Origin of the sequence: Cellulomonas sp. APG4, assembly GCF_009996735.1 — a bacterium.
Taxonomy (GTDB): domain Bacteria; phylum Actinomycetota; class Actinomycetes; order Actinomycetales; family Cellulomonadaceae; genus Actinotalea.
In genome coordinates this window covers 1-55,777 of the sequence record NZ_JAACYI010000023.1, presented here as the reverse complement: position 1 = coordinate 55,777, position 55,777 = coordinate 1, and the positions used below count along the sequence as shown (strand labels likewise).

Below are 55,777 nucleotides of genomic sequence, written 5' to 3'. Positions count from 1 at the left end.
CCGGCTCACGCGGCTCCGCGAGCGGCTCGCGCGCTCGGGCTCCCCGCTCGGCACCGCCCTGCTCACCGTGCTCTCGCGGGACCACCTCGGTGAGGACGACTGGGACGAGATCGAGGAGACCCTGCTCCTCGCCGACGTCGGTGCGGGCCCCACGGGCGAGCTCGTGGACCGCCTGCGCGAGCGGGTCCGCGTGCTGGGTGTGCGCGAGCCCGCGGCGGTGCGCGACCTGCTCCGCGAGCAGCTGCTCGAGCTCGTCGACCCGAACCTCGACCGCGGCCTTGCGACCGCCCCCGCCGTCGAGGGCGACGACCACCACCCCGCCGTCGTGCTCGTCGTGGGAGTGAACGGCACGGGCAAGACGACCACGGTGGGCAAGCTCGCGCGGGTGCTCGTGGCCGAGGGCCGCACGGTCGTGCTCGGGGCCGCGGACACCTTCCGCGCCGCCGCCGCCGACCAGCTGCAGACGTGGGGCGCACGCGTGGGTGTGCCGACGGTGCGCTCCGACCGCGACGGTGCCGACCCGGCCGCAGTGGCGTTCGACGCGGTGCGCCGGGGCCGCGAGGACCGCACCGACGTCGTGCTGGTCGACACCGCGGGGCGGCTCCAGAACAAGGCCGGGCTCATGGACGAGCTCGGCAAGATCACGCGGGTGATCTCGCGCGAGGCGCCCATCAGCGAGGTGCTGCTGGTGCTCGACGCGACCACGGGGCAGAACGGGATGAACCAGGCCCGCGTCTTCGCCGAGGTCGCGGGCGTGACGGGGATCGTGCTCACGAAGCTCGACGGCACCGCCAAGGGCGGCATCGTCGTCGCCGTCCAGCGCGAGCTGGGAGTGCCGGTCAAGCTCGTGGGTCTGGGCGAGGGGCCCGACGACCTCGCCCCGTTCGAGCCCGAGGCGTTCGTGGACGGCCTGCTGCAGGCCTGACGACCGTCCGCGCGGCGGGCCCGGCGTCCGTCATGCGGACGCCGGGCCCGCGCGCGAAACGCGACGTTCACATGCGCCGGACTCTTGTCACCGTGCCGTAACGACCAGCGCCCCGCACCGAAACAGCGCTCCCCGAAGGTTGTCCCGACCGGCCGCCCGGCCGGCGAGGGGAGAGATCCTATGGATTCCGGGAACGCGGCATGGATGCTTGTCTCAGCATCCCTCGTGCTGCTGATGACGCCAGGCCTTGCCTTCTTCTACGGCGGCATGGTGCGTGGCAAGTCCGTGCTCAACATGATGATGATGAGCTTCGCCGCGATGGGCGTGGTGGGGATCATCTGGGTCCTGTGGGGCTACGCCATGGTGGCCGGCGACAACGTCGCGGGCGGACTGTTCGGGTGGAGCAGCGACTACCTGGGCCTGTCCGGCATCATGAACGGCGAGGACCCGCTGACCGACCTGATCACGGTCGGCTTCCAGGTCACGTTCGCCATCATCACCGTCGCGCTGATCAGCGGAGCGATCGCCGAGCGTGTCAAGTTCAGCGCGTGGCTCGTGTTCGCCGCGATCTGGGTGACGTTCGTCTACTTCCCGCTCGCGCACATGGTGTGGTTCGGCGGCCTGCTCTTCGGTGAGGAGTGGTTCCTCGGTGGGTCGCTCCCCGCACCCATCGACTTCGCGGGCGGCACCGTCGTGCACATCAACGCGGGCGTCGCGGCGCTCGCCGTCGTGCTCCTGATCGGCAAGCGCAAGGGCTTCGGCAAGGAGCCCATGAAGCCCCACAACCTGCCGTTCGTGATGCTCGGCGCGGCCCTGCTGTGGTTCGGCTGGTTCGGGTTCAACGCGGGTTCGGCCTTCGGCGCGAACGAGACCGCCGCCCTCGCGTGGCTCAACACGACCGTCTGCACGGGTGCGGCCCTGCTGGGCTGGCTCGTGGTCGAGAAGATCCGGGACGGGCACGCGACGTCGCTCGGCGCGGCGTCCGGCATCGTGGCGGGCCTCGTGGCCATCACGCCCGCCGCGGCCGCGGTCAACCCCGTGGGTGCGATCATCCTCGGTGTCGTCGCCGGTGCCCTGTGCGCGCTGGCCGTGGGGCTGAAGTACCGCTTCGGCTACGACGACTCGCTCGACGTGGTGGGCGTCCACCTCGTGGGCGGCCTCGTCGGCACGGTCGCGATCGGCTTCCTCGCGACCGAGGGTGGCCTGTTCTTCGGCGGCGGCGCGGACCAGCTGGTCGCCCAGGTCGTCGCGGCGGCGTTCGCGATCGTCTTCTCCCTGGTGCTCACCTTCGTGATCGCGGCCCTCGTCAAGGTCACGATCGGCTGGCGGGTGCCCGAGGACGTCGAGGTCGCGGGGATCGACCTCGCCGAGCACGGCGAGACCGCGTACGAGACCCTCGGGGGCACGCGCACCCGGCAGGCTGAGACCCCGGTCGCCGCTGCTCGCGGGACCGACTCGACGACGGAGGTGAAGGCATGAAGCTGGTCACGGGAGTGATCCAGCCGCACCGGCTGGACGACGTGAAGTCGGCCCTCGAGGCCGCGGGCGTCCGCGGGATGACCGTCAGCGAGGCGAGCGGCTACGGCCGTCAGCGCGGGCACACCGAGGTGTACCGGGGGGCCGAGTACACGGTCGACCTGATCCCGAAGGTGCGGATCGAGGTGCTGGTCGCGGACGTCGACGCCCCGAGCGTGACCGACGTGATCGTCACCGCCGCGCAGACCGGCAAGATCGGTGACGGCAAGGTCTGGACGGTGCCGGTCGAGGACGTCGCCCGCGTCCGCACCGGCGAGCACGGTCCCGACGCGCTCTGACGGCACGACGATGATCCGACGGCCGCACGACGCGGCCGGGTCTCCCCTCGGAGCCCCGCACCCCGGTCACGAGACCGGGGTGCGGGGCCTGCGGGCCGACCGGCTCGACCTCGCGGCCCGCATGACGGGGCCCGGTGCGGACGGCCGGACCCGCCGGGAGGCCGGGGCCGCACTCGTCCAGCACCGGCTCGCGGGGCTGTGGCGCGAGGCGGTCGCGCAGCTGCCGACCGCCGACGGCGTCGCCCTGGGAGCCGTGGGCAGCCTTGGGCGCCAGGACGCGAGCCCGGCGAGCGACCTCGACCTGCTCCTGGTCCACGACGGGCGTACGCACCGGCCCGACGCCGTCGCCCAGGTGGCCGAGCGGGTCTGGTACCCGATCTGGGACGCGGGCCTCGACCTCGACCACTCGGTCCGTTCGCTCGCACAGTGCCGGCAGGTGGCCTCGACCGACCTCCCCGCCGCCGTCGGGCTGCTCGACCTGCGGCTCGTCGCAGGGGACGCGGGTGTGGTGCACCGCGCACGGACCGCGTTGCACGAGGACTGGCGGTCCGCGGCCCGGCGACGGCTGCCTGAGCTGCTCACGAGCACGCGCTCCAGGGCGGAGCGCGCGGGTGAGCTCGCCTACCTCGTCGAGCCCGACCTCAAGGAGGCGCGCGGTGGCATCCGCGACGCCGTCGTCGTCTTCGCGCTGGCGGCCACGTGGCTCACGGACCGCCCGCACGGAGCCGTCGACGAGGCGTACGCCCACCTCCTGGACGTGCGCGACGCCCTGCACGTGGTGACGCGACGCCCCACGAACCGGCTGCTGCGCGCCGACCAGGACGAGGTCGCGTCACTGGTCGGGGCGGCGGACGCCGACGAGCTCCTCGCGGGTCTCGCGGAGGCGGCGCGCACCGTCTCGCACGCGCTGGACACCACGGTCCGTCATGCGCGTCAGGCGCTCGCGCGCCCGTCCCTGCGCCGCCCGGTGGTGGTCCGGGGCCGGCGCCTCGCACCGCGCCTGCGTGCGGTGGGTGACGGGCTCGTCGAGCACGACGGCGAGCTCGTGCTCGCGGCAGGAGTGCGCCCGGAGGACGATCCGCTCCTGCCGCTGCGGGCAGCGGCGACCTCGGCACGCACGGCGCTCCCGTTGTCGCCCGTGACGGTCGCGAGCCTCGCGCGCAGCCCCGACCTGCCCACGCCGTGGCCGGCCCCGGCGCGCGCCCACCTGCTGCACCTCCTCGGCGCCGGCCATGCGCAGGTGCCCGTGTGGGAGACGCTCGACCTCGCCGGCGTCGTCACGCGCTGGATCCCCGAGTGGGCCGCGGTGCGCAACCGCCCCCAGCGCTCGCCGGTGCACCGGCACACCGTCGACCGGCACCTCGTCGAGACCGTCGCACGCGCGGGTCGCGGTCGGCGCGGCGGTGCCGGCGACGAGGTGCTGCTCCTCGCGGCGCTGCTGCACGACATCGGCAAGCGGGCGGGAGCGGCGGACCACAGCGTCGAGGGCGCGGCGCTCGTGCCGCAGATCCTCCGCCGGACCGGCGTGGACGAACGCGTGGTCGCCGACGTCGAACGGCTCGTGCGTCACCACCTGACGCTCGCGGAGCTCGCGACCCAGCGCGACCCCGACGACCCCGCGACGGTCGCGGCACTCGTGGCGGCCGTCGACGGGCGACGCGACCTCCTCGACCTGCTCCGGGCGCTCACCGAGGCCGACGCGTCGGCGGCCGGGCCCACCACGTGGACCCCGTGGCGTGCGCGCCTCGTGGACGACCTCGTGCGGCGCGCGCACGCGCGGCTGGACCCGGCGACCGCGGGGGCGCCAGGCAGCCGGGTGCCGCCCGGGTAGGCTGAACCGCTGACGAGGGCACCGCCGCGCCGTCGTCGCCAGCTCCACCACCTGTGCACCCGACGCGCCCGTGAGGTCCCATCCGTGTTCGCCACGCTGTCCGACCGTCTCACTGCGACCTTCAAGAACCTGCGCAGCAAGGGCCGCCTGTCCGAGGCCGACATCGACGCGACCGTGCGCGAGATCCGGCGGGCGCTGCTCGACGCGGACGTCGCGGTCAGCGTGGTCCGGGCGTTCACCGGCACGGTCCGTGAGCGCGCGCTCTCGGCCGAGGTCTCGGGTGCGCTGAACCCCGCGCAGCAGGTCGTCAAGATCGTCAACGAGGAGCTCGTCGCGGTGCTCGGCGGCGAGCAGCGCGCGCTGCGGTTCGCCAAGACCCCGCCGACGGTCATCCTGCTCGCGGGCCTCCAGGGTGCGGGCAAGACGACCCTCGCGGGCAAGCTCGCGCGCCACCTGCGCGAGCAGGGCCACACGCCGCTCCTCGTCGCGGCCGACCTCCAGCGCCCCAACGCGGTGACCCAGCTCCAGGTGGTCGGTGAGCGCGCGGGCGTCCCCGTGCACGCGCCGCACCCGGGGACGCAGGAGAGCGCGGAGGCCGCGGGCCCCGCTGTGCCGCCCGGGGACCCCGTGGCCGTGGCCCGTGAGGGTCTCGATCTGGCCCGGACCCGCCAGCACGACGTCCTGATCGTCGACACCGCGGGACGCCTGGGCGTCGACGCCGAGATGATGCAGCAGGCGGCGGACATCCGCGACGCGGTGCAGCCGGACGAGATCCTCTTCGTGATCGACGCGATGATCGGCCAGGACGCGGTCACCACCGCGCAGGCCTTCGCCGACGGCGTCGGTTTCACCGGCGTCGTGCTGTCGAAGCTCGACGGTGACGCGCGCGGCGGCGCCGCCCTCTCGGTCGCGAGCGTGACGGGGCGGCCCATCATGTTCGCCTCGACGGGGGAGAAGCTCACCGACTTCGAGGTCTTCCACCCCGACCGGATGGCCTCGCGCATCCTCGACATGGGCGACGTGCTCTCGCTCATCGAGCAGGCCGAGAAGGCGTTCGACGCCGAGCAGGCCGAGCGCATGGCCGGCAAGCTCGCGGGCGGTGAGGACTTCACGCTCGAGGACTTCCTGGTCCAGGTCCAGGGCCTGCGTCAGATGGGCTCGATGAAGAAGATGCTCGGGATGCTCCCAGGCATGGGGCAGATGCGTGAGGCCATCGACAGCTTCGACGAGCGCGAGGTCGACCGGATCGAGGCGATCGTCCGCTCGATGACGCCCGCCGAGCGCAGCACCCCCAAGATCATCAACGGCTCGCGCCGCGCGCGCATCGCCCGCGGCTCGGGTACCACGGCCTCCGAGGTCAACCAGCTGCTCGAGCGCTTCGCCGCCGCGCAGAAGATGATGCGGCAGATGGCCCGTGGTGGCGCGACCCCGGGCATGCCCGGCATGGGTGCGCTGCCGGGCATGGGCGGCAAGAAGTCCCGCGGCCGGATGGCGCCGCAGCCCAAGAAGGGCAAGAAGGGTCGGTCGGGCAACCCGGCCAAGCGCGCGCAGCAGGAGCGCGAGGCCGCCGAGCGCGCAGCCGGGCGGACGCCGCAGGCACCGGCGGGGTCGGCCTTCGGGCTGGGCGGTGCGCGCCCGCCGGCCGAGCCGGCCGACGTCGAGGTGCCGCCGGGGCTCGAGCGTTTCCTGGGGCGCTGAGGTGACGGTCGACGAAGGCCGCTGCCCGATGCTGCACGTGCGCGGGCGCGTGCTGGCCGGGGACGACGACGTGCGCGACCAGCTGTGGGTGGTCGACGGTCGGGTGACCTTCGACCCGCCCCGCGGCCGACGCTCGGCCGACGTCGTGACGCTCGACGGCTGGGCGCTGCCGGGACTCGTCGACGTGCACTGCCACATCGGGCTCGGGGCCGACGGCCCGGTGGAGCGGGACGTCGCGGAACGTCAGGCGCTCGCGGACCGCGACGCCGGCACCCTGCTGGTCCGTGATGCGGGTTCGCCCGCCGACACGCGGTGGGTCGACGACCGGCCCGACCTCCCGCGGGTGCTGCGGGCCGGACGCCACCTGGCGCGGCCCAGGCGCTACCTGCGCCACTACGGCCGCGAGCTCGCCGACGTGGGCGAGCTGCCGGCGGCCGTCGCCGAGGAGACCGCGCGAGGTGACGGCTGGGTCAAGCTCGTCGCCGACTGGATCGACCGCGACCTGGGCCCGGACGGTGACCTGCGCCCGTTGTGGCCCGACGACGTGCTCGCCGAGGCCGTGCGGACCGCCCATGCGGGCGGCGCACGCGTGACGGCGCACACGTTCTCGACCGAGGCGGTGCCCGGCCTGCTCGCCGCGGGCGTGGACTGCATCGAGCACGGGACGGGTCTGCTGCCCGAGCACGTCGACGAGGTCGCGCGGCGCGGGATCCCGGTGGTCCCGACCCTCCTGCAGGTCGACCAGTTCGAGGCCATCGCGGCCCAGGCGGTGCGCTACCCGCGGTTCGCCGAGCGCATGCGACGGCTGCACGCGCGGCGGTACGCGCACGTGCGCGACCTGCACGACGCGGGTGTGCGGCTGCTGGTCGGCACGGACGCGGGCGGGACGATCGAGCACGGCCGGCTGCCCGACGAGGCCGCCGAGATGGTGCGGGCCGGTGTGCCCGCCGCGGACGTCGTCGCCGCCGCGAGCTGGCGGGCGCGCGAGTACCTCGGCGTCCCGGGCCTGAGCGAGGGCGCCCCGGCGGACCTCGTGGTGCTCGCGGCCGACCCGCGTGACGACGTCCGCGCGCTCGGCCACCCGCGCGCCGTCGTCCTGCGCGGTCGTGTCGTCGGCACGCACGGATGACGGCCGTCGAGCGGCCGGCGACGCGGCCCGAGCGGCTGGACCGCCTGCCGTTCACCCGGCGCCACCGCCGCCTCGTGGTGGGCTCCGGCATCGGCTGGGCGCTCGACGCGATGGACGTGGGCCTCATCTCCTTCGTCATCGCGGCGCTCAAGGTCCAGTGGGAGCTCAGCAACGCCGAGATGTCCTGGATCGCGTCCGTCGGCTTCCTCGGGATGGCGCTCGGCGCGAGTGTCGGGGGACTCCTGGCCGACCGCGTCGGACGGCGGCAGGTGTTCGCCCTCACCCTGCTCGTGTACGGGCTCGCCACCGGCGCGTCCGCCCTCGTGGGCTCGGTGGCGGCGCTCATGGCTCTCCGCTTCGTCGTCGGCCTGGGTCTCGGTGCCGAGCTCCCCGTCGCGTCGACGCTCGTGAGCGAGTTCGCCCCCGCGCGCATCCGCGGTCGCGTGGTCGTGGTGCTCGAGGCCTTCTGGGCCGTCGGCTGGGTGCTCGCGGCGGTCATCGGCTACCTCGTGGTGCGCGACCACCCCGAGGGCTGGCGCTGGGCGCTGCTCATCGGAGCCGTGCCGGCGCTCTACGCGCTCGTCGTGCGTCGTGGCCTGCCCGAGTCGGTGCGCTTCCTCGAGCGGGCCGGCCGCACGGCCGAGGCCGAGGCCGTGGTGCGCGAGTTCGAGGCGTCCGCAGACGTCGTGTCGCCGGAGCCCGGCCCGGACCAGGACACGCGTGGCACCGACGCCGCCGTCGTCGGTCGCGCGCGCACGGGCCCCGTCGCGCTCTGGGCTGCCGGGGTCCGACGCAGGACGGCGGCGATCTGGCTCGTCTGGTTCTTCGTCAACTTCTCCTACTACGGGGCGTTCATCTGGTTGCCCTCGTTGCTCGTGGCCCAGGGCTTCTCCCTCGTGCAGTCGTTCGGCTACACGCTCGCCATCACCGCAGCCCAGCTGCCGGGCTACGCCGTGGCCGCCGTGCTGGTCGAGGTCTGGGGGCGCCGCGCGACCCTCGCCACGTTCCTGGTGGGCTCGGCCGGGGCCGCCGCGGTGTTCGGCTGGGCCGACGGCGCCACGGGCGTGCTCGTCGCGGGCATGCTCCTGTCGTTCTTCAACCTCGGGGCGTGGGGAGCCCTCTACGCGGTCACGCCCGAGATCTACCCGACGCGGCTGCGGGCCACCGGCGCCGGCTGGGCAGCAGGCTTCGGCCGCATCGCCTCGATCCTCGCCCCGCTCGCGGTGCCACCGCTGCTCGCCGTCGGGGGCGAGCAGGTCACGTTCGCCGCCTTCGCGATCTCCTTCGTCCTCGCTGCCGGTGCGGCCCTGCTGCTGCCCGAGCTGCGAGGCCGCTCGCTCACGGAGCACTGAGTGCAGGCCCCGCCCGGGGCCCGCGTGCCCGGTGCCGCGCACGCGGGGGATCTGGCAGAATGGCCCGCTGTACCCGGCACGTCGGACCCTCTAGCCGTGCGTGACCGTGTCCTCAGGCCTCCTCGCCCACCTACCCCACGGGTCGGTGCGTGGCGGCCGTCCCCAGCAGAACCAGGAGAGACCACCACTGTGGCCGTCAAGATCCGTCTGAAGCGCCTCGGCAAGATCCGGGCGCCGTACTACCGCATCGTCGTCGCCGACTCGCGCACCAAGCGTGATGGTCGTGTGATCGAGGAGATCGGCAAGTACCACCCGACCGAGGAGCCCTCGCTCATCGAGGTGACCTCCGAGCGTGCGCAGTACTGGCTGAGCGTGGGTGCGCAGCCCAGCGAGCAGGTCCTCGCGATCCTGAAGATCACGGGCGACTGGCAGAAGTTCAAGGGCCTGCCGGGCGCCGAGGGCACGCTGCGCGTCAAGGGTGAGGCTGCCGACGCCTCCGTCGCGATCGCCGCCGCGGCCGACGCCGCCGAGAAGGCGAAGGCCAAGGCCGCCGAGAAGAAGTCGGCCAAGGCCGAGGAGCCGGCCGCCGAGGCCGGGTCGGCCGACGAGGCCCCCGCGGACGAGCAGGCCTGATGCTCGCGGACGCCCTCGAGCACCTCGTGCGCGGCATCGTCGACCACCCGGACGACGTCCAGGTGCGCGGACGCTCGCTGCGCCGCGGGGAGCTGCTCGAGGTCCGGGTCCACCCGGAGGACCTCGGCCGGGTGATCGGCCGCAGCGGTCGCACGGCGCGCGCGCTGCGCACCGTGGTCAACGCGTTGTCCGCGGACGGTTCGGTGCGGGTCGACGTCGTCGACGTCGACCGCCGCTGAACGTACCGCTCACGGGTCAGGCCCGGTCCCCGTCCGGGGCCGGGCCTGACCCGTCCTCGGACACCCGGGGAACCGACTCGACCGGAGGCACGGATGGAGCTCACCGTCGCGGTGATCGGACGACCGCACGGCCTGCGCGGTGACGTCGCGCTCGACGTCCGCACCGACGACCCGGAGACTCGCCTCGCGGTCGGCGCCGTGCTCCGCAGGGCGCCCGGTGCGGGTTCGTTGACCGTCACCCGGGCGCGTGTGCTCAACGGCCGGTGGGTCGTGGCGTTCGCGGAGGCCGAGGACCGCACGGCCGTCGAGGCGCTGCGCGGCACCACGCTCGTCGTGGACGCCGAGACCTCCGACGAGGAGGACGCCTGGTACCCGCACGAGCTGCGCGGCCTGCGGGCCGAGCTGCCGGACGGCACCACGGTCGGTGAGGTCGTGGGACTCGAGCACCTCCCGGCCCAGGACGCCCTCGTGGTGCGCGAGCCGGACGGTCGCACGAGCCTCGTGCCGTTCGTGCGGGCGATCGTGCCCGAGGTGGACGTCGCGCACGGCCGTGTGGTGATCGACCCGCCCCGCGGGCTCCTCGCCTCGGACGCCGACGCCGCCGAGAGTGCCGCGGGTGACGGTGTGACGGAACCCGTGGACGGGCCCTGACGTGCGCATCGACGTCGTCACGATCTTCCCCGAGTACCTCGCCGCGCTCGAGCTCTCGCTCGTCGGGAAGGCACGACAGAGCGGTCTGCTCGACCTGCGCGTGCACGACCTGCGTGACTGGACCACCGACCGGCACCGCACCGTCGACGACACGCCCGTCGGCGGGGGAGCGGGGATGGTCATGCGTCCCGACGTGTGGGGGGAGGCGCTCGACGACGTCGTCGAACCCGGCGCGACCGAGCTGATCGTCCCCACACCCGCGGGTGACCGGTTCACCCAGCGCACCGCAGAACGCCTCGCGACGCAGCGCCACCTCGTGGTGGCGTGCGGGCGCTACGAGGGCATCGACGCGCGCGTCACCGAGCACTACGCCGAGGCGGGTGTGCGCGTGACGGAGCTGTCGCTCGGCGACTACGTGCTCAACGGGGGTGAGGTCGCCGCGCTCGTCGTGGTCGAGGCCGTCGCCCGGCTGCTGCCGGGCGTGGTCGGTAACCCCGTGTCGCTGGTCGAGGAGTCCCACGGCGGGGCCGGCCTGCTCGAGTACCCCGTGTACACCCGACCGCCGGTGTGGCGCGAGCACGAGGTCCCGGAGGTCCTGCTGTCGGGCCACCACGCGCGGATCGACCGCTGGCGGAGGGACCGCGCGCTCGAGCGGACGGCGGCGCGCCGCCCGGACCTGGTCGCGGCGCTCGCGGTCGCCGACCTCGACCGGGCGGACCTCGCCCTGCTCGCGACGCTCGGCTGGCGCCCGGGCGCGGACGGCCGACTCGTGGCCGACGCCGCTCCTGTGGCAGACTGATCGGTCGGTGCGCCGGTCGCGTCTCTGCCACAGGGGAGACGGTCCCGGCCGTCCGGGCAGCACGACACCGCCCGGACGCAGGCGCGCCGCACCCACGACGGACGAGGCGGCACGGCTGCCCGTGATGACGCGCTGACCTGTGGCAGGGCGGGAGAGTGAACTGACATGCACATCCTCGACTCGGTCGACGCGGCGTCGCTGCGCTCGGACATCCCGGACTTCCGTCCGGGCGACACCCTCAAGGTCAACGTGAAGGTCGTCGAGGGCACCCGCTCGCGCGTCCAGGCGTTCCAGGGCGTCGTGATCGCGCGCCAGGGCGGCGGGGTCCGCGAGACCTTCACGATCCGCAAGATCAGCTTCGGTGTGGGTGTCGAGCGCACCTTCCCGGTCCACTCGCCGACCCTCGAGTCCGTCGAGGTCGTCACCCGCGGTGACGTGCGGCGCGCGAAGCTGTACTACCTGCGCAAGCTCCGCGGCAAGAAGGCCAAGATCAAGGAGAAGCGCGAGACGCCGGCCAAGCAGGGCTGAGTCTCCGCAGCATGCCGCGGCCCACGGGCCGCGCCCACGCACGGGCGGTCGTCCTCCGGGACGGCCGCCCGTCGTCGTCCGTGGCAGGACCGGTCCGGTCCGCGGGCCGAGGCGTGGGCCGCCGCACGGGCGTGGCAGAGTTGAGGGCGTGACGTCCCGCCCCGAGCAGCCCCACCCGCCGAGCGACTCCGCCGCGCTCGACGAGGCACCCGCGGCAGGGCGCACCCACTCGCCCTCGCACGCGCGCGAACGTGCGCGTGGCGGCGTCGCCGCATGGTTGCGTGAGACCGCCGTCATCGTCGTCAGCGCCCTCGTGCTGTCGCTCCTGATCAAGACCTTCCTGGTGCAGGCGTTCTTCATCCCGAGCCAGTCGATGGAGGACACCCTCCTCGTCGGCGACCGGGTGCTGGTGACGAAGCTCGCCCCCGGCCCGCTCGACGTCCACCGGGGCGACGTCGTGGTGTTCAAGGATCCGGGAGGCTGGCTGCCTCCGGCCGACGAGACCCCGCAGCCCGCGTGGCGGGCGGCGCTGACCGAGGCCCTGACCTTCGTGGGCCTGCTGCCACAGGACTCGGGCGAGCACCTCATCAAGCGTGTGATCGGCCTCCCCGGCGACACGGTCGAGTGCTGCGACGCCCAGGGGAGGCTCCTCGTCAACGGCGTCCCCCTGGACGAGCCGTACGTGGCCGACGGCGCGGTGCCGAGCGAGGTCGAGTTCACGACGACGGTTCCGGAGGGGGGCCTGTGGGTCATGGGGGACAACCGGCAGAACTCCCAGGACTCGCGCTTCAAGCAGGGTGCCCCTGGTGGCGGCAGCGTCCCCGTCGACAACGTCGTCGGCGTCGCCTTCGTGACGCTCTGGCCGCTCGACCGGGTCCAGCTCCTGCGCAACCCGGGGGCGACGTTCGCGGAGGTGGACTGATGACCGCGAGCAGGCCCCGCCCACACCTGAGGCACGAGAGGGCGCTGCTGCGTCAGGGGGCGCGCGTGGTCGTCGGCATGGACGAGGTGGGTCGTGGAGCCCTCGCCGGGCCCGTCAGCGTGGGTGCGGTCGCGGTGGACCTGGGCACGCGCACCTGTCCGGCAGGCGTGGCCGACTCCAAGCTGCTCACGCCCGCCGCCCGCGAGCGGCTGCGTCCCGCGCTCTCGCGGTGGGGGCTCGCGCGTGCCGTGGGCCACGCGGGACCCGACGAGATCGACCGGTTCGGCATCATCGCCGCACTGAGGCTCGCGGGCATGCGTGCTCTCGCTGCGCTGGGCGTCGAGGTGGATCTCGTGCTCCTCGACGGCACGCACGACTGGCTCTCGCCTCCCGCGCAGCCCAGCCTCTTCGAGGAGCTCGCCGTCGGGCCCGACGCGCTGCCCGTACCGGACGGCGTGCACGTCCCGCGCGTCGTCGTGCGTGTCAAGGCCGACCGGACGTGCGCGTCGGTCGCCGCGGCGAGCGTGCTCGCCAAGTGCGAGCGCGACGCGCTGATGGTGCAGCACGCCGCGCAGCACCCGGCGTACGGCTGGGCGGACAACAAGGGGTACGGCTCGGGCGACCACGTCCAGGCCCTGCGCGACCTCGGGCCGTGCGGGTTGCACCGGCGCAGCTGGCGCCTGCCGCTCGTGGGCGGGACGGCGGCGGACGCCGTCGGCCCGGACGCCGCGTCGCCGCCGGTGGGCGAGCCGGCTCAGTCGGCCGGGTCGGCGGGCTCGGTGGTCAGCAGCACGAGCTCGTCGGTGCGCGCGACCGCGGCGCCGGTGCTCGTGACGAGCGTCGGCACCACGTAGCCGGATCCTGCGGGGCCCTCGTAGGCGATCGCGTCGGCACCCGTGAGCGCGTTGAGCACGCGGACGGCGCCCTCCTCGCGCAGGTAGACCAGCGCGCCCCCGGCGGCCGCGACGTCGACGTCGCCGTCGGGCAGCCTGCGTGACCAGAGCGGCCCGTCAGGGCCGTGGCCCGTGGCCGTCCCGGCGGCGACGGTGACGATCGTGCCCGTCGCGCCGTCACGCGCGGCGCCCGACGCGCGCGGAGCGACGGCACGTCCCGTGGCGAGCTCCAGGAGCACGCCCTCGTCCGCGTCGGGCTCGCCCAGCAGCACCGTGCCCGTCGGGGCAGGTGCCGCGAGCGCGCGCGGCGTCGTCAGGCCGATGCTGGTGAGCGCCGTGCGCCACGCGGGCCTCCCGTGGTCCGTGGGGGCGTAGCCGAGCAGCTCGGGGCCGTCGACGGTCACGACCCAGCCGTCGTGCTCCGCCACGGGCGTGCCGGTCGTGGGCAGCGGTGTCCCCGTCGTGGGGTCGAGGGCGGTGGCGGCCTCGTCACCGAAGACCAGGCCTGGTCCGACGAGAGGTCCCGGGACCTCGACCGGCCCCCAGAGCAGCTCGCCGGTGACGAGGACGTGGCCCGTCGCGATGGTCGTCCCCGCGTCCTCGTCCGTCAGTACGACGACCGGGGTCCGCGAGGTGTCGGCCGCGCGGCTCAGACCCACCTCCCCGTGGCCCGGTGCCCGCCGCGCGCTCCACAGCGCCTCGCCCGTGCCCGCGACCGCGGAGACGTCCACGCCGCCCTCCGGTTCGGTCCGCGCGCCCACGACCACGCCGTCACGGCTCCCGAGCGCGCGGTCCCAGCCGGGTGCGACCGTCCGGGCCCCGCTCCACGTGGATGGCAGGACCCAGCGGTCGGTGTCGGCCGCGGCCGGCGGCTCCGCCGGTCCGGGCCGGGTCGCGGGAGCGACCTGTGCCGGGACGGCCGGGGGCTCACCCGGCGTGCACGCGGCGAGGACGGCGACGAGGACGGCGGCGACGGCAACCGGCACCCCTCGTCGTGCGCCCGGTCCGTGGGCCTGCCGGACGCTCATCGCTGCTCCTGGCGGTCGACCGCCGCCGAGCGCCGGCGGGCGTTCCTGCCCCGCCCCCACCAGGCCAGGAGCACGACACCCGCGACGACGAGCACGAGCGCGACGTCGGGCACCTGAGCCCCGGCACGTGCGATCCCCGCCTGGAGGTCGGCCAGGACGGCGGCGGGCACCAGCTCGGGCAGCGCGGCCATGCCGTTCGTCAGGAGGAAGACGACGCCGACGGCGACGAGCAGCAGGCCGGTCGCGAGGGACATGGTGTGCGTGCGCACGCGGCCGAGGCGGAGCTCGCGGCCCCGGAGCGCCGCGCGGCCACCTGTGCCGAGGCGCGCCCACACGGCGGCGATCCCGACCAGCGGGACGACCATGCCCAGGGCGTAGAGGGCGAGGGTGACGCCGCCACCGAGGGGTGAACGCGTCGCGGCGACCGTCAGCACCGCACCGAGGATCGGCCCCGCGCAGAAGCCCGCGACCCCAGAGACCCCGCCGAGCGCCAGCGTGCGCAGGTAGGTGCCCGTGCGGCCCACCCGGGCGGCCCGTTGCCGCGGCACGAGGCGTCCCAGGTCCACGCCCTTGCCGAGCGCGGTCACGAGACCCAGCGCGATGACGAGCCATCCCGCTGCGGTGACGAGTGCGGTCCGCTGGGTGACGAGGCTCCCGAGGAGCGCGGCGCCGAGGCCCAGCGGCACGAGCACCGCGGCGAGACCCACGTAGAAGACCGCCGCGTGTGCGAGCAGCCCGCGCAGGTCGCGGGCGACCGCCGCGAGGAAGGCCGGCAGCAGGAGGGCTCCGCACGGGCTCAGGAGGGCGAGCGCCCCGCCGAGGACCGCCGCGAGGTAACCGACGTCCACGCTCAGCCCTGAGCCTGTGCGAGAGCCTGCTCGACCGCCTCGACGAACACGTCGGTGGGCTGTGCGCCGACGACCGGCTGGTCACCGATGAGGAAGCTGGGCGTCGAGAACGCGCCGACTGTGAGGCCGAGGTCCTCGTTCTCCTGGACCCCGCGTGCGACCTCGGCGGACGCGAGGTCACGCGTGAAACGGTCCACGTCGAGGCCGAGGCCGTCCGCGAGCGAGCGCAGGGACTCCTCTCCGAGCTCCGCGGGGCTGGGCTTCTCGCCGTCGGCGAAGAGCGCGTCGTGGAACTCCCAGAAGCCGCCCTGGAGGCCCGCGGCGTAGGCGGCACGAGCGCCGCGGCGCGAGTCCTCGCCGTACACGTTGACGTCGCGCCACTCGATCCGCAGGTCCCCTGCCTCGACGTAGGGCTCGAGCGCCGGCTGGGTCTCGTGGACCCAGCGCGCGCAGAACGGGCACTGGTAGTCCGAGAACGCCACGAGCACGACGGGGGCGTCGACCGGCCCCGCGGCCGTCGGGTCCGCGGGGTCGCGCCGCGCGACCTCGAGTGCGTCGGCGCCGGGCTCGGCCACCTCGCCCACGGGACCGTCGGCAGCAGGCGCGTCGGCGGTGGGGGTGCCTGCGGCTGTCGGGGGCGCGACGGCTGGCTCGGCGGCACCGCGGTCGCGCTCGAGCGCGGCGAGCACGAGCCCGCCCGCGACGAGGAGCACCACGGCCGGGACGAGCCAGGTGCGGGGGGAGGTGCGACGGTCAGGCATGGCTCTCTCTCGGGAGGGGGTGCGCGGGCTCGTGATGGCCTTCTATGCGGAGTAGTAGTTCTATGCGGCATAGTAGGCACATGCCAGCGACCAGCACCACGCCGCCGTCTGCGACCCCGACCACCGTGCGTCGCGGCGGGCGCCCCTCGCTGCCCGGGGTGGGCCGCCACCTCGGGTTCGCGCGCCTCGCCCTGACGCGCTGGACCTCCCGCCAGTGGTGGGCTGCGGCTGCGTCCGCGGCAGGGACGGCACTGCTCATCGGGCTGCCGACGGTGCTCATCCCCAACCCCGTGTTCGGGCGCGAGATCCCCGTCGTGGCGTGGAACTACCCGGTCTGGCTCGTCACCTCCGCACTCGCCGGCCTGCTCGCGGCGACGTACGTCAGGCCGAGGCGTAGCCCCGGTGCGGGCGTCGACGAGGACACCTCTGGGGAGGGGTCGGGAGACGCGCCGTCGCGCCTCGGGCTCGCCGGCGGGGTGCTGGCATGGTTCGCCGTCGGCTGCCCCGTGTGCAACAAGATCGCGCTGCTGGCACTCGGGTACTCGGGTGCGCTGACCTGGTTCGCCCCCGCGCAGCCGGTGCTCGCCGTGGCCGCCGTGGCCCTCACCGCGGTCGCGCTCGTCGCCCGCCTCTCGGGTCAGGTCGCGTGCGGGACGCGCCGTGGCTGAGGTCCCGGCGCTCGGCGCCCTCGAGCGCCAGGTGATGGAGGTGCTCTGGGACTGCCCGGACGACCTGTGCACCCGGGACGTCCTCGCCGCCATGACGGCGCACACCCTCGCGTACACGACGGTCGCGACCGTCCTGACGAACCTCACCCGCAAGGGCATGGTCGAGCGCGTCCAGGTGGGTCGGCGCTGGGTGTTCCGGCCGTTGCGGAGCCGCGAGGGCTACGCCGCCGAGGTGATGCTCGCCGCGCTCGACGGCGCACGTGACCGCAGCCGCGCGCTCGCCGAGCTGAGGCAGATGCTCGACCCTGCCGAGCGCGCCGCGCTGTGCGCGCCCGAGGACGCGGTCGTGCCGCGAGGTCCGGTCGCGGCCCGCGATGGGTCATGATGGACCGGTGAGCGCGGAGGACCTGGAGAACTACGAGACCGAGATGGAGCTCGCGCTCTACCGCGAGTACCGCGACGTGGTGAACCTCTTCGCGTACGTGGTGGAGACCGAGCGGCGCTTCTACCTGGCCAACCAGGTCGACCTGCAGGTCCGGTCGGCGGCGGGGGAGGTCTTCTTCGAGCTGAGCCTCGCCGACGCCTGGGTGTGGGACGTGTACCGCTCGGCGCGCTTCGTGAAGTCCGTCCGGGTCGTCACGTTCAAGGACGTCAACGTCGAGGAGCTCGCGAAGCCCGAGCTCGACGTGCCCGACGGCGGTCCCTTCCGCCGCTAGGCCGGCCAGGCCGGTCCACAGCGTCCACGCGCGGACACCGTCCCCAGGCGGGGCGGTCCTGCGGCCGGCTCGTGCCGCATGACGGCGAGGCTGCGTCGCGGAGGTGGTCGCGTGCGCGCCAAGGATGCAGTGGGACGGTACGGCGAGGAGGTCGCCGCGGCGCACCTCGTCCGCGCGGGGTGGGAGGTGGTCGACCGCAACTGGCGGGGTGCGTCGGGTGAGATCGACATCGTCGCGCTCCACGGCGAGGAGCTCGTCGTGGTCGAGGTCAAGACGCGCACCGGCACCGGGTACGGGCACCCGGCCGAGGCCGTCACACCCGCCAAGCTCGCGCGACTGCGGCGTCTCGCCGGGCAGTGGCTCGCGGCGCACGAGCTGCGGCCGCGCGGCGTGCGCATCGACGTCCTCGCCGTGCTCGTGCGCCGCGGGGGCACACCGAGCGTCGAGCACCTGGTCGGGGTCGTCTGATGGGGCTCGGGCGTACCGGAGCCGTCAGTCTGGTCGGGCTCACGGGTCACCTGATCGAGGTGGAGGCACACCTCGCCGCCTCGGTGCCGGGCTTCACGTTGGTCGGGCTGCCGGACGCGTCGCTCGCCGAGGCGCGCGACAGGGTGCGCGCGGCGATCACGTCGTCGGGGCTCGCCTGGCCCCAGCGGCGGATCACGGTGAACCTGTCGCCTGCGGCCCTGCCCAAGGCGGGTGCGTCGTTCGACCTCGCGATCGCCGTCGCGACCCTCGTCGGGGCCGGACAGTGCGAACCCGGCGGGCCCGAGCGGGCCGTCCACCTCGGTGAGCTGGGCCTGGACGGGAGGCTGCGCCCGGTCCGGGGTGTCCTGCCCGCGGTCGCCGCCGCCGTCGCTGCGGGCAGGTGCGAGGTCGTGGTGCCGTGGGCGAACGCCGACGAGGCCCGGCTGGTCCCCGGCGCACGGGTGCGTGCCGCGAGCAGCCTGGCGGAGGTCGCCCGCGCCTACGGTGCGGACGTCCCGGTCGACGACGTCGAGCCGGTGGTTCCCTCCGTCGAGGTGGCACAACGGCCGGCGGTGCCCGACCTCGCCGACGTCGTGGGCCAGCGTGAGGCCCGACGCGCGCTCGAGGTCGCGGCGGCCGGAGGGCACCACCTGCTGATGGTCGGGCCTCCGGGCGCGGGCAAGACGATGCTGGCCGCGCGACTGCCCGGCCTGCTGCCCGACCTCACCGAGCGCGAGGCGGTGGAGGTCACGTCGGTCCACTCGGTCGCGGGCACGTTGCGTGCGGCTGACGGCCTCGTGCGACGCCCGCCGTTCGAGGACCCTCACCACACGGCCACGCCGTCCGCCGTCGTCGGCGGGGGCTCAGGGCTGCCCCGACCGGGCGCCGCGTCGCGTGCGCACCGAGGGGTGCTCTTCATGGACGAGGCGCCGGAGTTCTCGCCCCGGGTGCTCCAGACGCTGCGCCAGCCGCTCGAGCACGGCGAGATGGTGATCCATCGCTCGGGAGGTACCGCCCGCTACCCGGCTCGCTTCCAGCTGGTCCTGGCCGCCAACCCGTGCCCGTGCGGCATGTCCGTGGGGCGTGGGCTCGAGTGCACGTGCTCGGCACTCGCGCGGCGCAGGTACTTCTCCCGTCTGTCGGGTCCGCTCCTGGACCGCGTGGACCTCCAGGTCGAGGTGCTCCCGGTCACCCGTCTCGACCGGGAGCCGGGGTCGGGCGAGGCGACGGCCGACGTCGCGCGGCGCGTGGGCGAGGCGCGTGCGGCGGCCGCGGGCCGGCTCGCGGGCACGCCATGGCGTACGAACGCCGAGGTCCCCGGGTCGTGGCTGCGCGCGGCGAGCGGCCGGAGCGCGGTCCGCGATCTCGACCGTGCGCTCGACGCCGGGACCCTGAGCCTGCGCGGCGTGGACCGTGTGCTGCGCGTCGCCTGGACCCTCGCCGACCTCGGTGGCCGTGCGGCCCCGACGGCGGCCGACGTGGGTCAGGCGCTGCTGCTGCGCACGCGTGGGCAGGTGCGGCTGTGAGCGACGACCTGCGCGAGGCGCGCGCGACGTGGAGCAGGCTCGTCGAACCGGGGGACGGGGTCGCCGGTGCGCTGGTCGCCGCGCTCGGTCCGGTCGAGGCGCTCGCGTGGTTGCGTGAGAGCAGGGGTGCCCTCGACCTGCCGGGTGCTCTCGGTGCGCCGCTCGCACCGGGCGCGGCAGGCAGGCTCGGGGTGTGCGCGCGCAGGTGGTCGCAGCGGTTGGAAGGTCTCGACGTGCGTCGCGACCTCGACCGTCTCGAGCGGCTCGGCGGGCACCTGGTCGTGCCGGAGGACGACGCGTGGCCCGAGGGCTTCGCCTCGCTCGGCCCCCAGGCGCCGCTGTGCCTGTGGGTGCGCGGGAGGGCCGACCTGGCCCGCGCCCTCGACGCATCGGTCGCGGTGATCGGTGCGCGTGCGTGCACCGGCTACGGGGAGCACGTCGCCGCGGAGATGGCGGGCGGTCTGGGTGATCGCGGCTACACGGTGGTCTCGGGCGGGGCCTACGGGATCGACGCCGCCGCCCACCGCGGCGCGACCGCCACGGGCGCCTGCACGGTGGCGTTCCTCGCGGGCGGCGTGGACCGCGCCTACCCGGCGGGCAACGTGCGCCTGTTCACAGCCCTGGTCGAGGCCGGGGGCGCGCTCGTCGCCGAGGCCCCACCGGGCGGCATCCCGAGCCGCAGCAGGTTCCTCCAGCGCAACCGACTCATCGCGGCCGCGGCGCACGCGACGGTCGTCGTGGAGGCGGCGTGGCGGTCGGGAGCGTTGAACACGGCTGCCACGGCGGCGCGGCTCTTCCGCCCGGTCGGCGCGGTGCCGGGCCCCGTCACGTCCGCCGCGTCGGCCGGCTGCCATCGGCTGCTGCGCGAGGGGCTCGCGGTGTGCGTCACAGGCGCCGACGAGGTGCACGAGCTCGCGGGTGCCGCGGGCAGCCTCGCTCTCGAGCCCGCCGTCACGCCGCGTGCGACGGACGGGCTCGACGAGGTCCAGCGGCGCACCTTGGACGCGCTCCCGGTACGGCGGGCCGCGCGCGTCGTCGCGCTCGCGCGGACCGCGGGCCTGACGCCCGAGGAGGTCGAGGCAGGGTTGGGGGTCCTCGAGCTCCGCGGGCTCGCGCGACGTGACGACGGCGGGTGGTTGCGCGACGGGCGGCGTGGCACGGGTGGGGGCGGCCCTGTCGCGTCGCGCTGACCAGGCAAAACGGACAACTCGGGCAGCGGACAAAACCGGACCCACCGGAACCGGGTGAAGTCTGCGTGTCCCGGCTTGTGAAGGAAGGATGAAGACGCCACGGTAGGAGCCATGTCGTCCCTCCGCGCCGCCGTGCCGACCTCGGAAGGGGTCCTCGAGGCGTACGAGGTGCACCTGGCGGCGTCCCGCGGGGTGTCGCGTCACACGGTGCGGGCGTACGCGGGCGACGTGCGGCACGTCCTCGCGTTCGCGCGGCGCCGTGGGGTCGCCTGGCACGACGTGGACCTCGCGCTCCTGCGGGCGTGGCTGGGGGCGATGGTGACCGCGGGCGCGGCCCGGGCCACGGTCGCACGGCGGGGAGCGGCCGTCCGCGGCTTCTACGCATGGGCCGCGCGTGAGGGTCTCGTCGCGACGGACCCGGCGCTCCGGCTCGTCACGGCACAGCCCGGATCGCCTCTGCCCACGGCGCTCGCTCTCGAGCCCGTGACCGCGATGCTCGACGCGGCACGGCAGGCGGCTGACGACGGCGACCCGGTCGCGCAGCGCGACTGGGTCGCGCTCGAGCTCCTCTACGCCACCGGGGTGCGCGTCGGTGAGCTCGTCGCGGTGGACGTCGACGACGTCGACCGCGGGGCCCGGCTGCTGCGCGTCATGGGCAAGGGTGCCAAGGAGCGCGTGGTGCCGTTCGGTGTGCCGGCGGCCCGGGCGGTGGATCGCTGGCTGTCGACCGGCCGCCCGGCGCTCGCAGGCGACGCCTCGGGAGCCGCCCTGCTCCTCGGCCGGCGCGGGGGTCGGGTGGACCAGCGCCAGCTGCGCTCCGCCGTCCACCGTCTCGCCCGTGCGGCCGGGGTCGACGACGTCGCCCCGCACGCGCTGCGCCACACCACCGCGACCCACCTCCTGCACGGTGGATCGGACCTTCGGAGCGTCCAGGAGATGCTCGGGCATGCGACCCTGGCCACGACACAGCGCTACACCCACGTGAGCGCCGACCGCCTGCGTACCTCCTACCTGCAAGCCCACCCGAGAGCCTGAGGCCCCTGATGTCCGCTCACGCCGGGACGACGTCCTCGTCCGCGACCCGCGCCACCTCGCGTGTGGTGCCGCGCCCGCACACCGAAGGCGCGGGCGAGGACGCGACGAGCGTCGAGTCGCTCTGGCGGGTGTTCAAGGAGACCGGCGACAGGGTGGCGCGGGAGCGGCTGATCCTGCACTACGCGCCGCTCGTGACCATGGTCGCCGCCCGGGTCGGGGCGGGGCTGCCGTCGACCGTCGAGCAGGCCGACCTCGTCTCGTACGGGATGTTCGGTCTGATCGACGCGATCGAGAAGTACGAGACCGACAGGGCCGTCAAGTTCGAGACCTACGCGAGCTCGCGCGTCCGCGGCGCGATCATCGACGAGCTCCGGGCGATCGACTGGATCCCGCGGTCGGTGCGCACCAAGGCGCGCGCCGTGGACCGTGCGTTCGCCGAGCTCGAGGGCGAGCTGCGCCGACCCCCGACCGAGGAGGAGGTCGCGGCGCGGCTCGAGATCGGCGTGGGCGAGCTCCGTGCGGTCTTCACCCAGCTCTCCACTGTGAACGTCGCGGCTCTCGACGAGCTGATCGGTGCGGGCTCCGAGCGCGGTGACTCGCTCTCGCTCCTCGACACGCTCGAGGACCCTGCCGCGGTCGATCCCGAGGGGTCGGTCGAGGCGCAGGAGACACGCGTGCTGCTCTCGCGCGCGATCGAGCGGCTCGGCGAGCGCGAGAAGATCGTGCTCGTCCTCTACTACTACGAGGGCATGACCCTCGCGGAGATCGGACGTGTGCTCGGGGTCACCGAGTCGCGGATCTCGCAGATGCACACCGCCGCGATGCTGCGGCTGCGCACCAGCCTCCAGGAGAGCGAGCGGGGCTGACCTCCGCCTGTCTCAGCCGAGCGGGAGCAGGACGACCGGCTCGGCCGCTCCGAGGAGGCTGAGCGGGTCCACGTACGTCTCCCCCCGACGGACGCCCCAGTGCAGGCACGACGTCGGCCCGCAGTGACCCCCGTGGTGCTGCGGCCGCGCCACGGTCGCGAGCGCGTCACCGACGCGCACGCGCGTGCCCACGGGCAGCCCGCCCTCGACCGGCTCGAACGAGGAGCGCAAGCCGTCGTCGTGGGTCACGGTCAGCACGCCGCGGTCGACGACGACCCCCGAGAAGGTGACGACGCCGTCGGCGGGGGTCCGGACCGGGCCCGTGCCTGTGAGGTCGATCCCGCGGTGACCCGGGCCCCACGGCTGGGCGGGCGCGCGGAACCGGGCGACGAGCGTCGCGGCCTCGAGGGGCAGACGGTGGTGCGCGTGGTCGTCCGGCCGCGCGGGCGTACCGGACGTCGCGTCGTCCGTGGCGTCCGCCGTCGGCGGGCCTGCGCCCAGGAGGAGCGCGGCTACCAGCACCCCGACGGCGGCCGTGCGGATGATCGTCCCGTCCGGGCGGTCACGACGTGCGCAGGTCATGCGGCACCCTCGCGTGCGCGGGACGTGCCGAGCGGCGAGGTCCGTGGTGGTGGTGGAGGACGTCGCCGGCCACGGGACGTGGACACCCGTCCTCGCCGCGGGGCCCGGCACCCGGCTCTCGTGCGCCCCGGTCGGGCCGAGGGGTCGTTCGGGGTAGGATGATCGCTGCACCCGGTCCGCCGGGTGACATCGCGCGCCATCCTTCCCGAACCACCCCGGGCGCACCGGGGCCGGGAGCGTGTACCGACGTCGGTCCGGAGGCCCGCCGCTGAGCGGAGGACCTGCGGTGTCGGTGCCGCGTGGCGCCAGGGGCGACCGGTCACCCGACCGCCGCCGACAACCGGATCGCGGACCGCACCCGTGCGGGCCGCCAGCACTCGCGCGGCCCGCGGCCGCGCCGGAAGGACGTGCCATGGCCGTCGTGACCATGCGCCAGATGCTCGAGAGCGGTGTCCACTTCGGGCACCAGACCCGGCGCTGGAACCCCAAGATGAAGCGCTTCATCCTCACGGAGCGCAACGGCATCTACATCGTCGACCTGCAGCAGTCGCTGTCCTACATCGACCGCGCGTACGAGTTCGTCAAGCAGACCGTCGCGCACGGCGGGACCATCCTCTTCGTCGGCACCAAGAAGCAGGCGCAGGAGCCCGTGGCCGAGCAGGCCGCGCGCGTGGGCATGCCCTACGTCAACCAGCGCTGGCTCGGCGGCATGCTGACCAACTTCGCCACGGTCAACAAGCGTCTCCAGCGGCTCAAGGAGCTCGAGGAGATCGACTTCGACGACGTCGCCGGCAGTGCCTTCACCAAGAAGGAGCTGCTGATCATGCGCCGTGAGAAGGACAAGCTCACGAAGACGCTCGGCGGCATCCGCGACATGACCAAGGTGCCCTCGGCGGTGTGGATCGTCGACACCAACAAGGAGCACCTCGCGGTCGACGAGGCCCGCAAGCTCGGCATCCCCGTCGTCGCGATCCTCGACACCAACTGCGACCCGGACCTGGTCGACTACCAGATCCCGGGCAACGACGACGCGATCCGCTCGGTCACGCTGCTCACGCGCGTGATCGCCGACGCCGCCGCCGAGGGCCTGATCGCACGTCACTCGGGTCGCTCCGCTGCGGCCGAGGGCTCCGCCACCGAGGCCGAGCCGCTCGCCGAGTGGGAGCGCGAGCTCCTCGCGGGCCAGTCGGACGCCGTCCAGACCGAGCCCAAGGCGCCCGCGAGCCCGGCGGACGAGACCGCCGCGGACGCCCAGGCGGCCGAGGCCGAGGTCGACAGCCCGGTCGAGGCCGTGGGCACGGTCGACGAGCCCGGTCTGCCCTCGGGCCAGGACGCCGCTCCGGCCGCCGAGGCCGAGGGCGTGGCCGAGCCGGCCGCGGACGCCAAGGACAAGTGACGGACCGCCCCGGGCCGCGAGGCCCGGGGCGCCCACGATCGAAGACCAGCACGATCGACAGACAAGGACGTTCCATGGCGAACTACACCGCTGCAGACATCAAGGCCCTGCGCGAGCGCACCGGCGCGGGCATGCTCGACGTCAAGAAGGCGCTCGACGAGGCCGGCGGCGACGCCGACAAGGCGCTCGAGATCATCCGCGTGAAGGGTCTCAAGGGCGTCGCCAAGCGCGAGGACCGCGCGGCCTCCGACGGCCTCGTCGCCGCCCAGGTGAGCGACGACGCGTCGGGCCAGACCGGCGTGCTCATCGAGCTCAACTCCGAGACCGACTTCGTCGCCAAGAGCCCGAACTTCATCGAGCTCGCGCAGACGGTGCTCGACGCGGCCGTCGCCTCCGGGACCGACGACGTCGCGCAGGTGCTGGCCTCGACGCACGACGGCTCGACGGTCCAGGAGACGATCGACGGCACCGCGGCGACGCTGGGCGAGAAGATCGTGCTGCGTCGCGTCGCGCGCCTGTCGGCCGAGAAGGTCACCGTGTACCTGCACAAGGTCAACAAGGACCTCCCGCCGCAGGTGGGCGTGCTCGTCGGCACCGACGCAGCGGGCGAGTCCGTCGCGAAGGACATCGCGATGCACGTGGCGGCGTTCGCACCGAAGCACGTCACGCGTGACGAGGTCCCGGCCGAGACGGTCGAGGCCGAGCGGCGCGTCGCCGAGGAGACCGCGCGGAACGAGGGCAAGCCCGAGGCCGCCCTCCCGAAGATCGTCGAGGGACGCCTCACCGGGTTCTTCAAGGAGTCGGTGCTGCTCGACCAGGCGTTCGCGAAGGACACCAAGAAGTCGGTGGGCCAGGTGCTGACCGAGGCCGGCGGCACCGTCACCGGTTTCGCGCGCTTCCGCGTCGGCGCCTGAGCCACGCGTCGGCGGCCCGGCCCGAGGGCCGGGCCGCCGACGCACATCCGGGTGCCCGGCAGCGCCGGCACCCGCACGGGGCCCTGAGGCCCCCGCACGTGCCGAGAGCGAGCGGGCCCGGGTCCGCACGGGGGAGGAGAGACCGTGACCGACATGACGGTGCAGGGCGCCGGAGGTGAGGGCGCACGGCGCGTGCTCCTCAAGCTCTCGGGTGAGACGTTCGGCGGGGGCAGCGTGGGCCTGGCGCCCGACGTCGTGCAGCGCATCGCCGCCGAGATCGCCGAGGCGGTGCGCGCAGGCGTGCAGGTCGCGATCGTCGTCGGCGGGGGCAACTTCTTCCGCGGCGCCGAGCTCTCGCAGCGTGGCCTGGACCGCGCGCGCGCCGACTACATGGGCATGCTCGGCACGGTGATGAACTGCCTCGCCCTGCAGGACTTCCTCGAGCAGGCAGGCGTCAGCACGCGGGTGCAGACCGCGATCGCGATGGGACAGGTCGCGGAGCCGTACATCCCGCTCCGGGCGATCCGGCACCTCGAGAAGGGCCGCGTGGTGATCTTCGGTGCAGGCGCCGGCATGCCGTACTTCTCGACCGACACCGTCGCTGTGCAGCGGGCGCTCGAGACGCACTGCGACGAGGTGCTCATGGGCAAGAACGGGGTCGACGGCGTGTACTCGGCGGATCCGCGCACGAGTCCCGACGCGGTGTTCTTCCCCGAGCTCACCTACACCGACGCCCTCATGGGCGGCCTCGAGGTCATGGACGCGACGGCCCTGAGCCTGTGCCGCGACAACGGGGTGCGCATGCGTGTCTTCGGCATGGGCGACGCGGGCAACGTCACGCGGGCCCTGACAGGTGAGAGGATCGGCACGCTGCTGACGGCGGGCTGACCGGCACGAGCACACGAGACGAAGGAGCACTGCGGTGATCGACGAGACCCTCCTCGAGGCCGAGGAGAAGATGGACAAGGCTGTCGAGGTCGCCAAGGAGGACTTCGCGACGATCCGCACGGGCCGCGCCAACCCCGCGATGTTCACCAAGGTGACCGTCGACTACTACGGCGCGCCGACGCCGCTCCAGCAGCTCGCCTCCTTCACGACCCCCGAGGCCCGCACCATCCTGATCTCGCCGTTCGACGTCAGCGCGCTGGGCAACATCGAGCGGGCGCTGCGTGACTCCGACCTGGGCGTGAACCCGAGCAACGACGGGAAGATCATCCGTGTCGTGCTGCCCCAGCTCACCGAGGAGCGTCGCAAGGACTACGTGCGTCTCGCGCGGCACAAGGCCGAGGAGGCCCGCGTCTCGGTGCGGAACGTCCGCCGTCGCGCCAAGGAGGAGCTCGACCGCATCGTGAAGGACGGCGAGGCCGGCGAGGACGAGGTGACCCGTGCCGAGAAGGAGCTCGAGGCACTCACGCGCCGTCACGTCGAGCTGATCGACCAGGTGCTCGCGGCCAAGGAGAGCGAGCTGCTCGAGGTCTGATGACTGGACTCGCCGGATCCGACACCGCCCTGGGAGGCGCCGCACCGCGCGCGGGTCGCAACCTCCCGATCGCCGTCGCCGTGGGCGTCGGCCTCCTCGGCGTGGTCGCGGCGTCCTTGTTCGTGCGCAAGGAGGCCTTCATCCTCCTCGCGGCGCTGGCGTGCGGCGCCGCGCTCTGGGAGCTGGCGCAGGCGCTGCGCCGGCGCGGCATCCAGCTGCCGCTCCTGCCGCTGCTCGTGGGCCTCGCCGGCGTCCTCGTGTCGTCCTACGTCGCAGGGCCCGAGGCGCACCTCGTCGCGGTGATGCTGACCGTCGGCGGAGCAGTGGTCTGGCGGGCCCTCGACGGCAGCGACGGTCGAGCCCTGCGCGACGTGTCGGCTGCGGCGTTCGCCGCCGCGTACCTCCCCTTCATGGCCGGTTTCGTCATGCTGATGCTCGCCGCGCCCGACGGCGACCGTCGGGTCGCGCTGTTCATCCTGCTCGCCGTCGCGAGCGACACGGGCGGCTACGTGGCCGGGGTCCTCGCGGGGCGGCACAAGCTCGCGCCCTCGGTGAGCCCCAAGAAGACCTGGGAGGGCCTCGGTGGTTCCCTCGTGCTCGCGTCCGCCGTCGGCGCCGTCGGCATGGTGTGGGCGTTCGACGCCTCGGCCCTCGTCGGCGTGGCCCTGGGTCTCGCCGCGGTGCTGACGTCGACGCTCGGGGACCTCGCGGAGTCGCTGCTCAAGCGGGACCTGGAGCTCAAGGACATGGGCTCGCTGCTCCCCGGCCACGGAGGCGTGCTGGACAGGCTCGACTCGCTGCTCCTCACCGCGCCCGTCGTCTACCTGGTGCTGCTCCTCGCCCTCCCGGTGGTGACCTCGTGAACGGGCGGACGCCGCGCGGCGAGGCGCCCGCCGTCGCGCAGGTGCGACCGGCCGACGAGGGCCGCGCGCCCCTCACGCTCCAGATGGCGGCACCGCGCCGCGGGAAGCCGCCACGCCACTTCGCGGACCTCGACGCCGAGGCCCGGGCCGCCGCCGTGGTCGAGCTCGGCGAGCGTCCGTTCCGCGCCAAGCAGCTCGCCACGCACTACTTCGGTCACCTCACCGACACCCCCGAGGAGATGACGGACCTCCCCGCGGCGAGCCGCGACGCCCTCGTGGGGGCGCTGTTCCCGCCACTCCTGCGTGAGGTACGGCGGCTCGAGGCGGACAAGGGCGCGACCGTCAAGACGTTGTGGCACCTGCACGACGGCGTGAAGGTCGAGTCGGTGCTGATGCGCTACCCGGGACGAGCGACGCTGTGCGTCTCGAGCCAGGCGGGCTGCGGCATGGCCTGCCCGTTCTGCGCGACGGGTCAGCTCGGGCTGACCCGGAACCTGTCGACGGCGGAGATCGTCGAGCAGGTGCGGCGCTCGGCGCGCGCCCTCGTGGACGGCGAGGTCGCGGGCGGGCCCGGTCGGCTGTCGAACGTCGTGTTCATGGGCATGGGCGAGCCCCTCGCGAACTACCGCACGGTGGTCGAGGCCGTCCGACGGTTCGTCGCCCCGGCGCCCGAGGGCTTCGGGCTGTCGGCGCGCAACGTGACCGTCTCGACCGTGGGGCTGGTGCCCGCGATCGACAAGCTCGCGAAGGAGGGCATCCCGGTGACCCTCGCGCTCTCGCTGCACGCCCCCGACGACGCGCTGCGCGGCGAGCTCGTGCCGATCAACACCCGGTGGACGGTCGACGAGGCACTCGACGCGGCGCGCCGCTACTTCGAGGCGACCGGCCGCCGGGTGAGCATCGAGTACGCGCTGATCAAGGACATGAACGACCACGCGTGGCGTGCGGACCTGCTCGGCGAGAAGCTCAACGCACGGGGGCGCGGCTGGGTGCACGTCAACCCGATCCCGCTCAACCCCACGCCGGGCTCCATCTGGACCGCGTCGGAGCGGCACGTCGAGGACGAGTTCGTCGCCCGGCTACGCTCGCACGGGATCCCCACGACCGTGCGGGACACCCGCGGCAGCGACATCGACGGGGCGTGCGGACAGCTCGCCGCGGAGGAAGGACCATGACGGCGATGTTCCGCACGGTGGGGCGGCTCCACCAGGGCTACGAGTCCGAGCAGGTCGACGCGTTCTTCGACCACGCGCGCAAGGTGTACGAGGGCGACGCCTCCGAGCCGCTCAGCGCGGACGACGTCCGCACCATCGCGTTCGACCTGGTGCACGGCGGGTACGACCCGGTGCACGTGGATGCCGCCCTCGACCGTCTCGAGCGCGCGTTCGTGCACCGGCGGCGCACCGAGTACGTCGCGAACCACGGCCAGCAGGCGTGGATGGACCACCTCGCGGGGCAGGCTCGGACGCTCTACGGCCGGCTCACCCGGCCCGACGGCGAGCGCTTCGCACGGGCACGGCGAGGCGAGCCGGCCTACGACCCGGACGACGTCGACGACCTGTGCCACCGCCTCGTCGACTACTTCGACCACGGACAGCCGTTGACGTCGGACGAGGTGAGGCACGCGACGTTCGCGCGTCGCACCGGACGTCGTGGCTACGCCGAGCCCGCCGTCGACGCGTTCTTCGCGCGCGCGGTCGAGGTGCTGCTCGGCGTCGAGTAGCCGTACAGGACGCGGGCGACGCGGCCTCAGGTCTCGTCGCCCGGGCCCTCGGGCGGTGTGCCCTCGGCAGGGATCTCGCCCTCGAGCACGACCTCCTGCATCTGCAGGAGACGGCGCTCGATGTGCGCGACGTCGTAGAGCTCGACGTCGCTGTCGTGACCCGCGGTCTGGACCACGAGCGTGCCGCAGCCCAGCGTCCGGTCGAGCAGCGACTGCCGGTAGCTGACCGAGTGGACGCGGTCGATCGGGATGTCCTTGCCCTCGCGGGTGAGCACGCCGCGCCGCGAGATGAGCCGGTGCGTGGTGAGCGTGTCGGTCGAGGCCAGCCAGGAGAGAAACGGCCACACTCCGAGGACGAGCACCAGCACCGTGCCCACGGCCACGGTGGCCCAGCGCTGCCAGGCGTGGTCCTCCGGGCTCGGGACGACGGTGACGAGCAGCAGCGTGGCGCCCGCCACCACGGCCAGCGACGTCAGCACCGGGACCACGAGGTTCTTCCAGTGCGCGTGGGCGGTGAAGACGACCTTCTCGCCGGCGGCGAGCCTGGACTGCGAGACCATGTCCCGGATCCTGCCACCAGGACCGGCACCGTGTCGTCGCCTCGGGGATGATGTCCGGGTGACGACCCCCAGCCCCGCCCCTGCCGACCCCACTGCCCAGCTCCGCGCGGAGGCGCCCGAACCCGAGCGCGGCGTCGTCGTGCTCGGCTCGACGGGGTCGATCGGCACCCAGGCGCTCGACGTCCTGGCCCTGCACGGCGACAGGTTCCGCGTCGAGGGGCTCGCGGCTGGTGGGGGCGACCCGCGGCTGCTAGCCGAGCAGGTCGTGGCGACCGGGGCGCAGACCGTCGCGGTCGCAGATCCCGCGGCCGGCATCACGGTGCTCGAGCACGTCTCGCGCATCGCGGCCGAGCACGGGGTCGGCGCCCTCGGCGTCGAGCTGCTCACCGGGCCCCAGGCCGCGACAGACCTCGCGGGTCGCGGCGCCGACGTCGTCCTCAACGGCATCACGGGGTCGATCGGGCTCGGGCCCACGCTCGCCGCCCTGCGGGCGGGCAGCACGCTCGCGCTCGCGAACAAGGAGTCCCTCGTGGTCGGGGGATCCCTCGTCCAGCGCGCGCGGGTGCGGGACGACCAGATCGTCCCGGTGGACTCCGAGCACTCCGCGATCGCGCAGTGCCTGCGCGGGGGCCGCCGGTCCGAGGTCCGCCGGCTCGTGCTGACGGCCTCGGGCGGGCCGTTCCGCGGCCGGTCGCGCGACGAGCTGAAGCCGGTCACGGTCGACGAGGCCCTCGCCCACCCCACGTGGGCGATGGGTCCCGTGGTGACCATCAACTCGGCGACCCTCATGAACAAGGGGCTCGAGCTCATCGAGGCCCACCTGCTCTTCGACGTGCCCGTGGACGACATCGCGGTGGTGGTCCACCCGCAGTCCGTGGTGCACTCCATGGTCGAGTTCGTGGACGGCTCGACGATCGCCCAGGCCTCGCCGCCGGACATGCGGCTGCCCATCGCACTGGGCCTGTCGTGGCCCGAGCGGCTCGACCCCGTGACGCCCCCGTGCGACTGGACGGCGCCGACGGCGTGGACGTTCGAGCCGCTCGACGACGTCGCGTTCCCCGCGCTGCGTCTCGCGCGGGAGGCCGTGACCGCCTCACCCACCCACCCCGCGGTGTACAACGCCGCCAACGAGCAGGGGGTCGCGGCGTTCCTCGCGGGTCGCATCGGGTTCCTCGACGTCGTCGACACCGTCGAGCGCGTGCTCGGCGAGCACGACGGCGCGTACGGCGAGGTCACGCTCGACGCGGTGCTCGACGCCGAGGCGTGGGCGCGGACCAGGGCCGACGAGCTCCTGGCACGCGCCTGAGCCGTCCGGCCGGGCGCGGGTGCGCGCTCAGCCCCCGACCAGCGGTGCCATCACGCGCGCCGCGAGACTGGGCCGCCCGGTCAGCCGCTCCTCGGCATCCGCGAGCCGGACCGCGGCCGCGCCGGCCGTGACGCCCGCCCAGCGCAGCGGCTCCGGCTCCCAGCGCGGCGAGCGGTGGCCCACCCACGGCAGCGCCGTGAGCGCCGTCGCGTGCCCGGTGAGCAGGTCGGCGAGGGTGCGGCCCGCGAGGTTCGCCGTCGCGACGCCGTCGCCCACGTAGCCACCCGCCCACGCGACGCCGTCGTCGTCGAGGCCCACGGATGCGTGCCAGTCGCGCGGCACGCCGAGCGCGCCGCCCCCAGCGGTGCGTGAAGCGGACCCCTCGGAGCGCAGGCAGCAGGTCGACGACGGCGTGCTCGAGCGCCCGGTGCACGCGCGGCACGCGCTCGTGCTCGGGCCGGACGGTCGAGCACCAGTGGTACGGGGCGCTCCGCCCGCCGAACGCGAGCCTGTCGTCGGGCGTGCGCTGGCCGTAGACGATCAGATGGCGTCCGTCGGTGAAGGTCTCCCGGTCCCCGAGGCCCACGCGGGCCCACGTCGAGGCCGGCAGTGGCTCCGTGGCGACCATGAGCGAGTACACCGGGACCAGCGTGCGGCGTCGGCCCGGCAGCCGTGGGGTCCAGGCCTCCGTCGCGCGGACCACGTGCCGCGCGCGCACGGTGACGGTCGACGGACGGGGCGCTCCCGCGGGCCCCACGGCGACGTCCACCGCACCAGGCCGCAGCGTGACGACGCGTGAGCCCTCGCGCACGCGGGCACCGCGTCGCTCGACGGCCCGGGCGAGGCCCGTCACCAGGGCTCCCGGGTCGATCCGGGCGCAGTCCGGGTTCCAGGTGCCGCCCAGCACGCCGTCGGCCGCGAGGCGGGTGCGCGCCTCGGCGGCGGTGAGCACCTCGGTCGCGTCACCCCAGCGGCGGTCCTCGACGGCGTGCGCGTGCAGACGCGTGAGCTGGGCCGCCGAGCGCGCGACGGTGACGGTCCCACCGCGCACGAATCCGCACCCGAGGTCCTCGGCCGCGGTCACGTCGCCCACCTCGCGCACGGTCGCGCGCATGGCCGCCCGCAGGTCCCGGGCGGCGGCCTCACCGTGCCGGCGCGCGAGCGTGGCGCCCGAGGCCGGGAAGAGGGCCGAGCACCACCCGCCGTTGCGCCCGCTCGCACCGAAGCCGACCCGTTCGGCCTCGAGGACGAGCACGTCGAGGCCGGGGTGGTCGCGGACGAGGTAGTAGGCGGTCCACAGCCCCGTGAGACCACCGCCCACGACGACGACGTCGACGGTCTCCGGTGCGGTCTGGGCAGGCCGTGGCGGTACGGCGGGCCAGGCCCGTTCGAGCCACAACGACGGGGCCGCCGCGACGTTCATCCCGCGCCCGTCAGACGGGCGCACGGCGCGGGGACGTCAGAGCTGGGCCCACGCATCGGTGAGCACCCCGCGCAGGATCTGCTCGATCTCGTCGAACTCGGCCGGCCCGCAGGTCAGCGGGGGAGCGAGCTGGATCACGGGGTCGCCCCTGTCGTCGGCGCGGCAGTAGAGCCCGGCGTCGAGCAGCGCGTGCGAGAGGAACCCGCGCAGCAGGCGCTCGCTCTCGGCGTCGTCGAACGTCTCGCGCGTCGCGGCGTCCTTGACCAGCTCGATCCCGTAGAAGTACCCGTCGCCGCGCACGTCGCCGACGATCGGCAGGTCGAGCAGCTTCTCGAGCGTGCGGCGGAACGCGGGTGCGTTCTCGTGCACGCGCGCGTTCAGGCCCTCCCGCTCGAAGATGTCCAGGTTCGCCATCGCGACCGCCGCGCTGACGGGGTGACCGCCGAACGTGTACCCGTGGTAGAAGGTCGTCGTCCCGTCCCGGAAGGGCTCGAAGAGCCGGTCCGACGCGAGGAGCGCGCCGATCGGCGAGTACCCCGAGGTCATGCCCTTGGCGCAGGTGATCATGTCGGGGACGTAGCCGTAGTCGTTGCACGCGAACATGTCGCCGATGCGGCCGAACGCGCAGATCACCTCGTCCGAGACGAGGAGCACGTCGTGCGTGTCGCAGATCTCCCGCACGCGCTCGAAGTACCCGGGCGGCGGCGGGAAGCACCCGCCGGAGTTCTGCACCGGCTCGAGCACCACGGCGGCCACGGTCTCGGGCCCCTCGAACAGGATCGCCTCCTCGATCCTGTCGGCGGCCCAGCGGCCGAAGGCCTTCGGGTCGTCGCGCAGCTCCTCCGGGCCGCGGTAGATGTTCGTGTTGGGCACCTTGTGCGCGCCCGGCACGAGGGGCTCGAACGGGGCCTTCATCCCCGGCAGGCCGGTGATCGCGAGGGCGCCCTGGGGTGTCCCGTGGTACGCGATCGCGCGTGAGATCACCTTGTACTTGGTGGGGCGGCCCACGAGCTTCCAGTACTGCTTGGCGAGCTTCCACGCGGTCTCGACCGCCTCGCCGCCCCCGGTCGTGAAGAACACGCGGTTCAGGTCGCCCGGCGCGTGATGGGCGAGCCGCTCGGCGAGGTCGATCGCCTGCGGGTGGGCGTAGGACCAGAGCGGGAAGAAGGCGAGCTCGGAGGCCTGCTGCCGCGCACGCTCGGCGAGCTCGGCGCGGCCGTGCCCCACCTGCACCACGAACAACCCCGACAGCCCGTCGATGTACCGACGGCCCTCGGCGTCCCAGACGTGGTGCCCCTCGCCGCGCACGATGACCGGGACCGGGCCCTGCTCCCACGTCGAGTGGCGCGTGAAGTGTCCCCAGAGGTGGTCGCGGGCGGCCTGGGCCCGGTCGGTGCCGCGTGGCGTGGCGCCCGTGGTCATGGCGGCGGCGCCGGTGAGGTGCTGCGCGGAGGTGGTCATCGGGTGCCCCAGTTGTAGAGCTGCTTGCGCAGCTTGAGGTAGACGAACGTCTCGGTGGTGCGGACCCCGTCGAGCTGACGCAGCCGCTGGTTGAGCACCTCGAGCAGGTGCTCGTCGTCCTCGCACACGAGCTCGACGAGGATGTCGAAGGCGCCCGCCGTGATCACGACGTAGTCGACCTCCGGGACGTCGGCGAGCCGGTCCGCGAGGGCCTGCAGGTCTCCCTCGGCCTTGATGCCGATCATCGCCTGACGCGTGAACCCGACCTGGAGGGGATCGGTCACCGCGACGATCTGGACCACACCCGACTCGACGAGCCGCTGCACGCGCTGCCGCACGGCCGCCTCGGACAGGCCCACGGCCTTCCCGATGGCCGCGTACGGTCGCCGACCGTCCTCCTGCAGCTGCTCGATGATCGCCTTCGAGGTCGCGTCGAGGGTGACGGGGGCCGGCTTCGGGGACGGTGCCATGGTGCGATGGTTCTCCTCTGACGTGCCCGAAGGCAAGGGATTCCGTGGATCCGGCGTGGTCGCGGATGCTGATTCCGGCGAACGTGACCGGATGGGCTGATGATATCGACGTTGGTGCGCTAGCGTGCGAGGGACACCCGCGCGGCGGGCCGTCGCCCGCCCGAGCACCTGGAGGTCTCGTGCCCAGCTCATCCGCCACCGCCGCCCCGGACCCGGTCGAGCTCGCCAACGTGGTCGGCGGAGCGCGAACGCCGACCCAGGAGGGGCGGACCACGGCCGTCGTCGACCCGAGCACGGGCGAGGAGTACGCCCGCGCACCCCTGTCGACGCCCGCCGACGTCGACGCCGCGCTCCGCACGGCCGCCGGGGCGTTCGAGGGCTGGCGCGACGCGACGCCCGCGGACCGGCAGCTCGCTCTCCTGAGGCTCGCGGACGCGGTCGAGGCGAGGGCCGACGAGTTCGTCGCGGCCGAGTCGCGCAACACGGGCAAGCCCCTCACGCTGACCGCGACCGACGAGGTGCCGCCGTGCGTGGACCAGCTGCGCTTCTTCGCGGGGGCCGCGCGCGTGCTCGACGGGCTGAGCGCGGGTGAGTACATGGCCGGCCACACCTCGTGGGTGCGGCGTGAGCCGATCGGCGTCATCGGCCAGGTCACGCCCTGGAACTACCCGTTGATGATGGCGATCTGGAAGGTTGCGCCCGCGCTCGCCGCGGGCAACACGGTGGTCCTCAAGCCCTCCGACACCACGCCCGTCAGCACGCTCCTGCTCGCGGAGGTCGCGGCCGAGGTGCTGCCGGCGGGTGTGCTCAACGTCGTGTGCGGCGACCGCGACACCGGCCGCGCCCTCGTCGAGAACCCGATCCCGGCGATGGTCTCGATCACGGGGTCGGTGCGTGCGGGCACCGAGGTCGCGGGCTCCGCCGCGCGCGACCTCAAGCGGGTGCACCTCGAGCTGGGGGGCAAGGCGCCCGTCGTCGTCTTCCCCGACGCCGACGTCGCGGCGGCGGCCGAGGCGATCGCGGCCGCGGGCTACTACAACGCCGGTCAGGACTGCACCGCCGCGACCCGCGTCCTGGTCCACGCGGCCGTCCACGACGACTTCGTCGCGGCCCTCGCCGAGCAGGCGCGCGCGAACCGCACGGGACGGCCCGACGAGGCCGACGTCGCGTTCGGCCCGGTGAACAACGCGGCGCAGCTCGCGCGCGTCCAGGGCTTCCTCGAGCGGCTGCCCGGGCACGCCGACGTCGTCGCGGGCGGGACGCGCCAGGGGGACCGGGGCTTCTTCCACACGGCGACGGTGGTGGACGGGCTCCACCAGGACGACGAGGCCGTGCAGCAGGAGATCTTCGGGCCGGTGATCACGGTGCAGACGTTCACGGACGAGGCCGAGGCCCTGCGGATGGCGAACGGCGTGCAGTACGGCCTCGCGAGCTCGGTGTGGACGAGCGACCACTCGACGGCGATGCGGATGTCACGTGCGCTCGACTTCGGGTGCGTGTGGATCAACACCCACATCCCGTTCGTGGCCGAGATGCCGCACGGCGGCTTCAAGCACTCCGGGTACGGCAAGGACCTGTCGATGTACGGCTTCGAGGACTACACGAGGATCAAGCACGTCATGAGCGCGTTCGGGGCCTGAGGCCCGGACCGTCGGCGCGGGCCACCACCACCCCGCGCTCCGACGTGGTGCGCCCGGAAGCGTCGACATGCTGCCTTGTGGCGACGGTTTCGTTGCAGATCCGCATCATCGGCGATGGAATCCCTTGTCACGGCTCGTCGGTGCCTGCGACGATCACGCCACAGCGACGCACCCCCAGGAGGCACCGTGACCCGCAGCCGTCCTCGCCGTCCCGCCCCCGTCGATCCTGCGGTGCGCGCGCTCGTCGCCGCCCAGCGCGGCGTCTCACGTCGCTCGGTGCTCGCCGGTGGGCTCGGGGCCGCGGGCGTCGGTGCCCTGCTCGCGGCCTGCGGCACCGGCGGGACACCCGGGTCGAGCGGCACGTCCGGCCCGGTCACGGACAGGTCCGAGACCGAGAAGGTCGTGCGGTGGGCGAACTGGACGCTGTACCTCGACTACGACGAGGCGACCCAGAGCTACCCGACCCTCGAGCGGTTCTCCGCCGAGACGGGGATCGAGGCCACCTACGCGGAGGACATCGAGGACAACGACGCGTACTTCGGCAAGGTCCAGGGGCAGCTCGCCAACGGTCAGGACATCGGCCAGGACCTCGTGACGCTGACGGACTGGATGGCGGGCCGCATGGTGCGCCTCGGCTACACGCAGGAGCTGGACAAGGCGAACATCCCCAACGCCGACAACCTCCTCGCGAGCCTGCAGGACGTCTCGTTCGACCCCGGGCGAGCGCACACCATGACCTGGCAGTCGGGCTTCGGTGGGCTCGCGTGGAACACCCAGGCGGTCCCGGGCGGGCTGCGCACGGTCTCCGACCTGTGGGCGCCTGAGCTCCGGGGGAGGGTCGAGGTGCTGTCCGAGATGCGCGACACCGTGGGGCTGATCATGCTCGACCAGGGCGTCGACGTCGCGGGCGAGTGGGGCGACGACGAGTTCTTCGCCGCGCTCGAGGTGCTCGAGGCCCAGATCTCCTCGGGGCAGATCCGCCAGGTCAAGGGCAACTCCTACGCCGAGGACCTGGTCTCGGGCGACGCCCTCGCGGTCATCGGTTGGTCGGGCGACATCACGGTGCTCAACTTCGAGAACGAGCCCATGTGGGAGTTCGTGCTGCCCGAGGCCGGCGGCACGCTCTGGAGCGACAACCTCATGATCCCGGTGGGCAGCCCGCACAAGGCCAACGCCGAGGCGCTGATCAACTTCTACTACGACCCCGAGGTCGCGGCCGAGGTCGCGGCGTACGTCAACTACATCTGCCCGGTCGACGGCGCCCAGGAGGCCATGGCCGCGTTCGATCCCGAGCTCGTCGACAACGAGCTGATCTTCCCGAGCGACGCCACGCTCGAGCGGGCGCACGTCTTCCGCGCGCTCACGCCCGAGGAGGAGACGCGCTACAACGACGAGTTCCAGGCGGTGATCGGGAACTGATGGACGGCGCGTCGTCCGGTACGGGTCTCTCCCTCGAGCGCGTCACCAAGGAGTTCGGCGCCTTCGTCGCGGTCGACGACCTGAGCCTGCACGTGCCCGCGGGTTCGTTCTTCGCCCTGCTGGGCCCCTCGGGATGCGGCAAGACGACGACCCTGCGCATGGTCGCGGGGCTCGAGCGCCCCACCCGTGGGCGTGTGCGGCTGGGTGACGAGGACGTGACCGACCGTCGTCCACACCGCAGGCCGGTGAACACGGTCTTCCAGTCCTACGCGCTGTTCCCCCACCTGAGCGTGCTCGAGAACGTCGCCTTCGGTCTGCGCCGGCGGCGCGTGGCCGAGCCCCTCACGCGCGCCCACGAGGCCCTCGCGCTCGTCGAGATGGACCACCTCGCGGACCGCCGTCCGGCCCTGCTGTCCGGTGGCCAGCAGCAGCGCGTGGCCCTCGCGCGCGCACTCGTCAACAACCCCGCGGTCCTGCTGCTCGACGAACCGCTGGGTGCGCTGGACCTCAAGCTGCGCCGCCAGATGCAGGTCGAGCTCAAGCGGATCCAGACCGAGGTCGGCCTGACGTTCGTGCACGTGACGCACGACCAGGAGGAGGCCATGACCATGGCCGACACGGTCGCCGTCATGAACGCCGGCCGGATCGAGCAGATGGGTTCTCCCGCCGACCTCTACGAGCTGCCCCGCACGGCGTTCGTCGCGAACTTCCTCGGGCAGTCGAACCTGCTGCGCGGGACGGTGGTCGAGGGCCCGTCCGTCGGGCCGGGCTCCGTCCTCGCCGTCGACGTGGGCACGGGGCGGCGCGTGCTGGTGCCCACCGAGCGGGCGGTACGCACCGAGGGTGAGGTGCTCGTCGGCGTGCGGCCCGAGAAGCTCCACCTGGTGACCCGTGACGAGGAGGTGCCCTGGGACGTGAACGTCGTCGGGCCCGGGCGTGTGACCGACGTGGCGTTCAGCGGCGTGAGCACGCAGTACCAGGTCGCCGTGCCCGGTCTGGGCACGCTCGGGGTGTTCGTGCAGAACATCTCGGGCGGAGGTGAGGTGCGTGTGGGCGACGAGGTGCACCTCGCGTGCGCCGTGCGGCACGCGTTCGGCCTCGACGGCGCCGAGGACGTCGCGTCGGGGGTCGCCGAGGACGGCGCCGCGTGAGCATCGTCACCGCGATCGGGCACGGGCCCGGCAACGCCAGGGCGGCGACGAGCCCGGCCCGTGCCGCGCGCGGGCCCGCGTACCTGCTGCTCGCCCCGGGCATCGCCTACCTCGGCGTCTTCTTCGTCATCCCCGTGGTCGCGCTCCTCGTGACGTCGCTCTACGTCCCCGTCCCGGGCGGCGACGTCGGCCAGTTCCAGCCGGCCTTCGAGTGGCAGAACTACGTGACCGTGCTCAGCACCTACTGGCCGCACCTGGTCCGCTCGTTCGGCTACGCGCTGGTCGCGACCCTCGCCGCGCTGCTCATCGGGTACCCCGTCGCGTACGCCATCGCCGTCCGGGCCCGCGGTCGCCCGTTCGTGCAGGCGATGCTGCTCGTGCTCGTGATCGCACCGTTCTTCACGAGCTTCATCCTGCGCACGATCGCGTGGAAGCAGATCCTCGCCGACGAGTCGTTCGTCGTCGCGGCCCTGCGGGCCGTCCAGCTGCTCCCGCCCGACGGTCGCCTCACGGCGACGGCGTTCGCGGTCGTGGCGGGTCTGACCTACAACTTCCTGCCGTTCATGACGCTGCCCATCTACGCGAGCCTCGAACGCCTCGACCCCCGCTTGGTCGAGGCGGGCGGAGACCTCTACGCGAGCGGCCCGACGACGTTCTGGCGGGTCACCCTGCCGTTGTCGATGCCCGGCGTCGTCTCGGGGACGCTGCTGACGTTCATCCCCGCCTCGGGCGACTTCGTGAACTCGGTGCTGCTGGGCAACAACGGGACCACGATGATCGGCCAGGTCATCGACTCACGCTTCTTCAAGGTGAGCGACTACCCGGGCGCCGCCGCGCTGTCGGTCGTCCTCATGGTCGCGATCCTGCTGCTCGTCACGTCGTACATCCGGCGTGCCGGTACGGAGGACCTGCTGTGAGCGGCACGACGGCGGCTGCGGTCACCGCAGGGGTCACGGCTCGCCCCGACCCTCCTGCCGCGCGCGCCGCACGGTGGCGGATCGGCGAGGCCGTCGTGCCGATCATCGCGACCCTCGCGTTCGCCTACCTGCTCGTGCCGATCGTCTACACCGTCGCCTTCTCGTTCAACGACTCCGTGCGGACGAACCTCGTCTGGCGCGGCTTCACGCTCGAGGCGTGGCGCAACCCGTGCGGGGCGCCCCAGGTGTGTCGCGCACTCGTCAACTCCCTCCAGGTGGGGCTCATCGCGACGGCCGTCGCGACCGTGCTCGGCACGCTCATCGCGATCGCGCTCGTCCGGTACCGGTTCCGGGGGCGTGCTCTCGCGAACCTCCTGGTCTTCCTGCCGATGTCGACGCCCGAGGTCGTGCTGGGCGCCGCGCTGCTCGCGCAGTTCCTCAGCCTGCGGGTCAACCCGGGCTTCGGCACCGTCGTGCTCGCCCACGTGATGTTCTGCATCAGCTTCGTGGTGGTCACGGTCAAGGCGCGGGTCGCGACCCTCGATCCGCGCCTCGAGGAGGCTGCGGCCGACCTCTACGCCTCGCCGGTGCAGGCCTTCTGGCGGGTGACGTTCCCGCTGCTGCTGCCCGGCATCGCGGCGGCGGCGCTGCTCGCCTTCTCGCTCAGCTTCGACGACTTCATCATCACGAACTTCAACTCGGGCAGCTTCACGACCTTCCCGAAGTTCGTGTACGTCTCGGCCACCCGAGGCATCCCGCCGCAGGCGAACGTGATCGGCTCGGCGATGTTCGTCCTGGCGCTGCTCCTCGTCGTCGCCGTGCAGCTGGTGACGGTGAGCCGGCGCCGCCGCCGCTGACCGCGAGGTCGGCTCCCCCCCCAGGAGGACCTGTGCGTGTTCTCGTCGTCGGAAGCGGGGGCGTCGGTGACGCCGTCGCCCGCATCGCCGCCCGTCGTGACTTCTTCGAGCTCATGGTCGTGGCCGACCACGACGCGGCCCGTGCCGAGCGCACCGTCGCGACGGTGGCCGGGGTCCCGGGTGGCGATCGCTTCGTCGCGGCCCGGGTCGACGCCTCACGCGCGGGCGAGGTGACGGCACTCGCGCGTCGCCACGGCATCACCCACGTGCTCAACGCGGTCGACCCGCGCTTCGTCATGCCCGTCCTCGAGGGCGCCTTCGCTGCCGGTGCCGACTACCTGGACATGGCGATGTCCCTCTCGCGACCGCACCCCACGGACCCGTACGCGCTCCCCGGTGTCAAGCTCGGGGACGAGCAGTTCGCGGTCTCGGAGCGCTGGGCCGACGCGGGGCGGCTCGCGCTGGTCGGGATGGGGGTCGAGCCCGGGCTCTCGGACGTCTTCGCGCGCTACGCGGCCGACCACCTCTTCCGCAGCATCGACGAGCTCGGTGTCCGGGACGGAGCCAACCTCGTCGTCCTCGGCGACGACGGCGAGCCCGTCTTCGCCCCGTCCTTCTCGATCTGGACGACGATCGAGGAGTGCCTCAACCCTCCCGTGATCTGGGAGCGCGACCGGCGTGACGCGAGCGGCGGCACCGGGCCCGAGGGCGGCTGGTACACGGTGCCGCCCTTCCACGAGCCCGAGGTGTTCGACTTCCCGGGCGGGATCGGACCGGTCGAGTGCGTGCACGTGGAGCACGAGGAGGTCCTCCTGATGCCGCGGTGGATCGACGCGCGACGGGTCACCTTCAAGTACGGCCTCGGCGAGGAGTTCATCGCCGTCCTGCGCACGCTGCACCGGCTCGGCCTCGACCGTACGGACCCGGTCACGGTGCGCGGCGCCGACGCGGACGGGCCCGCGAGGGTCCGGGTGAGCCCGCGCGACGTCGTGGCGGCCTGCCTCCCGGACCCGGCCTCCCTCGGCGAGCGCATGAGCGGGAGCACGTGCGCGGGCGTCCTCGTCACCGGAACGGGTCTCGACGGACGGCCGCGCGAGGTCTACCTTCACCACGTCGTCGACAACGCCTGGTCCATGCGCGAGTACGGGGCCCAGTGCGTCGTCTGGCAGACGGCGGTCAACCCCGTCGTCGCCCTCGAGCTGCTCGCCCGGGGGACCTGGTCCGGCGCAGGGGTGCAAGGTCCGGAGGCGTTCGACGCCGTCCCCTTCCTCGATCTGCTCAGGGCACCCGAACCTGCGGGCTACGGCTCGCCCTGGGCAGTGGAGGAGCGAGAACCGTCGTGAACCGAGACGCCGATCGGGTCGTGGACCCCGCGCTCGACGGGATGTTCCGTGCCGACATCCCCGCGTTGCTGCGCAGGGTCGTGGCGATCGCCATCGCGATCGGTTGCCCGACGATGCTCGTCCTCACGTTCGTCCTCGGCCCCGACGACCCGCTCGTGCTGTGGGGGTACCCCCCGATCGTGGGGTACCTCGTGGTCTACGCGTGGGTGCTCGTGCGCCGGCCGCAGCAGGCGCTCGCGTTCAGCCGCACGACCCTCGTGGTGTTCGAGACCGCCTGGATCGTGTGGGGCTGGTCGAGGCTCGCGGGTGCCGAGGACGTGCGCCAGACGTGGCACGGCCTGTTCCCCACGTACTTCCTGGGGCTCATCGTCTTCCTGATCGTCAGCGGGCTCGTGATGACCTCGCGCGGCGCGCTGGTGCACGCCGCCGTGGTCCTCACGGGCGTCCTCGTCACGGGGCTCGGGGCGCTGGTCGGCCGCCGCGACGTGGGTGACGTGGCCGTCGACGTCGTGCGGTACGTCGTGTTCCTCGTCGTGATCGTGCTGCTGCTGCAGGTGCTCGCGCAGGCCAAGGCGCGGCTGGCCGTCGCCGAGGAGGCGGCGCGGCGCGCGAGCGAGGAGGCGGGGCACATGCGGGACATCGCCTACCTCGACGCGCTCACGGGCCTGGCCAACCGCCGTCGCCTGCTCGAGGAGCTCGCGGAGCGCTCGCAGCAGGTGAGCCCGCAGAACCCCGTCGCGCTCGTCTACTTCGACCTCGACCACTTCAAGGAGGTCAACGACACCTACGGCCACGGGGTCGGCGACCAGGTGCTCTGCCTCGTGGCGCGGGCGGCCTCGCGCGTCGTGCGTCAGCACGACCTGGTCGCGCGCGTGGGTGGCGAGGAGTTCGTCGTGGTCGCGCCGGGCACGGACCGGGACCGCGCGGTCCAGCTCGCCGAGCGGCTGCGCGCCGTGCTCCCGCAGGAGGTCGGCGAGGCGCTCGGGCTGCAGATCACCGGGAGCTTCGGCGTCGTGCTGCTCGAGCCCGCCGAGCCGCCGCTGGCCGCCCTGGACCGGGTGGACGCCCTGATGTACGACGCCAAGACCTCGGGTCGCGACCGCGTGATCAGCCCGGGGTGACGTCCTCGACGAGGGCGGCCGCGAGCACGTCGAGGGCGTCGTCGAGCAGCTCGACGGAGATCACCAGCGGGGGTAGCAGCCGGAGCACGTTCCCGTAGGTCCCGCAGGTGAGCACGAGCACGCCGCGCCGCGAGCACTCCTGGGCGACGCGCCGCGCGGCAGCCGGGTCGGGCTCGAGGGTCCCGGGCCGGACGAGCTCGACGGCCTGCATCGCACCGCGACCGCGCACCTGCGCGACGGCGGGTGTGCGCGCGGCGACGTCCGTGAGACGGTCGTGGACCAGCGCTCCGATGCGTCGGGCGGCCGCCACGAGATCGAGGTCGCGGTAGGTCCGCAGCGTGGCGAGCGCGGCCGCGCACGCCACGGGGTTGCCGCCGTAGGTGCCGCCGAGGCCGCCCACGTGCACCGCGTCCATGAGCTCGGCGCGCCCGGTCACGGCGCCGAGGGGGAGGCCACCGGCGATGCCCTTCGCAGTCGCGACGAGGTCCGGAACCACCCCCTCGTCGTCGCACGCGAACCAGTCGCCGGTGCGTGCGAAGCCCGTCTGGACCTCGTCCGCGACGAGCAGCACCCCACGGTCACGGCACCACGTCGCGAGCGCGGGCAGGAACCCCGCAGCGGGCACCACGAAGCCGCCCTCGCCGAGGATCGGCTCGACGACCACGCAGGCCACCTGGTCGGCGCCCACCTGCGCGTCGATCATCGCGGTCGCGCGGGCGGCGGCCTGCGCCCCGGTCAGGCCGGCCGGGTCGCGCAGCGGGTACGACGCCGGGACGCGGTAGACCTCGCCCGCGAACGGACCGAAGCCCGTCTTGTAGGGCATGGCCTTGGCCGTCATCGCCATCGTGAGGTTGGTGCGGCCGTGGTAGGCGTGGTCGAGCACGACGACGGCGTCGCGGCCGGTGGCGCGGCGTGCGACCTTGACGGCGTTCTCGACGGCCTCGGCCCCCGAGTTGACCAGGACGCTGCGCTTGTCGTGCCCGCCGGGTGTGAGCCGGGCGAGCTCTTCGCACACCTCGACGTACTCCTCGTACGGCGTGACCATGAAGCACGTGTGCGTGAAGCGCCCCGCCTGGGAGCGCACGGCGCGGACCACCTCGGGTGCCGCGTTGCCGACCGACGTGACCGCGATGCCCGAACCGAGGTCCACGAAGGCGTTCCCGTCGACGTCGAGCAGGATCCCGCCGCCCGCACGGTCCACGAAGACGGGCAGGGTCCCGGCCACCCCGGCCGCGACCGCCGCGGCGCGGCGGGTCGCGAGGGCGCGCGACCGCGGCCCCGGGACCTCGGTCACGAGATGACGTCGTTGGGGGACCGAGGCGCCGCCGTCGGCGACGGAAAGGGAAGCCATGGGGTGATCGTACGGACGGGATCCGCAGGAGCGACAGGCCCTGGCGTGCAGTTTCCGTCGTATGCTCGCCGCACGGGTCCGTCCGGCCCCGGAGGGCGACGCGTGGCCGTCCGCCGCGACCGCGCGCACCTGTGATGATGGGACGTCCCTGACCGCATCGGCGCCCCCGCGCCGATCTCCAGACAGGACCAGGATGGAGTTCCTCCTCGGGCTGCTCGTCGTCGTGATCGGGCTCCTCGTCTCGATCGCCCTGCACGAGATCGGGCACCTGGTGCCCGCCAAGCGCTTCGGCGTGCGCGTGAGCCGGTACATGGTCGGTTTCGGCCCCACGCTGTGGTCGACCACGCGGGGCGAGACCGAGTACGGCCTCAAGGCGATCCCGCTCGGGGGCTACGTGCGGCTCATCGGCATGCTGCCGCCGGCCGAGGCCGTCGGCGCCCGCCCCCGTGCGGGTCGGATGGCCGAGCTCGTCTCCGCGGCCCGGGACGCGAGCGCCGAGGAGATCCGTCCGGGCGAGGGGCACCGGGCGTTCTACCGCCTGAGCGCGCCACGCAAGGTGGTCGTGATGCTCGGCGGCCCGATGATGAACCTCGTCCTGGCGTTCGTCCTGCTCGCGATCTCGGTGCTCGGCTTCGGCCTCCCGGGCGGTGCGACGACCACGGTCGGCACGACGCTCGACTGCGTGCTGCCCGCGGGGGTCGAGCGTGACTGCCGTCCCGGTGACCCGGCGACGCCCGCGAGTGCCGCCGGGCTCGAGCCGGGGGACCGCCTGGTGTCCTACGGCGGCGTCGAGATCACCACCTGGGAGCAGTTCCAGGAGCAGGTGCGGACGGCCACGGCCGACGTCGTGCCGCTCGTGGTCGAGCGCGACGGTGCGGAGGTGACCCTCGAGGTCCGTCCCGTCGTGGTCGAGCGGCCGGTGTGGGACGAGGCCGGCGCGCCCGTGCTCGACGCCGACGGCGAGATGGTCACCGAGCCCTCGCGCTACATCGGCTTCAGCCCGACGACGGGCCTCGAGCCCGGGAGCCTCGCGGACGTGCCGCCCCTGCTCTGGCAGGCGACCTGGGAGACCGCGAAGATCGTCGTCGCGCTGCCGGTGCGACTGTGGGACGTCGTGCAGACCCTCGTGACCGGGGGCGAGCGCGACCCCTCGAGCGTCATGGGGATCGTCGGGGTGGGCCGCCTCGCGGGCGAGGTGACCTCGGCCGACGGTCCGCAGGCGACGCCGGCCGTCCGGGCGAGCACGCTGCTGTCGATCCTCGCGTCCCTGAACGTGGCGCTGTTCGTCTTCAACCTGATCCCGTTGCTCCCGCTCGACGGCGGACACGTGGCCGGCGCCCTCTGGGAGGGGGCGCGTCGACAGGTGGCCCGGTGGCGTGGTGCGCCCACGCCGCGCCCGGCGGACGTCGCGCGGCAGATGCCGTTCGCGTACGGCGTGTTCCTCGTGCTGATCGGCATGTTCGTGGTGCTGACCTGGGCAGACATCGTGGCACCCGTGACGTTCGGGTGAGCAGGACGTGCGCGCGGTCGGCGTCGGCGGTGAGATTGGGGATACTGGAGCGGTGAGCGTTCCCATCGACCTCGGGATGCCCGAGGCGCCCCCGCCCGTCCTCGCCCCGCGCCGACCGACGCGCAAGATCAAGGTCGGCTCCCTGTACGTGGGAGGTGACGCGCCCGTCTCTGTGCAGTCCATGACGACGACCAAGACGACCGACATCAACGCGACCCTCCAGCAGATCGCCGAGCTGACCGCCGCGGGCTGCGACATCGTCCGCGTCGCGTGCCCCACGGAGGAGGACGCCAACGCGCTGCCGATCATCGCGCGCAAGTCGCAGATCCCCGTGATCGCGGACATCCACTTCCAGCCCAAGTACGTGTTCGCCGCGATCGACGCGGGCTGCGCCGCGGTGCGCGTCAACCCGGGCAACATCCGCAAGTTCGACGACCAGGTGGGCGCTATCGCGAAGGCGGCGGCCGAGGCCGGGGTGTCGCTGCGCATCGGCGTGAACGCGGGTTCGCTCGACAAGCGCCTCCTCGAGAAGTACGGCAAGGCGACCCCCGAGGCTCTCGTCGAGTCCGCGGTGTGGGAGGCGTCGCTCTTCGAGGAGCACGACTTCCACGACTTCAAGATCTCGGTCAAGCACAACGACCCCGTGATCATGGTGCGGGCGTACGAGATGCTCTCGGAGCGGGGCGACTGGCCCCTGCACCTCGGTGTGACCGAGGCCGGCCCCGCGTTCCAGGGGACCATCAAGTCCGCCACGGCGTTCGGCGCGCTGCTGAGCCAGGGGATCGGCGACACCATCCGCGTGTCCCTCTCGGCCCCGCCGGTCGAGGAGGTCAAGGTCGGCATCCAGATCCTGCAGTCGCTCAACCTGCGCCCGCGCAAGCTCGAGATCGTCTCGTGCCCCTCGTGCGGTCGCGCGCAGGTCGACGTGTACTCGCTCGCCGAGCGCGTCACGGCAGGGCTCGAGGGCATGGAGGTCCCGCTCCGGGTCGCGGTGATGGGCTGCGTCGTCAACGGACCGGGCGAGGCCCGCGAGGCGGACCTGGGCGTGGCGTCGGGCAACGGCAAGGGGCAGATCTTCGTCAAGGGCCAGGTCATCAAGACCGTGCCCGAGGCGCAGATCGTGGAGACCCTCATCGAGGAGGCCATGCGCATCGCCGAGCAGATGGAACCCGCCGACGGCGGCGGTCCGGTGGTCCAGGTCGGCTGAGGCCCGGACGCGGCGCGGGCGCCGGGCGCGGGCCATGGTGCACAATCGGCCCATGGCACGCTGGCGCACCCTCGGCGCCGCACGGAAGGTCGTCACCGACGTCGATCTCGACGAGGCGGCTCGGGTCTGCGACCGTGACGCGGTGGGATCGGTGCTGGCCGCCGCGCGCATCGAGGCGTGGGTCGACGGTGGCACGCGCTCGGGTGGGTCGTCGGTCTGGGGCGTCCAGCGTGACGGTCGCCTCGACGCCGTCTGCTGGGCCGGGGCGAACCTCGTCCCGGTGGTGACGCGTGGCGACGAGGAGGCCCTCGACGCCTTCGCCGACGCGGCGTTGCGTCAGGGCCGGCGGTGCTCGTCGATCGTGGGCGACGCGTGGGCCGTCCTGGGGCTGTGGGAGCGCCTCGAGCCGCGGTGGGGGACCCCGCGCGAGATCCGTGCGGACCAGCCGTCCCTGGTCCTCGACCAGGCGCCCGCCGTCGAGCCCGACCCGTTGGTCCGGCGCAGCCGGCTCGACGAGCTCGACGTCCTCATGCCCGCGTGCGTGCAGATGTTCGTCGAGGAGGTCGGCTACTCGCCGCTGACCGGTAGCCCGGGTGCGTACGAGGCGCGCGTGCGGGCCCTCGTCGAGGCGGGACGCTCGTTCGTGCGGACGGATGCGGGCCGCACCGGTCCGGAGGTCGTGTTCAAGGCCGAGCTCGGTGCGGTGACCCGGGCCGTCGCGCAGGTCCAGGGCGTGTGGGTGCCGCCCGGACGTCGCGGGAGGGGCCTCGCCGCGCACGGCATGGCCGCCGTCGTGGCGCAGACCCTCGCAACCGTCGCGCCCGTGGTCTCGCTCTACGTGAACCACTACAACACGCGTGCGCTCGCGGCCTACCGCCGGGTCGGCTTCCGCCAGGTCGGCACCTACGCCACCATCCTCTTCTAGCCCCCCACCCACCCCCACGCCCCGACCAAACGTTCGAGTGCGAACGTCGACGCGTGTGGGCGATGTCAGGACCCGCCCAAGCGCGCACGGGTTCGCACCCGTCCACCGACCGGGTGCCGCGCGTCCTTCCCCAGGTGCGAGGGTCCTGCCGGCCCCCGATCGCCGTCGGGCCCGAACCTCGTCGGCATGGCGGTCCCTGGCAGGTTCGACGACGTCGTGGCCCTCGCCACGAGCAACGGCGGGTTCGTGCTGCGGGCGCACCTCGACGCGCTGGGCCTGAGCGGTCGTGAGATCGGGGCCCTCATGCGGGCACGGGTGCTCGCGCGGGTCCAGCACGGTGTCTACCGTCTGCCCGCGGCCGCCGAGGACGACGACGACCGCTTCCGTGCGGCGGTGCGCGCGCTCCGCAGGCTCGATCCCTCGCGCGTCGTGCTCGGCAGCGCGGCGGCGGCCGTGCACGGCCTGCCGCTCTACGCCCCGAGCATGGTGCACGTCGGGCTCGACCACCGAGGTGGCGCCTCACGACGCAGCGCCGTGCGCACGACGGCGATGCCGCCCGCGTCCCAGCTCCTCGACGTCGACGCCGTGCGTGTCGCGAACGCCGCCCGTGCGGCCCTGGACGCCGCTCGGCTCGACTCGCTCACCGCAGGCGTCATCATCGCCGAGGCCGCGATCACCCGGGGGATCGCCACGACGCAGGAGCTCGTCGACGTCGTGGCGACCATGCGGGGCCTCGGCGGGGTCGCGCGGGCGCGGGTGTGCGCGGAGCTGGCCGCCCCTGGTGCCGAGAGCCCGGGCGAGTCCCGCAGCGCCGTCGTCCTGCACGCGTTCGGCATCCCACGGGCCGAGCGCCAGGTGACGCTGCGGGACGCCGAGGGCGACGTGGGCCGCGTCGACTTCCTCTGGCCCGAGCACGGGGTCGTCGGGGAGTTCGACGGGCGGGTCAAGTACGGGCGCAGCAACCCGTCGGGTCGTGCACCGGAGGACGTGCTCTGGCGCGAGAAGCTCCGTGAGGACCGGCTGCGCGCGCTCGGGCTCGCCGTGGTCCGGTGGACCACCGACGACCTGCGGGTTCCGACGGCATGGATCTCGCGGCTGCGGGCCGCCCTCACGGGTGGGCGGCCCGTCGTCGGACGATGAACCTCGCGGATGCGAACCCCCGCGCACGTGGGCGGGCCCTGAACCTGCGCACCTGCACACAGGTGCGCACCCGAACGTTTGGGTGCCGGGAGGGGGTCAGCGGAGGAGGCGGGAGAGGCGGCGATCGGCGAGCGGGGTGCCGCCCGTCTGGCAGGTCGCGCAGTACTGCAGCGAGCGGTCGGCGAACGACACCTCGCGCACGACGTCGCCGCACACCGGGCACGCCTCGCCGGTACGGCCGTGCACCCGCATCCCGCGGCGCTTCGCGTCCTTGAGCTCGGCGGCCGGGCGCCCCGACGACGTCGCGAGCGCGTCCGTGAGGACCTCGCGCACGACGGCGTGCAGGCGCTCCAGCTGGTCGCGCGTGAGCGAGCGGCTCAGCGCGAACGGGCTCATGTGCGCCGCGTGCAGGATCTCGTCCGAGTAGGCGTTGCCGATGCCCGCGATCTGGCGCTGGTCCCGAAGCAGGCCCTTGACCTGCTGGTTCCGCGCCGCCGCGAGCTCGGCGAGCCGGTCGACCGTGAACTCCTCGCCGAGCGGGTCCACGCCGAGCGAGGACACCAGCTCGACCTGCGTCGGGTCGTCCACCACGTGGATGGCGAGACGCTTGCGGGTGCCCGCCTCCGTCAGGTCGAAGCCTGCGCCGTCGTCGAGCCGCAACCGCAGGGCGAGCGGCGACTTCCCGGGACGTACGGGCGTCGTCGGCAGCTGCTCGGACCACCGCAGCCACCCCGCCCGGGCGAGGTGCAGCACGAGGTGGGGGCCGTCCTCGGTCGCGAGGTCGAGCCACTTGCCGTGGCGCCGCACGTCGTGGACCACCTTCCCGACGAGCGCGTCCGGGGGCGGTGCGAAGGTCTTGAGGGCGCTGATCGCCCCGACCTGCACGGCGGCGACGGTGTGTCCGCCCGCGCGCTCGGTGAGGAAGCGGGCGAGGGACTCGACCTCGGGCAGCTCGGGCACCTGACCATCGTGGCCCAGCCGGGCCCGCGGTGGAAGCGGTGGCGCGTGCGCGGCGGGGACCGGGTCCCGGCACCACTAGGCTGCCGCCATGCTCCTGCGGATGTCGTCCCTGTTCGTGCGCACGCTCCGGGAGGACCCGGCGGACGCCGAGGTGCCCTCCCACCGGCTGCTGGTGCGTGCGGGCTACATCCGGCGGGCGGCGCCCGGCGTGTACACCTGGCTCCCGCTCGGGCTACGGGTGCTCGCGAAGGTCGAGCAGGTGGTGCGTGAGGAGATGGCCGCGATCGGCGCGCAGGAGGTGCACTTCCCGGCGCTGCTCCCCAAGGAACCCTACGAGGCGACGGGACGATGGGAGGAGTACGGGCCCAACCTCTTCCGCCTCAAGGACCGCAAGGAGGCCGACTACCTCCTCGCTCCCACCCACGAGGAGATGTTCACCCTCCTGGTCAAGGACCTGTACTCGTCGTACAAGGACCTGCCCCTCGCGCTCTACCAGATCCAGACCAAGTACCGCGACGAGGCCCGGCCCCGCGCCGGCCTGTTGCGCGGGCGCGAGTTCGTGATGAAGGACGCCTACTCGTTCGACGTCGACGACGCCGGCCTCGACGCGTCCTACGCCCTCCAGCGCGAGGCGTACCAGCGGATCTTCACGCGGCTCGGGCTCGAGTTCGTGGTGGTCGCGGCGACGTCGGGCGCGATGGGGGGCTCGCGCTCGGAGGAGTTCCTGATGCCGACGCCCATCGGCGAGGACACGTTCGTGCGGTCCGCGGGGGGCTACGCGGCGAACGTCGAGGCGGTCACGACGCCCGTCCCCGATCCGCTCCCGTACGAGGACGCGCCCGCCGCCCACGTCGAGGACACCCCGGACACGCCGACGATCGACTCGCTCGTCGCGCTCGCGAACGAGCGCTTCTCGCGCGTGGACCGGCCCTGGACCGCCGCGGACACGCTCAAGAACGTCGTCGTCGCGCTCGGCCACCCCGACGGCACGCGCGAGGTCGTCGTCGTCGGCGTCCCGGGGGACCGGGAGGTCGACCTCAAGCGCCTCGAGGCCGCCGTCGCGCCCGCGACCGTCGAGGCCGCGGGTGACGCCGACTTCGCGCGTCACCCCGAGCTCGTCAAGGGCTACATCGGTCCGGGCGTCCTCGGGCGCGAGAACACCGGGCGCGAGGACGCGGTGCGGTACCTGCTCGACCCGCGCGTCGTGCCCGGTACGCGGTGGATCACCGGCGCCGACGTCGAGGGGAGGCACGTGTTCGACCTGGTCGCCGGGCGCGACTTCGTCGCCGACGGGACGGTCGAGGCCGCGGAGGTGCGCGCGGGGGACCCCGCACCCGACGGATCGGGTCCTCTCGAGCTCGCCCGAGGCATCGAGATCGGCCACATCTTCGCCCTCGGCCGCAAGTACGCCGACGCCCTCGGCCTGCAGGTGCTCAACGAGAACGGCAAGGCCGTGACCGTGACGATGGGCTCGTACGGCGTGGGCATCTCGCGTGCGGTCGCGGCTCTCGCCGAGACCCATCACGACGACGCCGGCCTCGCGTGGCCCGCCCAGGTCGCGCCCGTGCACGTCCACGTGGTCGCGACGGGGAAGGACCCTGCGGTGTTCGAGGCGGCGCAGACCCTCGCGACCACCCTCGACGCCCGCGGCGTCGAGGTGCTCTACGACGACCGCCCCAAGGTCTCGCCCGGCGTCAAGTTCGCCGACGCCGACCTGCTCGGGGCGCCGGTGATCGTGATCGTCGGTCGCGGGCTCGCCGAGGGCGTCGTCGAGGTCCGTCGCCGCTCGGGGGTGCCGGGACAGCCCGACGCCGAGCAGGTGCCGGTCGCCGACGCGTCGCGCCACGTCGAGGAGCTCGTCCGAGGCCTGCTCGCCTGAGTCGCGTCCCGGGACCGGCGCCCCGACCTGCCCAGAGGGCGTCCAGGGGCGCCGATGCCCGGGCGTCAGTCCGTCGGCTCCTGCTCCGGCATGCCCGGGAACGCCGGCAGGAGCGCGCCCGCGGGCCACCCGGCCCGCGCGGCGTCGAGGAGCCCGTCCAGGAGCGGCGCGCGCTGCTCGGGGGCCGCGGTGTCGACGAGCGAGGCGTACGACGTCGCCAGGTCGCGCTCGAGCGCGGTGACCTCGCCCTCGAGCGCAGCCGGGTCCGTGGTCGACAGGAGGGACGCGGGAAGGTCGTAGGCGGCGCGCCGGGGGTCGAGTCCGGTACCCACGAGATCGGCGGCCTCGGCCCAGTGGAGCGCGCGCCCGCGGTGCGCCTCAGCGCGGCCGGCCGCGGGTGCCCGCGCGTCGACCGGGGTGCGGGCCGCGACGACCTCCCAGGCGAGCCCGAGCGCGTCCTCGGACTGCACGAGCGCCGTGACGGCCGACCCGGTGAGGCCGTCAGGGAGGTCCTCGGGCGGGGCGAACGGCTCGGGCGGATCGGCCGCGTCCTGTCCGCTCTCGCGACGCACGGCGTCGGCGAGCAGCAGGCGGCTCGCGGAGACGGAGCCCAGCAGGCGTGCCATCCCGGGGTCGTCCACCGCCGCCGCGTCGGCGCGCGCACTCGCGGCGGTCTCCTCGAGCGCCTGCACGAGTCGCTCCGGGCCGACGTCCTGAGCCGCCGCCGCCTCGTCGTCGGCGGGCGTCGCGGTGACGGCGGGGGAAGGCTCGGGTGGCTGCCACGTGTAGGGCCCGCCGAGGGCCTCGGCGTGCAGGGACGCGACCTCGGCGACGCGTGTGGCGCTCGGGACCGCGGGGTCGGCTGCGTGCTCGGCGAGGACCGCGAGCGTCAGGGCGTCAGCGGTGGCGCGCTGCCGGATCGTCTCGACCGCGTCGGGCTCGGGAGCGGTCGGCGGCGGGGTCTCGAGCCGCAGCCCGCACGCCGCCAGGCCCACCGTCGCGAGGGCCGCGAGCACCGCCGCACGCCCGCGACGGTGCGCGCGAGCGCGCCCGCGGGCGCGCTCGTCGGCGGCTGGGCTGGGGGAGGGCATCGCGACGATCCTGCCACGCCGTCGGTCCGCCGAGTCGTTAGGCTGGGCCGGACAAGTCCAGAGGGTCGTATCCACGTCGGGTGGCCCGCCACGACCCACGGGAGGCTGAACAGCATGGCCGCGAGCCAGGTGGAACGGGTACGCGAGGTGGTGCAGCCGGTCGTCGGCGCGAGCGGGTTGTACCTCGAGGACGTCGTCGTCGCCCCGGCGGGCCGCCGCACCGTGGTGCGCGTGGTCCTTGACCTCGACGAGGACGCCGTCGGCAGCCTCGACCTCGACACGGTGGGTGAGGTGTCGCGCGAGATCTCCGCGGCGATGGACGCCGCCGACCCGGTGCGCGGTGCCTACGTCCTCGAGGTCTCGACCCCGGGGACGGATCGACCGCTCACCGAGCCCCGGCACTTCCGGCGTGCACGCACCCGTCTCGTCACGCTCGAGCTGACCGACGGTTCGTCCGTCCGGGGCCGTCTCGCCGAGGCCGACGCGTCCGCGTACGTGCTCGTGACCGACGACGGCGAGGTCGAGATCGAGCCGTCGCGCGTCTCGCGTGGCAGGGTCGAGGTCGAGCTGCGCCGCGGCGACGAGACCGGGCTCGACGAGACCGAGGAGGCCTGATGGACATCGACATGACCGCCCTGCGGCTGGTCGAGCACGAGCGCGACCTCAGCCTCGACACCCTGGTCGAGGCGATCGAGCAGGCCCTGCTGTCCGCGTACCACCGCACACCGGGCGCCTACGCCGACGCGCGGGTCGAGGTCGACCGTCGCACCGGCCACGTGACCGTCTGGGCACGCGAGCCCGTGGCGGCTGCTGACGACGGTGACGCCGTCGTCGCACCGGAGCCCGGTCCGGAGTTCGACCACACCCCTGAGGGCTTCGGCCGTGTCGCGACCTCGACGGCGCGACAGGTCATCGTGCAGAGGTTGCGCGACGCCGAGGACGAGCAGGTGCTCGGGAGCTTCCGTGGCTCCGAGGGCGAGGTGCTCGCCGGGGTGATCCAGCAGGGCCGCGACCCGCGCACGGTGCTCGTCGCCGTCCGCGGCACGGAGGCCGTGCTCCCCGCGCACGAGCAGGTGCCGACCGAGCGGTACGTCCACGGCGAGCGTCTGCGCGCGTACGTGCTCGACGTGTCGCGCGGACCCAAGGGCCCGTCGATCACGCTCTCGCGCACGCACCCGGGCCTCGTGCGCAAGCTCTTCGCGCTCGAGGTGCCCGAGGTGGCCGACGGCTCGGTCGAGATCACGGCGATCGCGCGCGAGGCCGGCCACCGCACGAAGATCGCGGTCCGCACGTCGGTCGCGGGCCTCAACGCCAAGGGGGCCTGCATCGGTCCGATGGGCTCGCGCGTCAGGGCGGTGATGGCCGAGCTGCACGGCGAGAAGATCGACATCGTCGACCACAGCGACGACCCGGCCGAGCTGGTCGCCAACGCGTTGTCGCCTGCGCGCGTGACGTCGGTGACCGTCGTCGACGCCGAGCAGCGGGCCGCGCGTGTCGTCGTGCCGGACTACCAGCTGTCGCTCGCCATCGGCAAGGAGGGGCAGAACGCGCGTCTCGCCGCCAAGCTGACCGGGTGGCGGATCGACATCCGCCCCGACACGGAGGTCGCGGACGATGCGCCGGCGGGGTCGCCTGACGCCGACGCCGAGGCCGCCGACGAGGGCACGGGACCCGCCGACGACGGGGCCTCGGGTCACGGTTCGTGAGCCGGGGCGCTAGACTCTTCGAGGCTGGACCCCGGGTCCGGCTCCCTGAGCGTGTCGTGGACGGCCATGAGGTCGCCCCGGATGCGGCTGGGCCACAGGGTCCGGTGCGCACCTGCGTGGGGTGCCGAGCACGAGGCCAGCGATCCGTCCTGATCCGGGTGGTCGCGGTCGAGCGCGGCGAGGACTTCCTCGCGGTGGTCGACCGGGAACGCTCGCTCCCCGGTCGGGGTGCCTGGGTGCACGCCGACCTGAGATGTCTCGATCTCGCCGAGAGGCGTCGGGCGCTCCCGCGTGCACTGCGCAGGGGTCCGCTCGACACCGCGTCGCTGCGTGCGGCGCTCGAGCAGGAGGTCGCCGGCCGGTCCGGCGACGCACGTCCGTCGTCCGTCGAGAAGGAAAGCGGGTTGGAAGCCGATGGGCACCCGATGAGTACCCAGCGATGAGTACCCGGCACTAACGACGGTCCTCCCTGTCCGGGGCGGGCCGAGACAGGAGAGTTGTGGCAAAGGTCCGCGTCTACGAGCTCGCGAAGGAGCTCGGGGTCGAGAGCAAGGCCCTCATGGCCAAGCTCAACGAGATGGGTGAGTTCGTCCGGTCGGCTTCATCGACCATCGAGCCCCCGGTGGTGCGCAGGCTGCGTGACGCCTACCCGGCCGGCTCGGCCGGTCCCGCGCCCGCTGCGCCCGCGAAGAAGCCCGCGGCACGCAAGCCGGCGGCCCCCGCGCCCCGCCGCTGTGGTGGCCCGGGCCGCCCGTGCGCCGGCCGCGCTCGGGTTGGGTGCCCCCGAGGGGGGGCACCCGCCGCTCGCTCGCGATCTTGAGGATCTCGCGCACGCGCTCGTCGGCGTCGATCCGGTGCGCGA

At 73.8% G+C, this 55,777-nt stretch carries 56 protein-coding genes and 1 pseudogene (1 of these 57 cut by a window edge); 46 read left to right on the top strand and 11 right to left on the bottom strand.

Going from position 1 to position 55,777, the window contains the following annotated elements; genetic code table 11:
• From ftsY to GXB85_RS14970, 14 genes are all read left to right on the top strand, one after another.
• Positions 1–925, top strand: the 3' portion of a protein-coding gene (gene ftsY / locus GXB85_RS15035; RefSeq protein ID WP_161918475.1) for a signal recognition particle-docking protein FtsY. It extends 233 nt beyond the left edge of the window; 925 of the gene's 1,158 nt are visible here — the last part of the coding sequence; its start codon lies beyond the left edge, outside the window; it ends in the stop codon at positions 923–925.
• Between the two features lie 180 nt (positions 926–1,105).
• On the top strand, positions 1,106–2,404 hold the full coding sequence (locus tag GXB85_RS15030; RefSeq protein WP_237728299.1) for an ammonium transporter: 1,299 nt from the start codon (positions 1,106–1,108) through the stop codon (positions 2,402–2,404).
• The gene (locus tag GXB85_RS15025; RefSeq protein WP_161918474.1) at positions 2,401–2,739 is read left to right on the top strand and encodes a P-II family nitrogen regulator; all 339 of its coding nucleotides are present in this window, start codon (positions 2,401–2,403) and stop codon (positions 2,737–2,739) included. The genes GXB85_RS15030 and GXB85_RS15025 overlap by 4 nt, the downstream gene beginning before the upstream one ends.
• 10 nt (positions 2,740–2,749) lie before the next feature.
• Complete coding sequence (locus tag GXB85_RS15020; protein ID WP_161918473.1) at positions 2,750–4,570, top strand: [protein-PII] uridylyltransferase; 1,821 nt, start codon at positions 2,750–2,752, stop codon at positions 4,568–4,570.
• A gap of 84 nt (positions 4,571–4,654) precedes the next feature.
• Positions 4,655–6,268 carry a signal recognition particle protein gene (gene ffh / locus GXB85_RS15015; protein WP_161918472.1) on the top strand — a complete coding sequence of 538 codons (1,614 nt, stop codon included), beginning with the start codon at positions 4,655–4,657 and terminating at the stop codon, positions 6,266–6,268.
• A 28-nt stretch (positions 6,269–6,296) separates the two neighbouring features.
• The gene (locus GXB85_RS15010) at positions 6,297–7,397 is read left to right on the top strand and encodes an amidohydrolase family protein (RefSeq protein WP_161918471.1); all 1,101 of its coding nucleotides are present in this window, start codon (positions 6,297–6,299) and stop codon (positions 7,395–7,397) included.
• On the top strand, positions 7,394–8,749 hold the full coding sequence (locus GXB85_RS15005) for an MFS transporter (protein WP_161918470.1): 1,356 nt from the start codon (positions 7,394–7,396) through the stop codon (positions 8,747–8,749). Before GXB85_RS15010 ends, GXB85_RS15005 begins: the two co-directional genes overlap by 4 nt.
• A gap of 189 nt (positions 8,750–8,938) precedes the next feature.
• Complete coding sequence (gene rpsP / locus GXB85_RS15000; RefSeq protein ID WP_161918469.1) at positions 8,939–9,382, top strand: 30S ribosomal protein S16; 444 nt, start codon at positions 8,939–8,941, stop codon at positions 9,380–9,382.
• Complete coding sequence (locus GXB85_RS14995; protein ID WP_161918468.1) at positions 9,382–9,621, top strand: RNA-binding protein; 240 nt, start codon at positions 9,382–9,384, stop codon at positions 9,619–9,621. The genes rpsP and GXB85_RS14995 overlap by 1 nt, the downstream gene beginning before the upstream one ends.
• Before the next feature lie 93 nt (positions 9,622–9,714).
• The gene (gene rimM / locus GXB85_RS14990; protein ID WP_161918467.1) at positions 9,715–10,272 is read left to right on the top strand and encodes a ribosome maturation factor RimM; all 558 of its coding nucleotides are present in this window, start codon (positions 9,715–9,717) and stop codon (positions 10,270–10,272) included.
• 1 nt (position 10,273) lies between these two features.
• Positions 10,274–11,071 (top strand): tRNA (guanosine(37)-N1)-methyltransferase TrmD, encoded by a 798-nt coding sequence (gene trmD, locus GXB85_RS14985; RefSeq protein ID WP_161918466.1) that lies wholly within the window; start codon positions 10,274–10,276, stop codon positions 11,069–11,071.
• A gap of 165 nt (positions 11,072–11,236) precedes the next feature.
• Positions 11,237–11,599 carry a 50S ribosomal protein L19 gene (rplS, locus tag GXB85_RS14980; protein WP_161918465.1) on the top strand — a complete coding sequence of 121 codons (363 nt, stop codon included), beginning with the start codon at positions 11,237–11,239 and terminating at the stop codon, positions 11,597–11,599.
• A 148-nt stretch (positions 11,600–11,747) separates the two neighbouring features.
• Positions 11,748–12,521 (top strand): signal peptidase I, encoded by a 774-nt coding sequence (lepB, locus tag GXB85_RS14975; RefSeq protein WP_161918464.1) that lies wholly within the window; start codon positions 11,748–11,750, stop codon positions 12,519–12,521.
• Positions 12,521–13,375 carry a ribonuclease HII gene (locus GXB85_RS14970; RefSeq protein WP_161918463.1) on the top strand — a complete coding sequence of 285 codons (855 nt, stop codon included), beginning with the start codon at positions 12,521–12,523 and terminating at the stop codon, positions 13,373–13,375. The genes lepB and GXB85_RS14970 overlap by 1 nt, the downstream gene beginning before the upstream one ends.
• Here GXB85_RS14970 and GXB85_RS14965 read toward each other — a convergent pair.
• The 3 genes from GXB85_RS14965 to GXB85_RS14955 are packed head-to-tail and all read right to left on the bottom strand — an operon-like array spanning position 13,276 to position 16,051.
• Positions 13,276–14,442 (bottom strand): hypothetical protein, encoded by a 1,167-nt coding sequence (locus GXB85_RS14965; RefSeq protein WP_161918462.1) that lies wholly within the window; start codon positions 14,440–14,442, stop codon positions 13,276–13,278. The two genes, GXB85_RS14970 and GXB85_RS14965, sit on opposite strands and share 100 nt — an antisense overlap.
• Complete coding sequence (locus GXB85_RS14960; protein ID WP_161918461.1) at positions 14,439–15,290, bottom strand: cytochrome c biogenesis protein CcdA; 852 nt, start codon at positions 15,288–15,290, stop codon at positions 14,439–14,441. Before GXB85_RS14960 ends, GXB85_RS14965 begins: the two co-directional genes overlap by 4 nt.
• A 2-nt stretch (positions 15,291–15,292) precedes the next feature.
• Positions 15,293–16,051 (bottom strand): thioredoxin domain-containing protein, encoded by a 759-nt coding sequence (locus GXB85_RS14955; RefSeq protein WP_161918460.1) that lies wholly within the window; start codon positions 16,049–16,051, stop codon positions 15,293–15,295.
• Between the two features lie 80 nt (positions 16,052–16,131).
• On the opposite strand from GXB85_RS14955, the gene GXB85_RS14950 reads away from it, so the two are divergent.
• The 8 genes from GXB85_RS14950 to whiG all read left to right on the top strand — a co-directional run bounded on the left by GXB85_RS14950 (position 16,132) and on the right by whiG (position 22,520).
• Positions 16,132–16,719 (top strand): hypothetical protein, encoded by a 588-nt coding sequence (locus GXB85_RS14950; RefSeq protein ID WP_237728298.1) that lies wholly within the window; start codon positions 16,132–16,134, stop codon positions 16,717–16,719.
• Positions 16,712–17,104 carry a BlaI/MecI/CopY family transcriptional regulator gene (locus tag GXB85_RS14945; RefSeq protein ID WP_161918459.1) on the top strand — a complete coding sequence of 131 codons (393 nt, stop codon included), beginning with the start codon at positions 16,712–16,714 and terminating at the stop codon, positions 17,102–17,104. The genes GXB85_RS14950 and GXB85_RS14945 overlap by 8 nt, the downstream gene beginning before the upstream one ends.
• Positions 17,105–17,111: 7 nt before the next feature.
• Positions 17,112–17,435: a DUF2469 domain-containing protein gene (locus GXB85_RS14940; RefSeq protein ID WP_161918458.1), complete on the top strand. Its 324-nt coding sequence runs from the start codon at positions 17,112–17,114 to the stop codon at positions 17,433–17,435.
• Positions 17,436–17,546: 111 nt separating this feature from the next.
• A complete protein-coding gene (locus tag GXB85_RS14935) occupies positions 17,547–17,903 on the top strand; it encodes a YraN family protein (protein WP_161918457.1) in 357 nt (118 codons plus the stop codon).
• A complete protein-coding gene (locus GXB85_RS14930; RefSeq protein ID WP_161918456.1) occupies positions 17,903–19,429 on the top strand; it encodes a YifB family Mg chelatase-like AAA ATPase in 1,527 nt (508 codons plus the stop codon). Before GXB85_RS14935 ends, GXB85_RS14930 begins: the two co-directional genes overlap by 1 nt.
• Entirely contained in the window at positions 19,426–20,619 is a 1,194-nt protein-coding gene (gene dprA / locus GXB85_RS14925; RefSeq protein WP_161918455.1) for a DNA-processing protein DprA, read from the top strand. Before GXB85_RS14930 ends, dprA begins: the two co-directional genes overlap by 4 nt.
• A gap of 111 nt (positions 20,620–20,730) precedes the next feature.
• Positions 20,731–21,654 carry a tyrosine recombinase XerC gene (locus GXB85_RS14920; protein ID WP_161918454.1) on the top strand — a complete coding sequence of 308 codons (924 nt, stop codon included), beginning with the start codon at positions 20,731–20,733 and terminating at the stop codon, positions 21,652–21,654.
• A gap of 8 nt (positions 21,655–21,662) precedes the next feature.
• Entirely contained in the window at positions 21,663–22,520 is an 858-nt protein-coding gene (whiG, locus tag GXB85_RS14915) for an RNA polymerase sigma factor WhiG (protein ID WP_161918453.1), read from the top strand.
• Between the two features lie 12 nt (positions 22,521–22,532).
• On the opposite strand, the gene GXB85_RS14910 is transcribed toward whiG, so the two are convergent.
• Positions 22,533–23,102 (bottom strand): M23 family metallopeptidase, encoded by a 570-nt coding sequence (locus tag GXB85_RS14910; protein WP_161918452.1) that lies wholly within the window; start codon positions 23,100–23,102, stop codon positions 22,533–22,535.
• A gap of 412 nt (positions 23,103–23,514) precedes the next feature.
• Between GXB85_RS14910 and rpsB the strand changes: the two genes are divergently transcribed.
• The 7 genes from rpsB to GXB85_RS14880 all read left to right on the top strand — a co-directional run bounded on the left by rpsB (position 23,515) and on the right by GXB85_RS14880 (position 29,478).
• Positions 23,515–24,498 (top strand): 30S ribosomal protein S2, encoded by a 984-nt coding sequence (gene rpsB, locus GXB85_RS14905; protein ID WP_161918451.1) that lies wholly within the window; start codon positions 23,515–23,517, stop codon positions 24,496–24,498.
• Between the two features lie 74 nt (positions 24,499–24,572).
• Positions 24,573–25,412 (top strand): translation elongation factor Ts, encoded by an 840-nt coding sequence (gene tsf / locus GXB85_RS14900; protein ID WP_161918450.1) that lies wholly within the window; start codon positions 24,573–24,575, stop codon positions 25,410–25,412.
• Positions 25,413–25,565: 153 nt separating this feature from the next.
• A complete protein-coding gene (pyrH, locus tag GXB85_RS14895; RefSeq protein ID WP_161918480.1) occupies positions 25,566–26,300 on the top strand; it encodes a UMP kinase in 735 nt (244 codons plus the stop codon).
• Positions 26,301–26,334: 34 nt separating this feature from the next.
• On the top strand, positions 26,335–26,892 hold the full coding sequence (gene frr, locus GXB85_RS14890) for a ribosome recycling factor (protein ID WP_161918449.1): 558 nt from the start codon (positions 26,335–26,337) through the stop codon (positions 26,890–26,892).
• Positions 26,892–27,755, top strand: coding sequence for a phosphatidate cytidylyltransferase (locus GXB85_RS18380; RefSeq protein WP_237728297.1), 864 nt, complete (start codon positions 26,892–26,894; stop codon positions 27,753–27,755). The genes frr and GXB85_RS18380 overlap by 1 nt, the downstream gene beginning before the upstream one ends.
• Before the next feature lie 83 nt (positions 27,756–27,838).
• A complete protein-coding gene (gene rlmN, locus GXB85_RS14885) occupies positions 27,839–28,930 on the top strand; it encodes a 23S rRNA (adenine(2503)-C(2))-methyltransferase RlmN (RefSeq protein ID WP_237728304.1) in 1,092 nt (363 codons plus the stop codon).
• Entirely contained in the window at positions 28,927–29,478 is a 552-nt protein-coding gene (locus tag GXB85_RS14880) for a DivIVA domain-containing protein (protein WP_161918447.1), read from the top strand. The genes rlmN and GXB85_RS14880 overlap by 4 nt, the downstream gene beginning before the upstream one ends.
• Before the next feature lie 26 nt (positions 29,479–29,504).
• On the opposite strand, the gene GXB85_RS14875 is transcribed toward GXB85_RS14880, so the two are convergent.
• Entirely contained in the window at positions 29,505–30,038 is a 534-nt protein-coding gene (locus GXB85_RS14875; protein ID WP_161918446.1) for a PH domain-containing protein, read from the bottom strand.
• Positions 30,039–30,096: 58 nt separating this feature from the next.
• Here GXB85_RS14875 and dxr point away from each other — a divergent pair, with 58 nt between their 5' ends.
• Positions 30,097–31,344, top strand: coding sequence for a 1-deoxy-D-xylulose-5-phosphate reductoisomerase (dxr, locus tag GXB85_RS14870; protein ID WP_370524270.1), 1,248 nt, complete (start codon positions 30,097–30,099; stop codon positions 31,342–31,344).
• Here the strand turns inward: dxr and GXB85_RS14865 are convergent.
• The 3 genes from GXB85_RS14865 to GXB85_RS14855 are packed head-to-tail and all read right to left on the bottom strand — an operon-like array spanning position 31,271 to position 34,698.
• A complete protein-coding gene (locus tag GXB85_RS14865) occupies positions 31,271–32,767 on the bottom strand; it encodes an FAD-binding oxidoreductase (RefSeq protein WP_202628026.1) in 1,497 nt (498 codons plus the stop codon). The genes dxr and GXB85_RS14865 overlap by 74 nt on opposite strands.
• A gap of 36 nt (positions 32,768–32,803) precedes the next feature.
• Positions 32,804–34,228 carry an aspartate aminotransferase family protein gene (locus GXB85_RS14860; protein WP_370524269.1) on the bottom strand — a complete coding sequence of 475 codons (1,425 nt, stop codon included), beginning with the start codon at positions 34,226–34,228 and terminating at the stop codon, positions 32,804–32,806.
• Complete coding sequence (locus GXB85_RS14855) at positions 34,225–34,698, bottom strand: Lrp/AsnC family transcriptional regulator (RefSeq protein WP_161918444.1); 474 nt, start codon at positions 34,696–34,698, stop codon at positions 34,225–34,227. The genes GXB85_RS14860 and GXB85_RS14855 overlap by 4 nt, the downstream gene beginning before the upstream one ends.
• 179 nt (positions 34,699–34,877) lie before the next feature.
• Here GXB85_RS14855 and GXB85_RS14850 point away from each other — a divergent pair, with 179 nt between their 5' ends.
• From GXB85_RS14850 to GXB85_RS18955, 7 genes are all read left to right on the top strand, one after another.
• Positions 34,878–36,338, top strand: coding sequence for a gamma-aminobutyraldehyde dehydrogenase (locus GXB85_RS14850; RefSeq protein ID WP_370524268.1), 1,461 nt, complete (start codon positions 34,878–34,880; stop codon positions 36,336–36,338).
• Positions 36,339–36,524: 186 nt separating this feature from the next.
• Positions 36,525–37,757, top strand: coding sequence for a spermidine/putrescine ABC transporter substrate-binding protein (locus GXB85_RS14845; RefSeq protein WP_370524267.1), 1,233 nt, complete (start codon positions 36,525–36,527; stop codon positions 37,755–37,757).
• Positions 37,757–38,908, top strand: a complete 1,152-nt coding sequence (locus tag GXB85_RS14840) for an ABC transporter ATP-binding protein (protein WP_161918441.1) — start codon at positions 37,757–37,759, stop codon at positions 38,906–38,908. The genes GXB85_RS14845 and GXB85_RS14840 overlap by 1 nt, the downstream gene beginning before the upstream one ends.
• Positions 38,909–38,910: 2 nt before the next feature.
• Entirely contained in the window at positions 38,911–39,825 is a 915-nt protein-coding gene (locus GXB85_RS14835; RefSeq protein ID WP_370524272.1) for an ABC transporter permease, read from the top strand.
• A gap of 80 nt (positions 39,826–39,905) precedes the next feature.
• Entirely contained in the window at positions 39,906–40,682 is a 777-nt protein-coding gene (locus tag GXB85_RS14830) for an ABC transporter permease (RefSeq protein WP_161918478.1), read from the top strand.
• A gap of 32 nt (positions 40,683–40,714) precedes the next feature.
• The gene (locus GXB85_RS14825; protein ID WP_161918439.1) at positions 40,715–42,025 is read left to right on the top strand and encodes a saccharopine dehydrogenase C-terminal domain-containing protein; all 1,311 of its coding nucleotides are present in this window, start codon (positions 40,715–40,717) and stop codon (positions 42,023–42,025) included.
• Positions 42,022–43,146, top strand: coding sequence for a GGDEF domain-containing protein (locus tag GXB85_RS18955; RefSeq protein ID WP_161918438.1), 1,125 nt, complete (start codon positions 42,022–42,024; stop codon positions 43,144–43,146). The genes GXB85_RS14825 and GXB85_RS18955 overlap by 4 nt, the downstream gene beginning before the upstream one ends.
• Here GXB85_RS18955 and gabT read toward each other — a convergent pair.
• Positions 43,133–44,497 (bottom strand): 4-aminobutyrate--2-oxoglutarate transaminase, encoded by a 1,365-nt coding sequence (gene gabT / locus GXB85_RS14815; RefSeq protein ID WP_161918437.1) that lies wholly within the window; start codon positions 44,495–44,497, stop codon positions 43,133–43,135. The genes GXB85_RS18955 and gabT overlap by 14 nt on opposite strands.
• Before the next feature lie 193 nt (positions 44,498–44,690).
• Here gabT and GXB85_RS14810 point away from each other — a divergent pair, with 193 nt between their 5' ends.
• The 4 genes from GXB85_RS14810 to GXB85_RS14795 all read left to right on the top strand — a co-directional run bounded on the left by GXB85_RS14810 (position 44,691) and on the right by GXB85_RS14795 (position 49,279).
• Positions 44,691–46,007, top strand: coding sequence for an RIP metalloprotease (locus GXB85_RS14810; protein WP_161918436.1), 1,317 nt, complete (start codon positions 44,691–44,693; stop codon positions 46,005–46,007).
• Between the two features lie 76 nt (positions 46,008–46,083).
• Positions 46,084–47,214, top strand: a complete 1,131-nt coding sequence (gene ispG / locus GXB85_RS14805) for a flavodoxin-dependent (E)-4-hydroxy-3-methylbut-2-enyl-diphosphate synthase (protein ID WP_202628032.1) — start codon at positions 46,084–46,086, stop codon at positions 47,212–47,214.
• 52 nt (positions 47,215–47,266) lie between these two features.
• Positions 47,267–48,139, top strand: coding sequence for a DUF4081 domain-containing GNAT family N-acetyltransferase (locus GXB85_RS14800; protein ID WP_161918434.1), 873 nt, complete (start codon positions 47,267–47,269; stop codon positions 48,137–48,139).
• 186 nt (positions 48,140–48,325) lie between these two features.
• Positions 48,326–49,279: a type IV toxin-antitoxin system AbiEi family antitoxin domain-containing protein gene (locus GXB85_RS14795; RefSeq protein WP_161918433.1), complete on the top strand. Its 954-nt coding sequence runs from the start codon at positions 48,326–48,328 to the stop codon at positions 49,277–49,279.
• 96 nt (positions 49,280–49,375) lie between these two features.
• Here the strand turns inward: GXB85_RS14795 and GXB85_RS14790 are convergent, their stop codons facing one another.
• A complete protein-coding gene (locus GXB85_RS14790; protein WP_161918432.1) occupies positions 49,376–50,239 on the bottom strand; it encodes a DNA-formamidopyrimidine glycosylase family protein in 864 nt (287 codons plus the stop codon).
• An 88-nt stretch (positions 50,240–50,327) separates the two neighbouring features.
• On the opposite strand from GXB85_RS14790, the gene GXB85_RS14785 reads away from it, so the two are divergent.
• On the top strand, positions 50,328–52,118 hold the full coding sequence (locus GXB85_RS14785) for a proline--tRNA ligase (protein ID WP_161918431.1): 1,791 nt from the start codon (positions 50,328–50,330) through the stop codon (positions 52,116–52,118).
• 65 nt (positions 52,119–52,183) lie between these two features.
• Here the strand turns inward: GXB85_RS14785 and GXB85_RS14780 are convergent, their stop codons facing one another.
• On the bottom strand, positions 52,184–53,209 hold the full coding sequence (locus GXB85_RS14780; RefSeq protein WP_161918430.1) for a DUF4439 domain-containing protein: 1,026 nt from the start codon (positions 53,207–53,209) through the stop codon (positions 52,184–52,186).
• A gap of 114 nt (positions 53,210–53,323) precedes the next feature.
• Here GXB85_RS14780 and rimP point away from each other — a divergent pair, with 114 nt between their 5' ends.
• The 4 genes and pseudogenes from rimP to GXB85_RS18950 all read left to right on the top strand — a co-directional run.
• Positions 53,324–53,824, top strand: coding sequence for a ribosome maturation factor RimP (gene rimP / locus GXB85_RS14775; protein ID WP_161918429.1), 501 nt, complete (start codon positions 53,324–53,326; stop codon positions 53,822–53,824).
• A complete protein-coding gene (gene nusA / locus GXB85_RS14770; RefSeq protein ID WP_161918428.1) occupies positions 53,824–54,915 on the top strand; it encodes a transcription termination factor NusA in 1,092 nt (363 codons plus the stop codon). Before rimP ends, nusA begins: the two co-directional genes overlap by 1 nt.
• Positions 54,912–55,358, top strand: a complete 447-nt coding sequence (locus GXB85_RS14765; RefSeq protein ID WP_161918427.1) for a DUF448 domain-containing protein — start codon at positions 54,912–54,914, stop codon at positions 55,356–55,358. Before nusA ends, GXB85_RS14765 begins: the two co-directional genes overlap by 4 nt.
• A gap of 56 nt (positions 55,359–55,414) precedes the next feature.
• Positions 55,415–55,720: pseudogene (locus GXB85_RS18950) on the top strand (translation initiation factor IF-2 N-terminal domain-containing protein); the annotation flags it as partial.
• Positions 55,721–55,777: the final 57 nt, after the last annotated feature.

Bases quoted from the DNA above. Each gene is read 5' to 3' on its own strand.
- GXB85_RS14995 (WP_161918468.1), top strand. From the start codon at position 9,382: ATGCTCGCGGACGCCCTCGAGCACCTCGTGCGCGGCATCGTCGACCAC.
- GXB85_RS14855 (WP_161918444.1), bottom strand. From the start codon at position 34,698: ATGGCACCGTCCCCGAAGCCGGCCCCCGTCACCCTCGACGCGACCTCG.
- GXB85_RS15005 (WP_161918470.1), top strand. From the start codon at position 7,394: ATGACGGCCGTCGAGCGGCCGGCGACGCGGCCCGAGCGGCTGGACCGC.
- GXB85_RS14970 (WP_161918463.1), top strand. From the start codon at position 12,521: ATGACCGCGAGCAGGCCCCGCCCACACCTGAGGCACGAGAGGGCGCTG.
- GXB85_RS14950 (WP_237728298.1), top strand. From the start codon at position 16,132: ATGCCAGCGACCAGCACCACGCCGCCGTCTGCGACCCCGACCACCGTG.
- GXB85_RS14840 (WP_161918441.1), top strand. From the start codon at position 37,757: ATGGACGGCGCGTCGTCCGGTACGGGTCTCTCCCTCGAGCGCGTCACC.
- rplS (WP_161918465.1), top strand. From the start codon at position 11,237: ATGCACATCCTCGACTCGGTCGACGCGGCGTCGCTGCGCTCGGACATC.
- GXB85_RS15020 (WP_161918473.1), top strand. From the start codon at position 2,750: ATGATCCGACGGCCGCACGACGCGGCCGGGTCTCCCCTCGGAGCCCCG.
- GXB85_RS14860 (WP_370524269.1), bottom strand. From the start codon at position 34,228: ATGACCACCTCCGCGCAGCACCTCACCGGCGCCGCCGCCATGACCACG.
- whiG (WP_161918453.1), top strand. From the start codon at position 21,663: ATGTCCGCTCACGCCGGGACGACGTCCTCGTCCGCGACCCGCGCCACC.
- GXB85_RS14785 (WP_161918431.1), top strand. From the start codon at position 50,328: ATGCTCCTGCGGATGTCGTCCCTGTTCGTGCGCACGCTCCGGGAGGAC.
- GXB85_RS14800 (WP_161918434.1), top strand. From the start codon at position 47,267: ATGGCACGCTGGCGCACCCTCGGCGCCGCACGGAAGGTCGTCACCGAC.
- GXB85_RS15025 (WP_161918474.1), top strand. From the start codon at position 2,401: ATGAAGCTGGTCACGGGAGTGATCCAGCCGCACCGGCTGGACGACGTG.
- GXB85_RS14965 (WP_161918462.1), bottom strand. From the start codon at position 14,442: ATGAGCGTCCGGCAGGCCCACGGACCGGGCGCACGACGAGGGGTGCCG.
- GXB85_RS15030 (WP_237728299.1), top strand. From the start codon at position 1,106: ATGGATTCCGGGAACGCGGCATGGATGCTTGTCTCAGCATCCCTCGTG.
- nusA (WP_161918428.1), top strand. From the start codon at position 53,824: ATGGACATCGACATGACCGCCCTGCGGCTGGTCGAGCACGAGCGCGAC.
- rlmN (WP_237728304.1), top strand. From the start codon at position 27,839: ATGGCGGCACCGCGCCGCGGGAAGCCGCCACGCCACTTCGCGGACCTC.
- GXB85_RS14865 (WP_202628026.1), bottom strand. From the start codon at position 32,767: ATGAACGTCGCGGCGGCCCCGTCGTTGTGGCTCGAACGGGCCTGGCCC.
- GXB85_RS14955 (WP_161918460.1), bottom strand. From the start codon at position 16,051: ATGCCTGACCGTCGCACCTCCCCCCGCACCTGGCTCGTCCCGGCCGTG.
- GXB85_RS14910 (WP_161918452.1), bottom strand. From the start codon at position 23,102: ATGACCTGCGCACGTCGTGACCGCCCGGACGGGACGATCATCCGCACG.
- GXB85_RS14795 (WP_161918433.1), top strand. From the start codon at position 48,326: ATGGCGGTCCCTGGCAGGTTCGACGACGTCGTGGCCCTCGCCACGAGC.
- rimM (WP_161918467.1), top strand. From the start codon at position 9,715: ATGGAGCTCACCGTCGCGGTGATCGGACGACCGCACGGCCTGCGCGGT.
- pyrH (WP_161918480.1), top strand. From the start codon at position 25,566: ATGACGGTGCAGGGCGCCGGAGGTGAGGGCGCACGGCGCGTGCTCCTC.
- rpsB (WP_161918451.1), top strand. From the start codon at position 23,515: ATGGCCGTCGTGACCATGCGCCAGATGCTCGAGAGCGGTGTCCACTTC.
- GXB85_RS14880 (WP_161918447.1), top strand. From the start codon at position 28,927: ATGACGGCGATGTTCCGCACGGTGGGGCGGCTCCACCAGGGCTACGAG.
- GXB85_RS14780 (WP_161918430.1), bottom strand. From the start codon at position 53,209: ATGCCCTCCCCCAGCCCAGCCGCCGACGAGCGCGCCCGCGGGCGCGCT.
- GXB85_RS14810 (WP_161918436.1), top strand. From the start codon at position 44,691: ATGGAGTTCCTCCTCGGGCTGCTCGTCGTCGTGATCGGGCTCCTCGTC.
- GXB85_RS18380 (WP_237728297.1), top strand. From the start codon at position 26,892: ATGACTGGACTCGCCGGATCCGACACCGCCCTGGGAGGCGCCGCACCG.
- GXB85_RS14920 (WP_161918454.1), top strand. From the start codon at position 20,731: ATGTCGTCCCTCCGCGCCGCCGTGCCGACCTCGGAAGGGGTCCTCGAG.
- rimP (WP_161918429.1), top strand. From the start codon at position 53,324: ATGGCCGCGAGCCAGGTGGAACGGGTACGCGAGGTGGTGCAGCCGGTC.
- GXB85_RS15010 (WP_161918471.1), top strand. From the start codon at position 6,297: ATGCTGCACGTGCGCGGGCGCGTGCTGGCCGGGGACGACGACGTGCGC.
- gabT (WP_161918437.1), bottom strand. From the start codon at position 44,497: ATGGCTTCCCTTTCCGTCGCCGACGGCGGCGCCTCGGTCCCCCAACGA.
- GXB85_RS14875 (WP_161918446.1), bottom strand. From the start codon at position 30,038: ATGGTCTCGCAGTCCAGGCTCGCCGCCGGCGAGAAGGTCGTCTTCACC.
- ispG (WP_202628032.1), top strand. From the start codon at position 46,084: ATGCCCGAGGCGCCCCCGCCCGTCCTCGCCCCGCGCCGACCGACGCGC.
- GXB85_RS14930 (WP_161918456.1), top strand. From the start codon at position 17,903: ATGGGGCTCGGGCGTACCGGAGCCGTCAGTCTGGTCGGGCTCACGGGT.
- tsf (WP_161918450.1), top strand. From the start codon at position 24,573: ATGGCGAACTACACCGCTGCAGACATCAAGGCCCTGCGCGAGCGCACC.